The sequence below is a fragment of the Galbitalea sp. SE-J8 genome, assembly GCF_030345695.1.
Lineage (GTDB): Bacteria > Actinomycetota > Actinomycetes > Actinomycetales > Microbacteriaceae > JAUASV01.
On the sequence record NZ_JAUASV010000002.1, the window covers coordinates 229,609 to 283,259 of the forward strand.

Annotated in this window: 72 protein-coding genes, 1 tRNA gene and 1 pseudogene (2 of these 74 only partly in view); 16 read left to right on the forward strand and 58 right to left on the reverse strand. The window is 70.7% G+C overall.

Going from position 1 to position 53,651, the window contains the following annotated elements; all coding sequences use genetic code 11:
• From QT381_RS02550 to QT381_RS02620, 15 genes are all read right to left on the reverse strand, one after another.
• Positions 1–203, reverse strand: partial view of a hypothetical protein gene (locus QT381_RS02550; RefSeq protein WP_289247125.1) — the start only. The gene continues 214 nt to the left of window position 1, outside the view; the window shows 203 of its 417 coding nt (coding positions 1–203); the start codon lies at positions 201–203; the stop codon falls past the left edge of the window.
• 10 nt (positions 204–213) lie between these two features.
• Positions 214–723, reverse strand: a complete 510-nt coding sequence (locus QT381_RS02555) for a hypothetical protein (protein WP_289247126.1) — start codon at positions 721–723, stop codon at positions 214–216.
• 2 nt (positions 724–725) lie between these two features.
• Positions 726–1,757, reverse strand: a complete 1,032-nt coding sequence (locus tag QT381_RS02560; RefSeq protein ID WP_289247127.1) for a phage tail tube protein — start codon at positions 1,755–1,757, stop codon at positions 726–728.
• Positions 1,754–2,365, reverse strand: coding sequence for a hypothetical protein (locus QT381_RS02565; RefSeq protein WP_289247128.1), 612 nt, complete (start codon positions 2,363–2,365; stop codon positions 1,754–1,756). The genes QT381_RS02560 and QT381_RS02565 overlap by 4 nt, the downstream gene beginning before the upstream one ends.
• Before the next feature lie 8 nt (positions 2,366–2,373).
• Positions 2,374–2,832: a hypothetical protein gene (locus tag QT381_RS02570; RefSeq protein WP_289247129.1), complete on the reverse strand. Its 459-nt coding sequence runs from the start codon at positions 2,830–2,832 to the stop codon at positions 2,374–2,376.
• On the reverse strand, positions 2,829–3,380 hold the full coding sequence (locus tag QT381_RS02575; protein WP_289247130.1) for a hypothetical protein: 552 nt from the start codon (positions 3,378–3,380) through the stop codon (positions 2,829–2,831). Before QT381_RS02575 ends, QT381_RS02570 begins: the two co-directional genes overlap by 4 nt.
• On the reverse strand, positions 3,380–3,754 hold the full coding sequence (locus QT381_RS02580; protein ID WP_289247131.1) for a hypothetical protein: 375 nt from the start codon (positions 3,752–3,754) through the stop codon (positions 3,380–3,382). The genes QT381_RS02575 and QT381_RS02580 overlap by 1 nt, the downstream gene beginning before the upstream one ends.
• Positions 3,755–3,817: 63 nt before the next feature.
• Positions 3,818–5,053, reverse strand: a complete 1,236-nt coding sequence (locus QT381_RS02585; protein WP_289247132.1) for a phage major capsid protein — start codon at positions 5,051–5,053, stop codon at positions 3,818–3,820.
• A gap of 72 nt (positions 5,054–5,125) precedes the next feature.
• Positions 5,126–5,836, reverse strand: a complete 711-nt coding sequence (locus tag QT381_RS02590; RefSeq protein ID WP_289247133.1) for an HK97 family phage prohead protease — start codon at positions 5,834–5,836, stop codon at positions 5,126–5,128.
• Positions 5,820–6,887: a phage portal protein gene (locus QT381_RS02595; protein ID WP_289247249.1), complete on the reverse strand. Its 1,068-nt coding sequence runs from the start codon at positions 6,885–6,887 to the stop codon at positions 5,820–5,822. Before QT381_RS02595 ends, QT381_RS02590 begins: the two co-directional genes overlap by 17 nt.
• Before the next feature lie 86 nt (positions 6,888–6,973).
• Positions 6,974–7,117 (reverse strand): hypothetical protein, encoded by a 144-nt coding sequence (locus QT381_RS02600; protein WP_289247134.1) that lies wholly within the window; start codon positions 7,115–7,117, stop codon positions 6,974–6,976.
• An 8-nt stretch (positions 7,118–7,125) separates the two neighbouring features.
• A complete protein-coding gene (locus tag QT381_RS02605) occupies positions 7,126–8,685 on the reverse strand; it encodes a terminase large subunit domain-containing protein (protein WP_289247135.1) in 1,560 nt (519 codons plus the stop codon).
• Positions 8,642–8,983, reverse strand: coding sequence for a terminase small subunit (locus QT381_RS02610; RefSeq protein ID WP_289247137.1), 342 nt, complete (start codon positions 8,981–8,983; stop codon positions 8,642–8,644). The genes QT381_RS02605 and QT381_RS02610 overlap by 44 nt, the downstream gene beginning before the upstream one ends.
• Positions 8,984–9,098: 115 nt before the next feature.
• The gene (locus tag QT381_RS02615) at positions 9,099–9,587 is read right to left on the reverse strand and encodes an XF1762 family protein (protein ID WP_289247138.1); all 489 of its coding nucleotides are present in this window, start codon (positions 9,585–9,587) and stop codon (positions 9,099–9,101) included.
• A complete protein-coding gene (locus tag QT381_RS02620; protein WP_289247139.1) occupies positions 9,568–9,882 on the reverse strand; it encodes a hypothetical protein in 315 nt (104 codons plus the stop codon). The genes QT381_RS02615 and QT381_RS02620 overlap by 20 nt, the downstream gene beginning before the upstream one ends.
• A gap of 173 nt (positions 9,883–10,055) precedes the next feature.
• Here QT381_RS02620 and QT381_RS02625 point away from each other — a divergent pair, with 173 nt between their 5' ends.
• Positions 10,056–10,286 (forward strand): hypothetical protein, encoded by a 231-nt coding sequence (locus tag QT381_RS02625; protein ID WP_289247141.1) that lies wholly within the window; start codon positions 10,056–10,058, stop codon positions 10,284–10,286.
• Positions 10,283–10,471, forward strand: coding sequence for a hypothetical protein (locus QT381_RS02630; protein WP_289247142.1), 189 nt, complete (start codon positions 10,283–10,285; stop codon positions 10,469–10,471). Before QT381_RS02625 ends, QT381_RS02630 begins: the two co-directional genes overlap by 4 nt.
• A 402-nt stretch (positions 10,472–10,873) precedes the next feature.
• Here the strand turns inward: QT381_RS02630 and QT381_RS02635 are convergent, their stop codons facing one another.
• The 28 genes and pseudogenes from QT381_RS02635 to QT381_RS02770 form a co-directional block, all read right to left on the reverse strand.
• The gene (locus QT381_RS02635) at positions 10,874–11,335 is read right to left on the reverse strand and encodes an Aca2/YdiL-like domain-containing protein (RefSeq protein WP_289247143.1); all 462 of its coding nucleotides are present in this window, start codon (positions 11,333–11,335) and stop codon (positions 10,874–10,876) included.
• A gap of 66 nt (positions 11,336–11,401) precedes the next feature.
• Entirely contained in the window at positions 11,402–11,629 is a 228-nt protein-coding gene (locus QT381_RS02640) for a hypothetical protein (protein WP_289247144.1), read from the reverse strand.
• 66 nt (positions 11,630–11,695) lie between these two features.
• Positions 11,696–12,415: a DUF7341 domain-containing protein gene (locus QT381_RS02645; RefSeq protein ID WP_289247145.1), complete on the reverse strand. Its 720-nt coding sequence runs from the start codon at positions 12,413–12,415 to the stop codon at positions 11,696–11,698.
• Positions 12,412–12,624 carry a DUF3039 domain-containing protein gene (locus QT381_RS02650; protein WP_289247250.1) on the reverse strand — a complete coding sequence of 71 codons (213 nt, stop codon included), beginning with the start codon at positions 12,622–12,624 and terminating at the stop codon, positions 12,412–12,414. Before QT381_RS02650 ends, QT381_RS02645 begins: the two co-directional genes overlap by 4 nt.
• Before the next feature lie 5 nt (positions 12,625–12,629).
• A complete protein-coding gene (locus tag QT381_RS02655) occupies positions 12,630–13,223 on the reverse strand; it encodes a hypothetical protein (RefSeq protein WP_289247146.1) in 594 nt (197 codons plus the stop codon).
• Positions 13,220–13,504 carry a hypothetical protein gene (locus tag QT381_RS02660; RefSeq protein ID WP_289247147.1) on the reverse strand — a complete coding sequence of 95 codons (285 nt, stop codon included), beginning with the start codon at positions 13,502–13,504 and terminating at the stop codon, positions 13,220–13,222. The genes QT381_RS02655 and QT381_RS02660 overlap by 4 nt, the downstream gene beginning before the upstream one ends.
• Positions 13,501–13,770 (reverse strand): hypothetical protein, encoded by a 270-nt coding sequence (locus tag QT381_RS02665; RefSeq protein WP_289247148.1) that lies wholly within the window; start codon positions 13,768–13,770, stop codon positions 13,501–13,503. The genes QT381_RS02660 and QT381_RS02665 overlap by 4 nt, the downstream gene beginning before the upstream one ends.
• Positions 13,771–13,772: 2 nt before the next feature.
• Positions 13,773–14,180, reverse strand: coding sequence for a hypothetical protein (locus QT381_RS02670; protein WP_289247149.1), 408 nt, complete (start codon positions 14,178–14,180; stop codon positions 13,773–13,775).
• A gap of 72 nt (positions 14,181–14,252) precedes the next feature.
• A complete protein-coding gene (locus QT381_RS02675) occupies positions 14,253–14,882 on the reverse strand; it encodes a hypothetical protein (protein WP_289247150.1) in 630 nt (209 codons plus the stop codon).
• A gap of 1 nt (position 14,883) precedes the next feature.
• The gene (locus QT381_RS02680) at positions 14,884–15,261 is read right to left on the reverse strand and encodes a hypothetical protein (RefSeq protein WP_289247151.1); all 378 of its coding nucleotides are present in this window, start codon (positions 15,259–15,261) and stop codon (positions 14,884–14,886) included.
• Complete coding sequence (locus QT381_RS02685) at positions 15,258–15,578, reverse strand: hypothetical protein (RefSeq protein ID WP_289247152.1); 321 nt, start codon at positions 15,576–15,578, stop codon at positions 15,258–15,260. Before QT381_RS02685 ends, QT381_RS02680 begins: the two co-directional genes overlap by 4 nt.
• A 549-nt stretch (positions 15,579–16,127) precedes the next feature.
• Positions 16,128–16,622 (reverse strand): annotated as a pseudogene (locus tag QT381_RS15730) (DNA cytosine methyltransferase); the annotation flags it as partial.
• Entirely contained in the window at positions 16,619–16,783 is a 165-nt protein-coding gene (locus QT381_RS02695; RefSeq protein ID WP_289247154.1) for a hypothetical protein, read from the reverse strand. The pseudogene QT381_RS15730 and the gene QT381_RS02695, both read right to left, overlap by 4 nt.
• Before the next feature lie 94 nt (positions 16,784–16,877).
• Positions 16,878–18,182, reverse strand: coding sequence for a DNA methyltransferase (locus tag QT381_RS02700; RefSeq protein ID WP_289247156.1), 1,305 nt, complete (start codon positions 18,180–18,182; stop codon positions 16,878–16,880).
• The gene (locus QT381_RS02705) at positions 18,152–18,646 is read right to left on the reverse strand and encodes a hypothetical protein (RefSeq protein ID WP_289247158.1); all 495 of its coding nucleotides are present in this window, start codon (positions 18,644–18,646) and stop codon (positions 18,152–18,154) included. Before QT381_RS02705 ends, QT381_RS02700 begins: the two co-directional genes overlap by 31 nt.
• Positions 18,647–18,758: 112 nt before the next feature.
• The gene (locus tag QT381_RS02710; protein WP_289247159.1) at positions 18,759–18,959 is read right to left on the reverse strand and encodes a hypothetical protein; all 201 of its coding nucleotides are present in this window, start codon (positions 18,957–18,959) and stop codon (positions 18,759–18,761) included.
• Positions 18,960–19,029: 70 nt separating this feature from the next.
• Positions 19,030–19,437, reverse strand: a complete 408-nt coding sequence (locus QT381_RS02715; protein WP_289247161.1) for a hypothetical protein — start codon at positions 19,435–19,437, stop codon at positions 19,030–19,032.
• Positions 19,437–20,384: a DEAD/DEAH box helicase family protein gene (locus QT381_RS02720; protein ID WP_289247162.1), complete on the reverse strand. Its 948-nt coding sequence runs from the start codon at positions 20,382–20,384 to the stop codon at positions 19,437–19,439. Before QT381_RS02720 ends, QT381_RS02715 begins: the two co-directional genes overlap by 1 nt.
• Complete coding sequence (locus QT381_RS02725; RefSeq protein ID WP_289247163.1) at positions 20,369–21,355, reverse strand: YqaJ viral recombinase family nuclease; 987 nt, start codon at positions 21,353–21,355, stop codon at positions 20,369–20,371. The genes QT381_RS02720 and QT381_RS02725 overlap by 16 nt, the downstream gene beginning before the upstream one ends.
• The gene (locus tag QT381_RS02730; RefSeq protein ID WP_289247165.1) at positions 21,352–21,645 is read right to left on the reverse strand and encodes a hypothetical protein; all 294 of its coding nucleotides are present in this window, start codon (positions 21,643–21,645) and stop codon (positions 21,352–21,354) included. Before QT381_RS02730 ends, QT381_RS02725 begins: the two co-directional genes overlap by 4 nt.
• The gene (locus QT381_RS02735) at positions 21,642–22,193 is read right to left on the reverse strand and encodes a hypothetical protein (RefSeq protein ID WP_289247166.1); all 552 of its coding nucleotides are present in this window, start codon (positions 22,191–22,193) and stop codon (positions 21,642–21,644) included. Before QT381_RS02735 ends, QT381_RS02730 begins: the two co-directional genes overlap by 4 nt.
• Positions 22,190–22,393 carry a hypothetical protein gene (locus QT381_RS02740; protein WP_289247168.1) on the reverse strand — a complete coding sequence of 68 codons (204 nt, stop codon included), beginning with the start codon at positions 22,391–22,393 and terminating at the stop codon, positions 22,190–22,192. The genes QT381_RS02735 and QT381_RS02740 overlap by 4 nt, the downstream gene beginning before the upstream one ends.
• Positions 22,390–22,719 (reverse strand): hypothetical protein, encoded by a 330-nt coding sequence (locus tag QT381_RS02745; RefSeq protein ID WP_289247169.1) that lies wholly within the window; start codon positions 22,717–22,719, stop codon positions 22,390–22,392. Before QT381_RS02745 ends, QT381_RS02740 begins: the two co-directional genes overlap by 4 nt.
• Complete coding sequence (locus tag QT381_RS02750; protein WP_289247171.1) at positions 22,716–22,955, reverse strand: hypothetical protein; 240 nt, start codon at positions 22,953–22,955, stop codon at positions 22,716–22,718. Before QT381_RS02750 ends, QT381_RS02745 begins: the two co-directional genes overlap by 4 nt.
• On the reverse strand, positions 22,952–23,179 hold the full coding sequence (locus QT381_RS02755) for a hypothetical protein (RefSeq protein ID WP_289247173.1): 228 nt from the start codon (positions 23,177–23,179) through the stop codon (positions 22,952–22,954). The genes QT381_RS02750 and QT381_RS02755 overlap by 4 nt, the downstream gene beginning before the upstream one ends.
• Positions 23,176–23,691 carry a hypothetical protein gene (locus QT381_RS02760; protein WP_289247174.1) on the reverse strand — a complete coding sequence of 172 codons (516 nt, stop codon included), beginning with the start codon at positions 23,689–23,691 and terminating at the stop codon, positions 23,176–23,178. Before QT381_RS02760 ends, QT381_RS02755 begins: the two co-directional genes overlap by 4 nt.
• Positions 23,688–23,840 carry a hypothetical protein gene (locus tag QT381_RS02765; protein ID WP_289247175.1) on the reverse strand — a complete coding sequence of 51 codons (153 nt, stop codon included), beginning with the start codon at positions 23,838–23,840 and terminating at the stop codon, positions 23,688–23,690. Before QT381_RS02765 ends, QT381_RS02760 begins: the two co-directional genes overlap by 4 nt.
• Positions 23,837–24,169, reverse strand: a complete 333-nt coding sequence (locus QT381_RS02770; RefSeq protein WP_289247177.1) for a hypothetical protein — start codon at positions 24,167–24,169, stop codon at positions 23,837–23,839. The genes QT381_RS02765 and QT381_RS02770 overlap by 4 nt, the downstream gene beginning before the upstream one ends.
• Positions 24,170–24,327: 158 nt before the next feature.
• Here QT381_RS02770 and QT381_RS02775 point away from each other — a divergent pair, with 158 nt between their 5' ends.
• Positions 24,328–24,585, forward strand: a complete 258-nt coding sequence (locus QT381_RS02775; RefSeq protein ID WP_289247179.1) for a hypothetical protein — start codon at positions 24,328–24,330, stop codon at positions 24,583–24,585.
• A gap of 455 nt (positions 24,586–25,040) precedes the next feature.
• Here QT381_RS02775 and QT381_RS02780 read toward each other — a convergent pair whose 3' ends face one another.
• Complete coding sequence (locus QT381_RS02780) at positions 25,041–25,328, reverse strand: helix-turn-helix transcriptional regulator (RefSeq protein WP_289247180.1); 288 nt, start codon at positions 25,326–25,328, stop codon at positions 25,041–25,043.
• 82 nt (positions 25,329–25,410) lie between these two features.
• Complete coding sequence (locus QT381_RS02785) at positions 25,411–25,644, reverse strand: helix-turn-helix domain-containing protein (protein ID WP_289247181.1); 234 nt, start codon at positions 25,642–25,644, stop codon at positions 25,411–25,413.
• 77 nt (positions 25,645–25,721) lie between these two features.
• Here QT381_RS02785 and QT381_RS02790 point away from each other — a divergent pair, with 77 nt between their 5' ends.
• The 6 genes from QT381_RS02790 (at position 25,722) to QT381_RS02815 (ending at position 29,985) form a co-directional block, all read left to right on the forward strand.
• Positions 25,722–26,099, forward strand: coding sequence for a helix-turn-helix domain-containing protein (locus tag QT381_RS02790; protein WP_289247182.1), 378 nt, complete (start codon positions 25,722–25,724; stop codon positions 26,097–26,099).
• A 28-nt stretch (positions 26,100–26,127) separates the two neighbouring features.
• On the forward strand, positions 26,128–26,460 hold the full coding sequence (locus QT381_RS02795) for an ImmA/IrrE family metallo-endopeptidase (protein ID WP_289247183.1): 333 nt from the start codon (positions 26,128–26,130) through the stop codon (positions 26,458–26,460).
• 9 nt (positions 26,461–26,469) lie between these two features.
• Positions 26,470–27,675: a site-specific integrase gene (locus QT381_RS02800; protein ID WP_289247185.1), complete on the forward strand. Its 1,206-nt coding sequence runs from the start codon at positions 26,470–26,472 to the stop codon at positions 27,673–27,675.
• A gap of 131 nt (positions 27,676–27,806) precedes the next feature.
• On the forward strand, positions 27,807–28,229 hold the full coding sequence (locus tag QT381_RS02805; protein ID WP_289247186.1) for a hypothetical protein: 423 nt from the start codon (positions 27,807–27,809) through the stop codon (positions 28,227–28,229).
• 65 nt (positions 28,230–28,294) lie between these two features.
• Positions 28,295–28,555 (forward strand): hypothetical protein, encoded by a 261-nt coding sequence (locus QT381_RS02810; protein WP_289247187.1) that lies wholly within the window; start codon positions 28,295–28,297, stop codon positions 28,553–28,555.
• Between the two features lie 221 nt (positions 28,556–28,776).
• The gene (locus QT381_RS02815; RefSeq protein WP_289247188.1) at positions 28,777–29,985 is read left to right on the forward strand and encodes an LCP family protein; all 1,209 of its coding nucleotides are present in this window, start codon (positions 28,777–28,779) and stop codon (positions 29,983–29,985) included.
• Between the two features lie 39 nt (positions 29,986–30,024).
• Here QT381_RS02815 and QT381_RS02820 read toward each other — a convergent pair whose 3' ends face one another.
• Both QT381_RS02820 and QT381_RS02825 read right to left on the reverse strand, forming a co-directional pair.
• Positions 30,025–31,161, reverse strand: coding sequence for a hypothetical protein (locus tag QT381_RS02820; RefSeq protein WP_289247189.1), 1,137 nt, complete (start codon positions 31,159–31,161; stop codon positions 30,025–30,027).
• Between the two features lie 43 nt (positions 31,162–31,204).
• A complete protein-coding gene (locus tag QT381_RS02825; RefSeq protein ID WP_289247190.1) occupies positions 31,205–32,641 on the reverse strand; it encodes a phytoene desaturase family protein in 1,437 nt (478 codons plus the stop codon).
• 100 nt (positions 32,642–32,741) lie between these two features.
• Between QT381_RS02825 and QT381_RS02830 the strand changes: the two genes are divergently transcribed.
• Positions 32,742–33,572, forward strand: a complete 831-nt coding sequence (locus tag QT381_RS02830; RefSeq protein WP_289247192.1) for a DUF1684 domain-containing protein — start codon at positions 32,742–32,744, stop codon at positions 33,570–33,572.
• 185 nt (positions 33,573–33,757) lie between these two features.
• Positions 33,758–35,422 carry a bifunctional 3'-5' exonuclease/DNA polymerase gene (locus QT381_RS02835; protein ID WP_289247193.1) on the forward strand — a complete coding sequence of 555 codons (1,665 nt, stop codon included), beginning with the start codon at positions 33,758–33,760 and terminating at the stop codon, positions 35,420–35,422.
• Between the two features lie 59 nt (positions 35,423–35,481).
• On the opposite strand, the gene QT381_RS02840 is transcribed toward QT381_RS02835, so the two are convergent.
• From QT381_RS02840 to QT381_RS02850, 3 genes are read right to left on the reverse strand one after another with little or no spacing between them, the layout of a single operon-like run.
• Positions 35,482–38,262, reverse strand: a complete 2,781-nt coding sequence (locus QT381_RS02840) for an FtsX-like permease family protein (RefSeq protein WP_289247195.1) — start codon at positions 38,260–38,262, stop codon at positions 35,482–35,484.
• The gene (locus QT381_RS02845) at positions 38,259–38,972 is read right to left on the reverse strand and encodes an ABC transporter ATP-binding protein (protein WP_289247196.1); all 714 of its coding nucleotides are present in this window, start codon (positions 38,970–38,972) and stop codon (positions 38,259–38,261) included. The genes QT381_RS02840 and QT381_RS02845 overlap by 4 nt, the downstream gene beginning before the upstream one ends.
• Positions 38,969–39,586 (reverse strand): PadR family transcriptional regulator, encoded by a 618-nt coding sequence (locus QT381_RS02850; RefSeq protein WP_289247197.1) that lies wholly within the window; start codon positions 39,584–39,586, stop codon positions 38,969–38,971. The genes QT381_RS02845 and QT381_RS02850 overlap by 4 nt, the downstream gene beginning before the upstream one ends.
• Positions 39,587–39,725: 139 nt before the next feature.
• Between QT381_RS02850 and QT381_RS02855 the strand changes: the two genes are divergently transcribed.
• Positions 39,726–41,771, forward strand: a complete 2,046-nt coding sequence (locus tag QT381_RS02855; RefSeq protein ID WP_289247198.1) for an acyltransferase family protein — start codon at positions 39,726–39,728, stop codon at positions 41,769–41,771.
• Here QT381_RS02855 and QT381_RS02860 read toward each other — a convergent pair.
• Positions 41,768–42,961: a glycosyltransferase gene (locus QT381_RS02860; protein ID WP_289247200.1), complete on the reverse strand. Its 1,194-nt coding sequence runs from the start codon at positions 42,959–42,961 to the stop codon at positions 41,768–41,770. The two genes, QT381_RS02855 and QT381_RS02860, sit on opposite strands and share 4 nt — an antisense overlap.
• Before the next feature lie 193 nt (positions 42,962–43,154).
• Between QT381_RS02860 and QT381_RS02865 the strand changes: the two genes are divergently transcribed.
• A complete protein-coding gene (locus tag QT381_RS02865; protein WP_289247201.1) occupies positions 43,155–43,682 on the forward strand; it encodes a DUF3145 domain-containing protein in 528 nt (175 codons plus the stop codon).
• A gap of 23 nt (positions 43,683–43,705) precedes the next feature.
• Positions 43,706–43,882 carry a hypothetical protein gene (locus QT381_RS02870; protein ID WP_289247203.1) on the forward strand — a complete coding sequence of 59 codons (177 nt, stop codon included), beginning with the start codon at positions 43,706–43,708 and terminating at the stop codon, positions 43,880–43,882.
• Positions 43,883–44,413: 531 nt separating this feature from the next.
• On the opposite strand, the gene QT381_RS02875 is transcribed toward QT381_RS02870, so the two are convergent.
• From QT381_RS02875 to aceE, 6 genes are all read right to left on the reverse strand, one after another.
• Positions 44,414–45,649 (reverse strand): beta-ketoacyl-[acyl-carrier-protein] synthase family protein, encoded by a 1,236-nt coding sequence (locus tag QT381_RS02875; protein ID WP_289247205.1) that lies wholly within the window; start codon positions 45,647–45,649, stop codon positions 44,414–44,416.
• A gap of 118 nt (positions 45,650–45,767) precedes the next feature.
• On the reverse strand, positions 45,768–46,016 hold the full coding sequence (locus tag QT381_RS02880; protein ID WP_289247207.1) for an acyl carrier protein: 249 nt from the start codon (positions 46,014–46,016) through the stop codon (positions 45,768–45,770).
• 101 nt (positions 46,017–46,117) lie between these two features.
• Positions 46,118–47,116 carry a beta-ketoacyl-ACP synthase III gene (locus QT381_RS02885; protein ID WP_289247209.1) on the reverse strand — a complete coding sequence of 333 codons (999 nt, stop codon included), beginning with the start codon at positions 47,114–47,116 and terminating at the stop codon, positions 46,118–46,120.
• A gap of 5 nt (positions 47,117–47,121) precedes the next feature.
• A complete protein-coding gene (locus QT381_RS02890; protein ID WP_289247211.1) occupies positions 47,122–48,075 on the reverse strand; it encodes an ACP S-malonyltransferase in 954 nt (317 codons plus the stop codon).
• A 100-nt stretch (positions 48,076–48,175) separates the two neighbouring features.
• Complete coding sequence (locus tag QT381_RS02895) at positions 48,176–49,369, reverse strand: PucR family transcriptional regulator (RefSeq protein WP_289247212.1); 1,194 nt, start codon at positions 49,367–49,369, stop codon at positions 48,176–48,178.
• Positions 49,370–49,383: 14 nt separating this feature from the next.
• A complete protein-coding gene (gene aceE / locus QT381_RS02900) occupies positions 49,384–52,110 on the reverse strand; it encodes a pyruvate dehydrogenase (acetyl-transferring), homodimeric type (protein ID WP_289247214.1) in 2,727 nt (908 codons plus the stop codon).
• Between the two features lie 252 nt (positions 52,111–52,362).
• On the opposite strand from aceE, the gene QT381_RS02905 reads away from it, so the two are divergent.
• Positions 52,363–52,842 carry a peroxiredoxin gene (locus QT381_RS02905; RefSeq protein ID WP_289247216.1) on the forward strand — a complete coding sequence of 160 codons (480 nt, stop codon included), beginning with the start codon at positions 52,363–52,365 and terminating at the stop codon, positions 52,840–52,842.
• Here the strand turns inward: QT381_RS02905 and QT381_RS02910 are convergent.
• Positions 52,839–53,534, reverse strand: a complete 696-nt coding sequence (locus QT381_RS02910) for a DUF1345 domain-containing protein (protein WP_289247217.1) — start codon at positions 53,532–53,534, stop codon at positions 52,839–52,841. The two genes, QT381_RS02905 and QT381_RS02910, sit on opposite strands and share 4 nt — an antisense overlap.
• A 92-nt stretch (positions 53,535–53,626) precedes the next feature.
• Between QT381_RS02910 and QT381_RS02915 the strand changes: the two genes are divergently transcribed.
• Positions 53,627–53,651, forward strand: a tRNA-Val gene (locus QT381_RS02915) (it continues 48 nt past the right edge of the window).

Below are 53,651 nucleotides of genomic sequence, written 5' to 3' on the forward strand. Positions count from 1 at the left end.
GACGCGCCGTTCTTGATCAGATCGATCGAGTGGATGAACTCGACCGTCGCCTCGACCTGGGCCATGCTGACCGGTTCGCCCTCGTACGCCTTCGACTCGCGCGTCATGTCCGCGATATCGCCGATCGGTGCGCGCATGATCTCGGCGTAGAAGTCGAACCGGGCCGGTTCGGTCTCGGTCGGTACCTGAAACAGGATTTTCACGGGGGTTTCCTTATCTGTCGAACATGCGTGCGTTGATGAATGCGTAGGCGTCGTCGAAGATCGACTGAATCTGCGCGTAGACCTCACGGTCGAGGGCCTTCCGGATCACGGCCCCGAAGTAGGGGCGGCCCTTCTGGGTGACCCACTCCTCCCGGTCTCCGAATACGGGGTGCCGGAAGGTGTCGAGGTTGTAGACCTTCATGAGGCCCTTGTGCTTGTCGTCGAGCAGCCGGTCGGAGGTGACGACGCGGGCGCCGGCCATCCGCTTGCCGAACGACACCGACACCGATGTGGCGCGGATGAGGGCGTCGCGGCCCTCGTGGGTGTCCGCACCGCCGCCTGGGGAATCGAGTTCGAGTTCCCGGCGTACCCGGTTCGCGGCTACCATGCCCGCCTGCTTGATGCGGCGGCGCATGGAGCGGGCGAGCCCAGGGTCGAACCTGTCAAGGTCGGCTTTGAGCTTCGCCCACTCCATCGGGTCGATGCGGATCGAATAGCCGCCCTCGCCCTTGCCCGCCATCGTCAGATCGCGGTCTCCGTGGTGACGATCGCGACGTACGCCTGGGATGCGGCGACACCACCGTCGAGGGCCGTGAACCCGACGCTCTGCGTCACGACGTCGCCGCCGTTCGCCTTCGGCAGCTCGCCCTCCAGCCGGATCAGCGGGATCACGATCTGGAACGCCGGATTCGCCGACGTGCCGATCGTGATGTCGGCCCGCTTCAGGGTGAGCACGAGCGCGATGTCGGACTGGTTCATGTACGCGTCCCGCAGCGTGTTGTCGCTGTACTCCGCGGTGAGGGTCCCCGCGATCGCCCGCAGCCCGAGGGCCGGCTTCCGGCCGCGCTTCCCGCCCGCGCCGATGTTGTACCCGTTCTGGTCGAGCCCGTTGTCGAGGGTGAGGTTCAGGTCACGGATCGTCGCGACCTGCGTGCCACCGGTCGCGAGCGCAGTCGCGGTGGGCACGGTGACGGTGCCACCGACCGTGATCGCCGCATCCACGAACGTGAAGATGTCGACACCGGTCGCGTACGACGCGGACGCGAGGACGGTGGACGTGTCGACGTCCTGCCCAACCCAGTTCCACTTGATCGTGACGAGGCCGAGGTTGTTGAGCGTCAGGTCGAAACCGGAGCACACCATGCCCTTGAACGTCTGCGGCTGCGCGGCACCACCGCCGAGCGGCGGGATGCCCTCCTGGATCGTGTACGACGGCAGCGGGTCCGTCGCGGTGAGGGTGAACAGCTGCTGGTACGCGCCGGTCTGCGTCGGCACCGCCGTCGACGTGCCCACACCGAACGCGGCCTCGACGAGCTTCCCGATACCCTTCGTGACGACTTCTGTCGTGAACGAACCGCCCGGCTTCGCGGCCTGGAGCCGCCGCCTGTCGGCGCGTGCGACCCTCTTGCCGTAGCGCATCCCCTGTCCCTGCGCGAACTCGAGATTCGCGGCGAGGTCCTCTTCGGTGAACTCGAAGAACGTGTCGACGACCGCGGCGGTGCCGTAGGTCGTCTCCTTCTTGATTCCGATCTGTACGTCCTGCTGGGTGGTCACTGGTCGCCCTCCTCGGTGTCGGTGGAGTCGGTCGACTCACTGGGGTGTGCGATGTCGTCGGCGTCGAGCGCGGCTACGAGGTCCGCCTTCCGCGTCCCGGCTGGCACGATCTGGTCTTCCTCGTCGCGGTCGGCGTTGCGCGCCGCGATCTCGGCCGTCAGCTCGGCGACGGTGAGCCCCGCGTAGATCGATGGTTCGGGCTCGGGCTCGGGCTCGGGCTCCGCGTCGGCGTCCGGGTCCGGCTCCGGGTCCGGGTCCGGCTCCGGGTCCGGGTCCGGGTCCGGGGCGGGGTCGGGGGCGGGGGCGGGGTCGGGGGCGGGGGCGGGTGCGGACGGCGGGGTCACGACCACCGGGTCCGGGGTCGCGTACACGATCCGGGACGGGTCGATGACCGCGTTCACTTCCGGGGCCGTCACGACGGGCTCCGGGGTGGCGACGGGGATCGGCACGCCGTCCTCGTCGAGCGCCTGCCACACGCCCGGCTGGCCGCCGAACTGGTCGGCGAGCGGGCCGGTGACGTCGACGATCGCGCCCGGCTGCACGATCGCCTCGCCCAGGGCGGGCACGACGAGCTCGCCGAGCGGGCTCACGTTCTTGAACTTGCTCACGGGGTCTCCTAGCTGGTGATGCGCGCACGCGCGGTGAATGTGGCTTCCACCTCGACGAGACGACCGGCCGCAAGCACTTGCGGGGACGTCTCGCCATCCGAGGTGTGAGAGGTCAGGGCGCACCACAGGACGCCGCCGACGTTGGTTCGCGTCATCCGCGCCCATTCCTCGAGCGCGCCGAGCAGCTCGTAGGCCCGATCGGACGCGGCCTGTTCCTGGTCGGCACCGCCCTCACGCCACACGGATATGACGACGGTCTGGGTGAGGGTCTCGTCGCGAGAACGGTTGGTGCTGAGAGTCGCGGGCTCCTGCTCGGATGCGACCTTCGTGAAGGCGACGATCTCATCCGGCTGCTCGATCCCGGGATGCCCGAAGGCGACCTTGACGGGCTCGTCGGCGAACAGGACCGTCGCACCCTCGACGAACGCCCGCTTGAAGTCACCCGCGAGCGAGAACTTCTTGCTCATGCGAACCCACCCGCCCGGGCGTGCGGCGCGAGCAACTGCTCGGCACGTTTCGGCAGCGCGAAGTAGCTCGGGACGAGACCCTCGGCCTCTTCGGTGCCCCACTTCGGCCTCGTGCCCTGACGGCCGACCTGCCACAGGTGGCGGACGATCTCGCGGGCGGCGAGCACGATGTTCTCGGGGATGTCGGACTGCTCGTACCCGACCGTGACCACGATGACGACGCTGCGGCGCCCGCCCGCGAAGACGGTCCCCTCGGGCGCGTAGACCATCCCCGCATCAGGGTCGGCGACGCACCCCGCGAGGGGCACCCCGCCGACCGTGACGGTAGAGAGTGTCGAGAACGCGTCGGGCAGCAGCACGACGTCGCGGCCACCGTCGACCGTGTACGTCTTGCTGCGGCGGATGACCGGGCCGACGATCCTCTCGACGACGGGCGTCACCGCCTCGATGTACGTCTCGAGGTCGGCGTCGTCCGCTGTCGATGTCGCGGCCCATCCGAGGGACTTGCGGGCGTCGTCGAGGGTGATGATCCCGTCGACGACGGCCACTAGCTCGCCTGCTCGGCCGTGAACGCGTCGACCGCGGCCTGCACGTCCTTCGCCTTCGCGTCGGCTGCGACAGTGACACCGATCGCGGCAGCGTAGTCGCGCCACGCGTCGGCACTCGAGCCGGGGCCGGCGCGGGGAGGCTCCACGGCCGCCGGCGGGGCCACGGGCGGGGCGGGCGGCCCGTCGAGGGAGGCCGTGGTGAGCCCGGTCGGCGGGGCGGTCGCTGTCTCGGCCTTGGGCTCGCGCGCCCACCCGTGCTCGATGAACTGCTTCGCGTCGATGTCGGCGAGTTCGATGAAGCCGCCCGGGCCGGGGTAGTCCTGGCCGTCGTACGTGCCGCTGAACTGGGTCAGCATCTGCACCGTGGGTGCCATTGGTGATCTCCTTCTCGGTGTGACGAGAGGGGCGGCCGGGTGGCCGCCCCTCGGTGGCGTCGCTTAGCTGGCGGCGCCCGTGAAGGTCTTCACCGCACCGGTCTGGTCGATGAGCAGACCGTCGCCGCGCAGGACCGCGCGGAACGCGATCTGATCGGACCCGAACTTGTAGTCGTCGCTGCGCTCGAAACGCAGCCCGTTGACGACACGCACCGCGTACGCGGACAGGTCACCGAACAGCACCGACTTCTTGTTGATGCCGGTGGCGTCGATGTACGGGTCGGTCGCGACGGGCTTGCCGAGCAGCAGGTCGGGCTGGCCGGCGATGACCGCTGGCTGCCAGATGTACTGCCCCGTCGTGTCCTTGATCTTGCGGACGGTCGCGGCCGTGGTGTCCTTCATGAGCCACTTCCCGTTCGCCCGGTACGGCGCGATGACGCTGTACTGCAGATCGATCAGGTTGTCGAACGTCGGCACGCCCGCGACACCGGTCGCGGAGGTGACGCCGGTCGCGGCGGTCGTGAACAGGCCCGTGGGCTGATTCGTGCCGGTGCCCGAGATGAGTCGCTGACCGAACAGGTTGCCGAGGTTGCGGCCGACCGCACGAGCGACGTAGCCGAGGATGTCGACGCCGGTGTCGTCGACGAGCTCGCGCGAGAGCAGGATGAGCTGGTCGAACTTGTACGCACCGAGGGTGCGCTTGCCGAACGTCGGGTCCGTGCCGCCCATCTCGGTCGCCTCAGCGCCCTGCTCGGCCGCACCGTGCGTGAGCGTCACCGGAATGGTGAAGTTCTCGCCACTGTCGGTCGTGAAGATCGTCGCGCCCTGACCGGGGAGCGTCGCCGTCTCGATGAGGTGCTCCCACAGGCGGCCGTAGAACGACTGGGGAACGGTGTTGCCACCGGCCCCCGCCGTGCCCACGGTGAGGCCGCGGCGCTCGATGATGCTGTGCATCTCGCGCTTGTCGGACGGCGCGAACTCGCACTCGTGCGTCTCGCGCTTGAAGAACGAGCGCAGCTCGCCCTCGATCTTGCCCTCGAGCGAGTTCGGCCCGGTCGCGGGCGCGTTGCGCAGCTCGGCGAGCGTGTCCTCGAGGCCACGCGAGGCCACCTCGTCGGCGACGAACTTGTCGATCTGCTCCTTGAGGGAGCGCATCGCCTCGCTGGCGCGGTCGTACTTCTCGTTCTCTTCGGCCGTGAGCGAACGGTTCCCGTCCGTCTCGGCGACGGCGAGGATCGCCTTGGCCTCGTGCCACGCCTTGTTGCGCTCGACGACGAGACCATCGGTGTACTTGGACATCCGTTTTCCTTCCCGGAAATGCGAAAAGCCCCCGCGATCGCGGGGGCTTGGGTGGGATGTGCCGGTGGTTGTCTACCTGCCAGCGGGGGCGTCGAACTCTTCGAACTCGAGTCGACGGCGCAGGGTGGCGGCGTCGGGGTGCGTGGCGCGCTGCCCCTCGGCTTCCTGCTCCTGCCGCGCTTCGACGGCAGGAATATCGATGTGCTCGCCCTGGATGAGCGAACGGATCTCTTCGGGCGTGGCCGCCTCGAAGACGGCGGGCTCGACGTCGTACTTCTCCGAGAACGACCGGACCGCGCTCGACGTGTCGAGGTAGGCGGGCGTGTTCACCGGGGCGGTGTCGAAGAGTCGCGCGGAGATGAGCTTGCGGACGGGGAACCCCTGCTCGGTGACGTCCCAGTCGTCCTCGATGGTGCGGAACGCGAACGACGAACGCTGCACGTCGCCGCGCCGCGCGAGCACGGCGACGTCGCGACCGGCCGTCGTGTCGGGTAGGTCGCACTCGTAGCCGAGCCCGGTGTTGTCGTCGAGCAGCCGCAGCGTGCCCGCCGCGGTGGTGCCGAGCAGCCAGTTGTCGTCGTGGTTGTAGCGGCACAGCACCGGGTTCTCGTCCGCGAGGGACTTCGCGAACGCGCCGGGCATGACGAGCTCGACGAACCCGCCGAGGTTCTGCGAGTACCGGTTGTACGTCGCCGCGTAGCCGACGAGCGTGCCGGGTCCGGAATCGGACGCGCGGAACTCGACGGGCCGCGCGAGCGACCGGCGCTCAGTCGTCTCGAGCATTGTCACTCCTGGGGGTCTGGGGCTTCACGCCCTTGCTCTGCCGCGCGGCCCATTCGGCCCGCTGCGCTTCGGTCGCGGGTGGACGCTCTTCGAGCGCGCGCACCTCGTCCATGAACTCGATTCCGGCGTTGAGCGCGATCGCGTGCGCCTCGAACCGGGACTTGATGTCGGCGCGGACACCCGCGTCGAGGTTGAACCGCAGGTAGTCCTTGCCGGGCATGTACGCGTCGAACGCAGACTCGAACCGGGTGGCCCAGGGCCGCAGCGTGCGAATGTTGAATCGGATGAGGTCCTGCTCGAGGCTCGCGTATTTGAGGGTGCTGCCCCCGGTCTCTCCGCCGACATCCTCGGGCGCGACACGGTAGATCGCGGCGATCTGGTTCGCGGTCGCCTTGATCCCGGCGAGGAACTGCACCTCACCCTGCGGCACCGAGATCGCCTTGTAATCCCAGTCGGCACCCGTGACGAACGGCTCCGACTCGGACACCGATGCGACGAAACGCCGCTTCATCACCTCGGCCTGCACCGGCGACAGTGACTTCTCGGTGTTCTTCAGGATCGCCGTCGGCACCGCGCCCCGATTGAAGAACTTTCGGCCGAAGCGCTGCGCCTCCATCCCCGTCTCCATCTGCTCCTTGAACAGCCCGAGCGGAGACAGCCCCTTGTAGTGGCCGGGCAGCAGGTAGCCGGGCACGTGGATGACCGACTGACGGTCCAGCTTCCGGCCTTCGAAGTAGATGTCGCCGTTGTCGTCGTCGACGTCGCACATTTCAGGGTTCAGCCACGATATGGCGGACGGGATACCGCGGTAGTCGACCGCGGTCACCAACCCGTACGCGTTCCCGCGCAGCAGACACGACACCGCAAGCTGGAACTTCCACGCGTACAGGTCGACCTTCACACCCGGGCCGGTCACGAGCTGCGGCTGCTGCGAGAGCCGCTGCGGCACGTCCCCGGACTCCCGGAACGCCGCCCACGGCGTCGACGCGAGCATGTCGGCGATCAGCCCGGATGCCGCATACACCGGCCCGAGCCGCAACGCGTTCTCCATCGTGTTCGACCCGAACCACGCCCGGCCCGACCCCCACACGTCCTGGTACGAGACCGACCGCTGCTCCGCTCGCCGGAAGAACACACTCACCCGCGCACCGCCTGTCTTGAGATGACGAGCCCTGCGGCCCCCGCGACGATCAGCGCCGCGGGCCAGTAGATCGCGGCGACCCCGGCGACGATCAGCGCCGCGGATGTGACCTCTATGACGGTCGTGATGACCTCGCGCATGAGACCTCCTAATAGGCGCTCTCGAGCACGTCATATTCGACGGCGAGAGACCTCGTGTAGGCCCACCACGCGGCCGTAGCGGCGCGCAGCGGAGAAATGTCGGTGGTGGAGCGGGTCTGAGACCAGACGAAGCCGGCGTCAGTGACGCGCTTACCCGCGCCGATAACGGCGATGTCGAGCGGCTCTTGCCCCTTGTGCTTGATAAGCCCGGTGAAGACGCCATCAGAGAACGCGACCGCGCCCGCACGGGCGTCGGTGGTGTCGATGAGCAGCACCCTGATGCCGGCGTCCTCGAAAAGCGGCACGAGGTGCATGTTCTCGCCGTACTTGTCGATGACGACCGATCTCAGCCCTCGAGCAGCGAGCACACCCAGCGTGCAGTTGACCGCATACTGGTAGTCCCAGTCGTTGCCGGTCTCGTAGCGGGCGACGTGCACGAGGTCGTAGCCTTCATCGGTCCCGCCAACAACGACGATCGAGAGCGACTGTGAGACGCCTGTCCGCACGTCGACGCAGACGGTCGGAGCCCGCGTGATCCGCGGCGGGTCATCGACCTTCGACGTCGCCCACACCGAGGCCGGGAACCCGCCCTCGCGCAGCGAGTCGACCCACTGGCACAGCACCTCGGTGCGGTACTTCGCCTCGGGGTCGGTGCTGCGGGCCGCGAGGATCGCACGCACGTCGATCGTGTAGCCGAGCGACGGGTTCGCCTGGGCTGCCGCCTCCATGTCGTCGAGCGAGCAGTCCGGGGGAGCGGACCACTCGAAGATACCGAGCGAGTCGTCGACGAGATCGCCGATGCCCTCGGACATCTGCTCCGAGTAGATGTCGTCCGGGTCGCCGAGCGCGATGTGCGCCAGCATCCGAAGGTGCGCGAGCACGACCGACGTGCGGTCTCCAGCGTTCGACGGCGTCCAAATCTGCGCGTAGCGGCGGGCCATCGTCGTCTTCGTCACGGCCGACCACGCCTCCCAGTTCTGGTGCTCGCGCAGCTCATCCATGAGGATCAGATCGCCCGAGAGGCCACGGCCGCCGCGACGTGTCGCCGCCTGCACCTTGTACCGGGCGCCCGTGGTGAGCTTGAGCGCCTTCTTGCCGTTGGTGAGGTCGACCTTGTCGATCTCACCCGCGAGCTCGTCGACGCCCTGCGCCATATCGACCGCGCCCTGCCACAGTTCCTCGGCGATGTCGAGGTTCTGCGCAGTCCCGATCACGAGCGGCGCTCGGCGGTCCATGTACATCCGCCACAGGCTGAGCACCTGCATGAGCGTCGACTTGCCGTTCTGGCGGGCGACGAGCACGACCACCGTGCGGAACCGGTAGGTGCCGTCCTCGCGCAGCTCGAGCGCGTGCAGAAGAAGCCACTTCTGCCAGGGCAGCAAATCGATGCCGAGGATGTCCTCGGCGAACCTGATGCACTCGAACCCCTTCGTCGTCGACGGGGTGAGAGGCCGAAGAGGCGGCGTCCAGACCCGCGGCGTCTCGCAGCCGAAGACCTTGCCGCGCTTCAGCTTCGGCGGAGCGCTACGGGCCTGTGCCCTGGTCTCGGAGGTTCGCGAGCTTGCCACCGGCCTTCGCCTCCTTGAGGTCGATGGCCTTCCGGCCGGACGGCGTTAATCCGAGCTGGTCACACGCCTTGAAGAAGATCGCGAGCGTCACGTTGTCGTTGGCGGGCACCGCGGGCCGGGCACCCTCGCGCTCGCTCGCGTCCTCGATCGCCCAGTCGACGATCTGGTCCCAGGCGTCGGCCTTCCGAGCCAGACCACGAAGCGCCTCGATCGCGGCGGCGTCCTTGCCATCCGCGTCGAGATGCTTCGCCGCTTTCACGGCACGCTCGAGTGCCTCGACGAGATTCAGAGCGACCACAGCAACCCCCTCGCGCGCGTACGCGCACACGCACGACCCCTCCGAAATGCTCGGGGGGAGAAAAAAGGAAGCCTGCGCGGTCGTCCGCGTGGGGCGGTTCCTAAAAAAATGCTGGTCAGAGGGTGGGTCGCGGGCCCGCGATCCACCTCAGTTTGGGCTCGAGCGGGTGCTCGTCGGCCCTCGGGCGGTCTGCGCGGTCCCACGAGCCACCGGCGCTGGTGCTGTCGAGTACCCATCCCGCGGCCCGTAGGGACGCGCCTGTCTCGGATGCCAGTGTGTAGGTGACCACCTGCCAGGGCTTGTATCCCAGGGTGATGGCCGCTGCGCGCAGGCCGCCGTAGAGCATCGAGCATGCGTTCGGGGTGCCGTCCGTGGCGACGCGGGTCACTTCGATGTAGCCCTGCGCCTGTAGATGACGGGAGACGGGACGGCCGGCGATGCCTACGCCCCGCACAGCACCCTGGTCGTCGATGACCGAGGTGGAGAACTTGTGGCCCCTCGTCGGGCCGTGGTGCCGATGGATGCGGTCTACCCACGCGTTCGCGTCCCGGAGGCCGATGGGTGCGCGCTCGAGGCGCACACGCTCACCAGTCGTCGTCGACATACACGCGTCCCCTCTCGCCCCGCCGCTTCGAGTTCGTCCGGTCGGCACCGTCGCTGAGGTTGCACGCTATGCACTGCGGGCCGAAGTTGTTCGGGTCGTACGGGTCGCCACCGTCCTCGACGGCGGTGTAGTGACCCAGGGTGATCGAGTGCGGGTGCGGCCACTTCAGCTCGACGTACAGCACCTTCGGGCACGACCAGCACTGCTGCACGGCACCGCGGGCTCGCAGCTCTGCGAGGGCCTTGCGGTACTGCGGGGTGCGGCGGTAATGGGCGTACCTACCGGTCTTCGCCATCGCCCCAGTCGTCGAGCTCGTCCATATCGATACGAGCACGCACACGAGCAGCAGCCACCCGAGCATCCGACGAGATGCGGGACACGGCCACAGTGTGAGCTTCTGCCGGCGTCATGTCTACTCCTTATGTAGCGCGCTTGACATCGGGTTGCGCAGCGCGCTACACTCGTTCCATGAGCACGCACTGCATCGACACCATCCAGGGCCGCGAGGTCGTCAACCCCATCCGCGTCATCGGTAACAAGACGCTCGTCAGCCGCTTCCGCAGCAACGGCCGCGTGTACCGTGACACCGTGCTCACCAGCCGCATCTACACCCTCGAGACCGTCACCGACGAGTACACGATCGCCACCTCCACGGGTGCGGTCATCGCGCAAGTTCGCCGCATCGAGGTCGCCGCGTGAGCGATCCGCTCGCCGACGCGGTTCGCGCCGAGCAGGAAACGGCTGACGCCCACGCCCGCGCAGTGCGGACCCGCGACGACGCCGTACGGGCCGCCATCACCGCGCGCACTTCCGTCGCCAAGATCGTCGAGGCCACCGGCCTCTCCCGTGCACGCATCTACCAGATCCGCGACGGCAGACGTTAGGCGCCCCGATATGCGTCCCTCGGGGCCACGGGCTCGTATGGCGGCGCGCTCCCAAGCGCTATAACCGCGTCTGTCCCGGCCACTTCGGGCCCGGTGCGCCCGTGCGTCTCGGCATCGCTGCTCGAGATTCGCGCGGGATGGGGGTCGGTTCCCTCGCACGGCTGCGGAACCCTCTATGGGCCGATGATGTGTCCGTGGGGAACCGGGCTTTAACGACGAATGGCCCCGCCGAAGCGGGGCCTTTCGCAGTGGCTTTGGGCACACTAATGGTGCGTGATTGAGAGATTAGCAGGCGTGACCGACGTTCGCAACTATGTTCGATCCGTTGCGGGTCGCCGGCCGGGTGGCAGCGAAGGTGCTGCGCGACGGTCGCGGGTGAGGTGTCCGCGGCGCGTGCCAGGTCTAGCTGAGGTCGTCGAGGTGGTCGCGGGCGCTTGAGTAGCCCGGGTAGAGGTGGGCGGATCGGAACTCCTCGAGCTCGGAGTGGGTGCCGATCACGACTCCGGGGACTTCGGTAGCGGCTCGGGCGACGATGTGCCGCCACCAGCGGGCCGTGTACGCGTCGAACCCGGGCCGGGCGGCGTGCAGCTCTGCATCGGTCCGGTACACGATCACGGCCGGGTCGGCGACATCGTCGGCGGCGTACACGCCCCGGAGTTCCTGCACGACGTCGCCCACGCACTGGGCGGTGTACGCCTCGATCCGCTCGAGTTCCTCGCGGACACGGTGCGGGATGGGCTCGCGTCCGGACTCCCACTTGCGGATGGTGTCGTTGCGGACGCTGAGGATGCCCGCGAGCGCCTCGGAGGTGAGCCCGAGGTATTCGCGGACGGTCTGTAGCTCGCCGCTCTTCATCCGGTCCATGCGTGTCTCCTGTCGGTAGATGGTGCAGCGCCCCCACCCTCGACGGGTGGGGGCGCTGTTCGTGGTTCAGAGGGCGTGCTTCTCGACGATGGTCCAGAACTCGTCCGGGGTGACCGTGCAGCGGTAGCCGGTGATGTATCCGGCAGACGGGCCCTCCTCGGCGACGACGGGCGCGATGATCTCGTCGGCGATCGCGTCGATGTCGAACTCGTCGACGGCGGCCGACTGGCTTCCCTCGATGGCGGCGACGATCTCGCGGGCGATGGCCTCGGTGCGGGTGCTGTAGGTGTTCATGATCGGCTCCTTCTGCCGGTATGGTCTGGGGCGGTTCCCCTGACCTCGTGACACCAACCCTACCCCCTATTGTGTGGGGCCGTCAAGCGCGATTTTGGCGGCGGCCAACCGCTCGATCTCTTGCAGTTCCCAGGCGAGTTCGCGGGCGTTCCACGAGTGGCCGCACGACCGGCACGAGGCCGTCGCGGTGTCGATGAGCGGCTGCTCGTCGTCGTCGACGCGATAGCGGACGACGACGGGCCGAGTCATCCGCTCCCGGGTGTCGCGGTCCCACCAGTCCGTGCAGCCGTTCTCCGGGCACGGGTCGGGCAGTTCACGCGACCGCGGAGGGTCGAGCAGCGCCTCGATGTCGCGCGCCCACGACCGAAGCTGACGGACGTGCGACGTCTCCTGGTCGGGCTCGAGCGCACGCTTCAGTGTCGCGGTGTGCCAGGCGCGGAGTTCGTTGATGAGCGACCGCCGCGGCGACCGCGGCTCCACGGCGGCCACCCGCGACCACCGCCGCAGTTCCGACGCGATCTGCAACGCCTTCATGAGCGCACGCGCGTTCAGAGGCGAACTCTGCGACTTGAGGGACGCGCCCGACGTCGAGCCGCCCATTGATGACCCGATCGCCGACTCGAGCTGCTCGAGTAGGGGGTCGGCGACCATCGGCGTCGGCGCTTTCACGAGCTCGATCGCGTAGAACGGCACCTGGGTATCGGCGACACGCTCGATCCACCGTCCACGCTTCTGCGGCTTCACGAGCGCCTCTACGGCCGCGAGCAGCGGGTTATCGTCACTCACCCGGCCTCCAGCGAATCGTAGATCGCCTGGCAATCCGGACACACGGGGAGCTGCGCCCCCTCCGTCAACGGCACCCAGACCTTCCCGCAGATCGCGCGCGCCGGGACCCCCTCGACAGCCGCCCGCACGATCTCCGGCTTGGGGACGTAGTGACGGAACCGGTCCCCGTCGCCCGTCACAGGCTGCACGACCGTCCCGTCAGCGGTCATCGTGCTCACTCGGGCACCTCCCATCGGGCGACGGTCGCCTTCCCGAGCGCCCTGATTGCCCGGTACTGCGACACCCACAGCTCGTGCTGGGCCTCGTCGCCATACCACGACTGACGACGGCGCTTGACCTCGGCCATGAGGGTGCCGAGCGTGCCGCTCCAGCAGCCGACTGAGAGGATGTGCTTGCCCTTCTCGGTGCGGCAGAGCGTCGCGGTGACGCCTTCCGAGCCGATGGGGCTGACTGCGATGTAGTGCCAGTTCTCCTCGACCTGCGCGTCACCGGACACCTGCGCGTCACCGGACACCTGCGCGTCATCGGACACCCGCGCGTCACCGAACACCTGCGCGGCACCGGACACCCACGCGTCATCGGACACCCGCGCGTCACCGAACACCTGCGCGGCACCGGACACCCACGCGTCATCGGACACCCGCGCGTCACCGTCGGTCAAGGTCACCGACCCGACCCAACCCCCCAGATCGCCCTTCTTCACACCGAACCGTGCAATTTCGGCCGTCGCACGGATCTGATGCACCGTCATCCCGACCTCATTGACCTTGCTGACACCGGTCAGCTCGTACTTCTGCCCCACACTCATCCGACACTCCTTCCCCGGCGCTCACGCGCCTCCAACACGGCAGCCGCTACGAGCAGACGCCGCCGATCCTCAGCACGCCGAGCGGCGGCCATCTCTTCCCTTCGCCGACGCGCCAACGCCTGAGCTGGCGACTCCGGCCGCTCCAACGCGACCCGACGCCGTACCTGCGCGAGCGTCTCATTCGAGTGCGTATATCGCTCCGCCTCGAGCTGCTCGAGCATCGCGAGATGGTCGTCGATGGTCGACGAGACGACGGCCGTCACCGGGTTGACGGCGGTCACCGGACGGCCCTCACGAACGGTTGCTTGCCGTGATGGCGACCGCACCCGCACACCCCGAGGGGCTTCCGGTGGCAGTCGGCGTTGTTGCAGTGGCCAGGGACTCCGGGCACGTCGTCGCAGTAGATAGACCGCGGCTCGATGCGTGAGAACCCGACCTCGACACCATCCATCGACAAGGTGATGCGCTCCGGGGGAGTGAACTCCTCCGACGCCCAGATCATCGCCATCTGCCCGTACGGCGTCGCGTACGTGTGCCCGATCTCCATCGTCAGTCCTCCATCCCGGCGAACACCCGCCAGGCACGCATGACGCCGCCCGAGCCCGGGAAAACGTCCGTGAAGTCGTCCTGCGGCTCCGCGCCGAGCAGGTCGAACACCCACCGGCAAAACGCGGCCGGCTTCGCGCCCACCACCCGGCGCGGGTCGGTTGTCCGGGCCCTTGCCACGTACACGAGCGAGTCGACCCGTCGCGTCACACCGGCACGAGACGACGCGTCTCGCTGCGCGGCCGCACGACGCGACGCGTCCCCACCTGGTCGACGCGACGCGTCGAGCAGGTCCTCCGAGACGGATGCGTCGCGCCTGACGTCGAACGCGACGCGTCCACCCGAGTAGATCACCGGCTCCCACGCGTTGAGCGGCCCGAGGCTGCGAGTCGGACGCTGGCCGCGATGCATACGCCGCTTGGAGGTGGAGTTCGTAGTCGTCCCGGCACTCACGCCACACGGAGAACGCGGCAGCAACGATGCTCACGAGACCTCCCCGTCGTCGAGCACAGCAGCGAGAGCGATCCCGTCCGCCAGGTCATCCATCCATGCCCGGTGCCGTTGCTCCCACTGCTTCGCAGCGAGGCGGGCGTTGCCGCAGGCGCGGCAGGGCTTCACGGTGCCGTTCGGGTGCGCTGGGCAGAACGGCGAGGGCGGCTCGGTGGTCAGGAAGTCGCGAGGGTCTCGCGGGGTGCCCTCACCCTCCTCGCGCTCTTCCCCCTCGCCCTCCGCCTCCCGCGCGCTGTCGCGCGCCTCGTCGACGCTCCGCGCGACTCCCTTCCCCTCTCTTGCGAGGGTCTCGCGATCGTCACTCGCGAGAGTCTCCGGAGGCGGCGGGACGTTCGATTTCGACGGCTTGTCGACGCGCTGGTGCTTCGACCAGTTCACGATCGTCAGGTACTCCCGGGTGCCGACCTTGTAGAAGCGGATCATGTCGCGCTCGGCGAGGGTCAGCAGATGGCCAGCCACGACGTCGCTCGTGATCTCCTCGTCCTCTGGCCAGATCGACGCGCGGACGAGCGACGGCTTCGCCGACTCGTTCCCGTAGTCGTCGACGTACAGCCACAGCCCTATGAAAGTCATCCGGGCCGCAATGTCGTCGATCGACGTCACGTCATCGCTGGTGAAGAACTCGGGCTTGATCGACCGGATTCTCTTCATCGGCACCGCGTAAGACCCCCAGACTGGCGAGCTCGACGGCTCCGATGACGTGCCGGTTCGGCACCTTGAAGCACTCGGTGAACCCGAGCCCGCAACTGCCGAGGACCGGCACCGCGGCATCCGCGGAGTCGAACGCTCGGTCGAACGCGAACGCCAGATGGCGCAGAGCCTCACGCTCCTGACGCGTCGTCGCCGGCTCGATGAGCTGCAACAGCACCCCGCCCGTGGCGGCGTGCTTCCGAATGCGGTCAGGCGTCGTCGTGACCCCGACCTTGAAGACCTCGAACCGATACCAATGGACGAGATAGAGCGACAGGTGGCGCTTGCTCACGCCGCCTCGGCCCCGAGCGCAGCACGAATGTGTGCGGGGACGTGGGGGAGCAGCTCAGAGACCGCGAGCGCGCCCTGCTGCGGGACGACGCCGTTGCCGCACGCCTTGATCGCGGCGTTGCGAGCCTCGGACGGCTTCATGCCCGACCAGATCGCCGGGTCCGTGACCCATCCCTCGGGCCAGCCCATCATCCATTCGGTGAAGACGGGCGAGAGCGTCTCGTTCGGCTTCAGCGAGCCCCGCATTCCGACCGGGCGTCGGTCGAGACCGGCGAGGCGACGCCGCACCATCTCGCGCCACTTCGGCGACGGAGCCACCGGGCTAGGGGCGTCGCGTCCTAGGACTCGTCCCCAACGTCGAACAGCGGGACCGAACTCACCCCACTCGATCGAGCGACGACCGCTTCGAGCGCCCCGCCCAACGTCGGGTTGCCCTGACCGTTCCGAGTCGGCGGCGTCGGGCGCAGGTGCTCGATCTCGTCCGCGAGGGTCGGGCCATGCCCGCCCTCCTTGCGCTTCTCCGGATGCTGCGAGCCGCCATTCGCCGCGAGCTGCGCGGTCGGCGTCTTCAGCAGCCGAACCGCTATCGCCAGCGGCGTGCCGAAGCCGTTCCCGTTCACCCCGGTGGCCTTCACCCGTTCCCGGCGTGCCTTCCAGTTCTCCACGTCTTCCCCGTCGTTCGGGTTGGAGGCCGATGGGGTCGGGAGCAGTTGTGCGATCTCGCGGAACTGAGGCGAGAACTCCGAGCGCGCGATGTCCTTCTGGCCGCCGCGAGCGTCGCTCCCGATCGGCGTCGGCAGCAGCGGGCCAGGCGATGACGAAGACGCGGAATCGCTCGTGCGGCGCCCCGGCGTCGGAAGCGGGGAGGCCATGCCATGCCGCGTCGTACCCGATGTCGGCCAGGTCTGCGAGTACACGTCCGAGTGCTCGGAGAACAGGTCGATGGACGTCGGAGACTCCCAGACATCCCGGGCAGGATTCCAGATCGCTTTCGGCGCATCCACTGAGCAGCCCCCTCACGTTCTCGATGACGACGAGCTTCGGCGCGAGCACGCGGATCGCTCGGAGGTAGTCGGCCCAGAGGCCGGATCGGGTGCCGGGCCGCATCCCGGCCCGGCGGCCCGCGAGCGAGAGATCCTGACAAGGGAACCCGCCCGTGTGGACGTCGATCGGTGGGACGGACGCCCAGTCCACCTTCGTGACGTCGCCGTAGTTCGGCACCCCCGGGTAGTTGTACGCGAGCACCCGGGACGGGTTCTCGTCGAACTCGACATGCCACAGCACCTCGCCCGGGATGACCTGGCGCACGCCCTCATCGAGCTGGCCAGTGCCGGAGAAGAGCGAGCCGATGCGGGCGCTCACGCGCGCACCTCGAGTTCGGCGGCGACCTTCGCCCAGATCGGCCGCTTCAAGCGAATATCCGCGTCGGCTGCCTGACGCGCCTGCCACCCATCCCGGAATGCCCGGTCCTCCTTGCGGTCCGGCAGCACCTGTGCGCCGGTCTCGTCGTGGACGGTGCTCACTTCGTCTCCTCAATCGGTTGCTCAGCGCCCGACCATCCGGACGAGCGCACCTCGTCGTCGCTAGGGAACAGGCGGCCCGGGGGAGTGTCGGACATCACGCGATCCCTTCAATGTCACCGAACAGGGACGGGGTGAGCGGCTTGCGGACCCGCTGCAAGATGAGCGGTAGGTGGTCGGCCTCGTATTCGATGAGGGTGCAGTCCATGCCCTCGAGTAGCGCGGCCTCGCCGGTCGTGCCGGAGCCCGCGAACAGGTCGAGCACTCGGCCGCCGCGACGCGTGACAAGGCGCACGCACCAGCGCATGAGGTCAAGCGGCTTCACGGTCGCGTGTTCGACACCATCGACGTTCGGACGCTCGGAACCGGGCGCCTTCGCCTCGTAGTGGAACGTCGGAAAGAACCGCGACGCACCACCCGCATCGCCGTACGTGTCATTGAGCGTCGCCTGCGGCTTGAACTCGCCGAGGATGCCCGCCGCCTTGCCCGCCTTCTGCTGACCGGCGCGCATCATCCCGGACTTGAGCACGCCCGTCTGCTCATCGAGCGACGCAGCCTGCGAGTCGTCGAGCACGACGTTCGTGGGCCACCGACCCACGTACTCCTTCGGCTCGCCCTGGGTGCCGCGACGCGCCTCCTGCGTACCGGGCGCGCCGAGCCTGTTGCCGGATGCCGGCGCGAGCGACGTGAACGCGGCATGCCGCACCTCGTCGCCCACCCGCGCAGCCGCGATGTTCAACGCACCCGTGCCGTATGCGAGCACGGTCGCCGCGACCGTCCCCGCGAGTGGCTTGCGACCGACAACGATCGGCTCGAACGCGGGCTTGAGCGCCGTGCCCCAGCCCTCCCACTCCGCGGCGTCGGCCGTGATCGGACTTCCCTTACCGGTGCGCTCATAGTTCGATCCAGACATCGCCCCATTGGCAGACTCGATCGCTCCGGCCCAGCCTCTCCAGTGACCCGCGTCTTTGTCGATCGCCTTGGCGACGTCAAGCGACTTCGGGAAGCCGGAGCCGAACAGCCATGCGATCGAATCGCGAATCTCGAATCCGGCGTCCTCGATCGCCGCGGCCAGCCGATGCCAGGTGCGGGACGCGCCGAACGCGAGGAGGTGGCCGCCCGGCTTGAGCACACGGAGCACCTCCCGCCAGAGGTCAACGTCGTAGGCGATGCCGGTCGAGTCCCATCCCTTGCCCATGAAGCCGAGCTCATAGGGCGGGTCGCACACCACGGAGTCGAACGACGCATCCGGGAACGCGCGCTCGGTGCCGTAACCGAGGGTGAAGTCGTAGCCGTTCTCGTCGGCGGCGAGCACGATGCGCGAGTCGCCGTGGAAGAGCTGCAAACCGCCGTCCTCGTAGTACGGGGCGATCACGCTGCTGCCCTCGCGGTCACGCAGCACGCCGCACAGAGCCGGGCGTCGAGGTGGCGATCGACGTCGTAGACGCCGTGGCCGAATCTGATGTCGGACCGGATGATCGTGACCGCGACCGTCTGTCCGGGCTGCTGCTCGTCGATGCGACCGCATCCGTCGCACTGGATGCGGAGCGGGTCGACCGAGACGATGCCGTGCACGTAGCTCGGCAAGTCGGCGAGCAGGTCGGGGCGACCCGCCGCATCCCAGGCGCGCTCGTCAGCTGCCGCGTCCTCGCGGCGGGTGCGCAGCGGCGCGAGCGGCGCGGTGTTCGCCACGTAGCCGAGCGGCCCGTTCTCCTCGAACCGACCGACTGCGTGCGAGATCGAGCCGTCGCGCAGGCCATCGGTTCGCAGCGGCCGCCGCTTCGCCGGCGTGCTCTCGTCGCTCGGCGAGGGCGGGGATGGGTCCGCGGCGAGCGCGTCCAGATCGAAGGCCATCTGCGCGCTCATGCCGACACCTCATCGGTATGGCAGGTGCAGCCCACACGCATCGCCAAAGGCGCCGGATACCGACCCGCCTGGTCGACACCCGCGTCGTCCTGGTAGAACGTCAGCGGGCCGCTCATCGGATCGTGTTCGGCTGGATGAGGGCCTCGGCGACGTGCACGAGGCCACTGGCGAAGTGCGTGTCGAAGGTGAGCAGCGCCGGGCCCGGCTTGTTCGGGGTCGTAAACACGCCGGCGTCGGCGAGCTCGTCCTGGCGGTTTTCGGCGATGGATCGGCGGGGGAACTTCTCGGTGACGGTCCCGCCCGACGCATCCACCCAGGTGGGGGTGAACTTGAACGCGGCTGCGCGGGCGCGTGCGTGGCAACCGCACGAGGCGCTCCCGCACTCAGGCCGCGAGGCCGTATTGCTCGAGCAGCTCGAATGCTGCGGTCTCGGTGATGAAGCGGCGGCCGGCGAGGTTGTCAAACAGCGCCCACGCGGGGACGCCGTGCACCTTCAGGCCGATCGGGATGGCGGCCGGGTCGAGCTGCTGGGTGAGGTTGAAGCCGCGCTCGCGGGCCTCGTCGCGGTGGGCTTCGATGTAGCCGTGGCATCCGGTCGTGCCGGTGCCGTGAAGCAGCACGAGGTTCGCGTGCAGGTCCGTCGACATCCGCTTCGAACCGCCCATGCCCCGGGCGCGGCGGTGCTGCAACGAGTACTGGCCCGACGCCGTGTCGACGTAGAGACCGCACCAGCCGCAGAAGGACTCGTCACGGGCGATGACCTCGCGGCGCGTCTTGGCCGTGACGGCCACTAGCCGAGTGCGTCGGCGAGCTCCGCGATGCCGTCGCGGATGCCGCGCATCGCGGCGACGGTCTCAGCGGGGCGGCGCACGGACTCCGCTTCGGCGATGAGCCGGTCAGCCGACGCGACGTCGGTGCACGCCTTCACTTCGGCGATCCAATTCCGCGCCTGCGTGGGTGAGAGCTGCGGCGACTGCACGGCCCGGTCGTAGGTGCGGGCATCCGCGCCTTCGTGGAGACCGAGGCGACGCCAGAGCGCGTCGACGGTGAAGTCGGGCCACTCTTCGGCAGCGTCCATCGGCTTCCTTGCGGAGACGATCTTGCGGAGGATCGCCCGGCCGCGTTCGGGCATGTCGATGATCGCGCCGGCCTCGAAGCCGAGCGACTTCTGTGCGAGCACGCGGGACTTCTGCACGATGATCGTGCCGGAGTCGTCGACGATGGACGCGTCCTCGGCGCGGGCGGTGACGATGACCGGCCCCTGGTGCGCTTGGAGGGTGTCGACGATTCGCTGCCACCGCTCGCGGGCCTCGACGTGCAGCTCGGGGGTGACCTCGGCGGGCAGGACTGGGACACGGCCGCGGGCATCGGCGCGGGCGGTCGCCTGCGCGTCTGCCTTCGCCTGCGTGGCGACGTTGATCGACTCCCACAGCTTCGTCGCCGAGTCGAGGGCCAGCAGCCGCGGCTTCTCGCCCTGCCCGAGCGCGACGGCCTCCGTGAGGGTCTCGAGCAGTCCCTCATAGGTGCCGTCGTGCTCGGCGATGGCGAAGTTCGCCCCGGGCACCTCGGCGTACTCGTCGGGCCGCTTCTCGCCGAAGTTGACCCAGATGCAACCGTCGACGAGTTCCGACCCGGATGCGACCGCGATGGCGTACGACTTGCCCGCGCCGGGGCCCCCGTCCAGCAGCACCACCGGCCACGACGGGCGACCGGTCGGTTTCGTCAGATTGAGGGCCATGCGGTTTCCTTCTTGATGATGGCTTGGGGGTACCGTGAGTCGGCGTCGCGGGTGACGCACTCCGTGCAGTCGGGGTGGTGCTCGGCGTGCGCGGCGACCGCGACCCGGGTCGAGCCGCGGCGAGTCCGCATCTCCATGACGGGCTCGCCCAGAGCGTCGACCACCCGCTCCGCGTCCTCCATGAACACGCCTATGTAGTGCTTCAGCGCTGCGAGATCGTCGCGGGCGACTTTCTCGCGCGTCTTCGCGTCCGCCCAGCGAGCGGCGATGTCGAGGAACGTCTCGTCGGCCTCGATCTCCTTGCCGGGAGCGGCGGGCCACAGCCTCGCGAGGTCGTCGCCGAGGATCGGCTTCGGCGGGATGCGCTTGACGACGTGCTGGAACCAGAACCGTTGCAGCGTGCCGAGCAGGTGCTCCTTGATGAACGCGGGCGACCGCGGAACCCGGATGACGTGCAGCTCGTTGCCGTCGAACAGGACCGCGACGAACCCGTATGGGGCGTCGTCCTGCACGAACATCTGCTGCCGCACCTGCACCGTGTACTTCGCGGGCACCTCCAGGTCGCCGGTCACCGGGTTGACCCAATGCCTTTTCTCGTGCGCTGAGACGGACTTGATCTCCAGCGGTACGCACCCGAACGCGGGATGATCGAGACGCCGGTCGAGGGTGCCGAGCAGCCACGGGTGCTCCACGCACTGCAAGAGCCCCTCGGATGGGAGCACCACGCCGAGCTCGGGGTGATCGGCGGCCACGGCGTCGGCGATGACCGCTTCGAGCCGGTGGCCCCACTCCATCCGCATCGTGCCGCGGTCCTCGATCTCGGTCGCGATCTTCTGCATGTAGACCGTCAGCGGGCTGCCCCAGTTGGTGTCGCCGAGGACCGCTGCGGCTTCCGATGCGCCGATGCCCGACTGGCGCAGCCGCAGCCACTCGTCCGTGTTGGCCGTCGCGGTCAGTACCCGGTAGCTCACGCGGTCGGCTCCAGGTGGTGGGCGTCGTCGTAGGTGGTGACGATGCGCTTGTCGCGGGAGAACCTGACCGGCTGATCCTCGATCTCTAGCGTGATCGAGTCGGCGTCCTCTGCGAGGACCGGGCCGATGTAGTCCTCCGCGAGCACGTCGTCGCCGTGGCGTGCGAAGTCCGTCACGACCGCCCATCCGGGGCGGAGATGCTGGCGGCCGATGTGCTCGTCCTGCCACCCGGTGACCGGGGGCGCGTCGTGGGCGGCGATGGCCGCGAGGTCGTCGAAAGTGACGGTCATGATGCCTCCGTCTGTGCTGCACGCAACTGCCGCGTGAGCGCGCGCACCTGCGCAGTCAGCGCCTTGTGTTCGAGGGCGATGCGCCGCTTCTCCGTCGCGTGTCCCTTCGGGCGGGTGATGAGGTGACCGAGCAGCTCGGTGCACACGTACACGGACACCGGAGCGAAGCCGTGGAAGCACGCGCCGATCCAGTCCTCCGGCGTCACGAGGCCGGATGCGGCTGCGGTGACCCAGAAGTTCGCCCCCGCGGATGCCGCGGTCACGATCCACCCGAACACCCGCGTCACCCACAGCGGGAACGCCTGCTCCCGGTGCTTGAAGACGATCTGCATAGCACCCGTGACCACGATCGGCAGGTCGACCTCGAGCGCCGTCATGAACCGGAGCCGCTCCGGCAGGTGCTGCCAGACGGCGACCTCGAGCAGGGCCGTGAACGAGATCGCGAACGACGACATGGCGACCGCGATCGTCCCGGCAACCGATACCCAGTGCAGGGCAGGGTGGTCTCCGCCGACCCGCTGGCCGGCCCCCGTGCGGCGTGTGCTCACAGGGCGCCCCCAATGAGGAAGATGAACCCGAAGACCACGCAGGCGCAGAACGCGATCGTGAGTGCCACGTCGCGGGCGAGCGCCCACCGCCGCCACACCTCGTAGTCCACGCGGGTCGGGTCGGCCTTCCACCACCCGATCAGCGCGAGCCCGAAAGCGAGCAGGGCGGTTGACGCCCAGGCGAACAGGGCGGTGATCATCTGGACTCCTTCAATCGGTAGACGTGCTCGTGGCCGCGCTTCGCGTCCTCGTTGAGGACGTCGAGGTAGCCGTCGTCGGCGAGTTCACCCGCCCGCTTGCGGGGCGAGTCGAAATGCACCTCGGGCCAGCCGCGATCGGCCCGCATCTCCCGGTACAGCTCGTTCAGTTGCGAGCCGGTCGCTTCGGGGATGTCGAGCGCGAGGATCACGAGCACCGCGGCGCGGACGTCGTGCACGGTCGACTGGGAGCGGTCCCCGGCCAGGTGGGATGTCAGCGGGTCCGACTTGCGGGTGCGGGCCTGGTCGTCGAACACGATCGTGCTCATCCGAGGCCCAGCCCTTCAGCGATCTCGGCGCGGGCCGCGTTCCGCTGCCGGACGCTCTCCGCGTGCGCGCGCACCATCGGGGCCTCCGCGAGAGTCAGCGACTTCTCGGCCGCGAAGCGCATGAGATTGTCGATGCGGGTCTGCTCGGCGACCGCGATCGTCGCCGCCGCGAGCGCCCGGTCGATGTGTCCCGCCTCGTACTGCTCGGCGGCTTCGAGGTTCCAGTCGCGCATCACGCCACCTCCGTGAGGCCGAGCGCGGCGAGCAGTTCGCTGGCGGCATCGCCCCCGGTGGCACGGATGCCCGCTGCGACCCTCGCCCGCTGCGCGTCGTTGACGGCCTTCTGTCGGGCGATCTGCTCGTGTGAGATCCCGGTGATGCCGTCGTAGCGGGGGCGGTTCCACCCGCGGGTGTCCGCGAGCGCGACCTGCGCGCTGTTCCGGGAATGCGTGATGCTCATGCGGTCCTCTTCTCGGGTCGCGGGTGGGCAGCCCAGAGTTCCTCGGACGCCCACAGGACTGTCTTGATGACGGATGCGCCGGACTCGTCGACGGCCATCGCGAGCGCGATCCTGCGGCCGACCCACAGCCAGGACTCGTGCCGGGTGGAGTAGCCGACACGGGTCGGCCGTCGCAGGGTGCCGATGATCTCCTCCCCGGGAATGTCGGACTGGACCCGCATCTGCCGGAGGCGGATTTGCGCATGGGTCGACGCGGTGAGGCGCGTGAGGTCGAGCACGGGCCGTTCGGCCTCGGCGATGTCCTGCGTGCGGCGCATCGCGGGCGGGAGGCCGCAGAGCTTCCGGGAGTCGCGGACGAGGATCGCGGCATCCCGCTCCGAGATGTCGAAGTGCACGGTGACGCAGGTGCCGTTCGGCCTCCGGAAGAGGACCCCGTACTTGTCGCGGCGTTCGACCTCGCAACCCATCGCGATCAGCCCCGCGCGGGCCTCTTTGAACGGGCGGCCCGTCATAGCGCCGCCACGTTCGCGCGGACGGCGTAGACAACTTCGCCCTCGGGGAGGATGACGCCGTAGTAGCGGCTCGAGCGGGACACGATCTTGCCGACGCGTCGGCCCCAGACAAGCACCCGAGTCCCGTCCGGGAGGTCCTCGTCGATCATCGGATGCCCGTCGTGTAGTAGAGCCGGGAACCCGACTCGCGGGGAAGGGTGCGCACGGGCTGCTCGGGCTCGCGGTGGCCGCCCTGCGGGTAGCCGAGGCGGGTGAGGATCGCGCGGATGTCGAACCCGGCCATCGAGGCGAGGACCCGGGGGCGGCCGTAGACGGGGAACACGTGCGTCTGACCGTGCTTCGCGGCGATGATGACCCGCTCGTGGATCTCGCCGTCGCGCTCGAGCGGCGGGGTGAGCTGGTAGACGGACGCGCCGTCCTTCACGGCGCTGATGCGCTTCGCGAGGCGACGGGGACTCGTCGTGAACGGGTTGGGCATGGCGCGACCTCCGGTCGTCGTCGATGGGAAGGGGGAGTGCATGCGTGCGCGCCCGGGGCTTGAACCCTCGGTGTCTGCCCGTCGCGCGATGAGCCTCAGTGGGCGATGACCTCGCGAAGTGAGATGAGTCGGGTCAGCGGAGCCGATACGGTGGCCGCGTGACGACCTACTTCCACTACGACGGCACGACCGTCGAGTTGCTCGCTGGCTACTCGCTCGACTGGTACATCGCGAAGTTCGACTCGTACGTCGAGGCCGCCGCGAACGGTGACCGTCACTGGTTCGCCTTCCCCGTGCCCGGGGAAGGTCAGGCGGAGTTCTGGTTCCGTCTGGGCGGCGACGTGACGGCCGCCTTCACCCGGGACGCTCCGGACGCGGACTGGGCGAAGACGGCGGCGCAGGGCCTCGATTCGTAGGCGGACTTTCGCGCAGTCGACGCAGCGCGAGATCGTGCCGTTCGGGTGCGCAGGGCAGAACGGCGATGCGTGGTTGTTTTCCATGTGCCCGCTCACGGCTTGAACGTGAGTGCCTGCCAGTCGGGCTCCCCGGTCCTGCGCTAGTCGAATCGGCGCGTCTACGCCTTCGTCCGACCGGTTGGGGCCGCCCGTCTCCCCGGCATGCGGGGAATGACGAAACGGTGGCCCCCTACTCCCGGGGTCTTTCTTCTTGTCGGCAGCCCCCAGCCCCCCACCACGGAGGCCTCGCTGTACTGCCCGATATTCGATTCCCGTACTGCGCATTGACGTTTGGTCGCCGTCAGCGTCGGGCGATGTTGTTCAGTTGTGCTCGTCTGGCCCGTTGCCGGGCATGCCGAGTAGTGCCCACCGCCGATCTGCGAGCGCACGGCGAGCTGAGAGAGGGGGATACGGGGCTACCCGGCGATGCGCTTACGCATCGGGAGGACGTTCGTCTGGGGGAGCTGCGCCTCAAGCCACCCGTCGACGTCCTGCTGACGCCACCGGAGGAATGAGCCGACCTTGATCGCGGGAGGGAACTGGTCGTGGCGACCGTCCGAGCGGGCCGCGTAGATCGTCTTCGGCTTCACGCCGAGCTGCTCGGCGAGGTCATCAATGGTCAGGAGCTTCGACGCCATCACGCCACCGCCCCGCGCGCCGCGTACGCGGCGTACCGTGCGCTCACGTCCGAGCACATCTGGCATACGCTCTGGTCATGGCTCTGGTCATGGCTCTGGTCATGGCTCTGGTCACTGGTCACCAGTAACGCCACCGCCTCATCGCCGCTCATGCCGCCACCGCCTGGCGAAGTCGCGGGAAGAAGTCGCGCGTCTCCACGCCGAGATAGCGCGCGATTGCGTCCAATTCGTCGACCGTGAACGGCCCAGCGGCGTTGAGGCGACGCGACAGCGTGGCCGGTGCGATGTCAGTGGCGGCGGCGACCATCGTGGCCGTGACGCCCTTGCGAGCGATTGCCGCGCGTACCTCCGCGGCAACCTGCTCCCGTGCTTGCGTTCCCATGTGGGACACGATACGTCACACTTGGATACGTCGCAAGTGGGTTGGTAAACTATCCAAAGTTGGGTATGTTGTTCCACATGGGAACGAACGGGCGCGAAGTGCGCGCTATGAGTGAAGCCGTCTCCGCCGAGTTGCGATCTCAACTCGCCCGGCACCGTTGGACCGTCCGTCGCTTCGCCGCCGCGCACAACTTGCCGCTGAGCACGCTACACAAGACGCTGAACGCGGGGCGCGTGGTCGATGTCGAAGACCTCTACTCGATCTGCGTGGCGCTCGGAATCGAGCCCGCGGACGTGATCGAGGCGGCTTCGCGCGAAGTTGAGAGGTCACTCGCGTCGAATGTCACACCTTTCCACAAGGATCGCTCGCCTGAGGTCAGCGACGCCGAGTACTACGACGCTGTAGCCAAGAGCGAGGAGTCCACGATTGAGGTACCCGAGTTCCCCGAGGGATGAGTACGACCCTCATGCGCACGCCGACGCGTTGGGGCTCCGCATCGAGTACCAGCGGCTTCGCACAGACCTCGGCCTCTACGTGCCGACCGCGGACCTCATCATCCTTCGGCCCCGCCTATCGCGATCGACGGAACGCTCCGTGCTCGCCCACGAGATCCAGCACCACCTACTCGCACACCGCCGCGTCAGCGGAGCCTGGTCGCTCCGCCAAGAACGGCACGCGAACATCCGGGCCGCGCAATGGCTCGTCGACCCGATACGACTGCGCGACGTGCAGCGGTGGTCCCGCGACCCTGCCGAGTGGTGCGTCGAACTCGGCGTCACCGGCGACATCATGCTCGCGTACCTCAGCGCCGCCTGAGGTGGGCTGATGGCCCGGCCGCCGCTCCCCATCGGGTCATGGGGCAACATCTCCGCCACGAAGGCCGGGGGAGTGTGGCGTGCCCGCACGCGCTTCCGCGACTTCGACGGCACCACGCGCACAGTGGAACGGTCGAGCAGCAAGAGCGAAGGGGCCGCGAAGAACGCGCTCCGCGACTACCTCACGAAACGCATCCACACACCCGACGCCGACACCATCGGCCCCGAGACAACCGTGCAAGCAGCCGCAGAGAAGTGGTACCTCGACGAGATCGAGGGCCAGCAACAGCGCGCCTACGCGCACAACACGCAGACCCGGTACGCGATCTGCATCGACGCGATCATCCGCGGGCTCGGGCAGATGAGACTCCGCGAACTGACCACCGCCCGCGCCGACGTGTTCATCCGTGCGCTCGCAGGCAACAGCGGCCCCTCGGCTGCGAAGACAACGAAGACGGTCCTCTCCGGGGTGCTCGGGATGGCCGCTCGACTCGGCGCTATCCCCACCAACCCGGTGCGCGACGTCGGGCGCGTCCGCGTGGCGACCCCGATCGTGCGAACCCTGAGCTTCGAGCAGCTCGTCGACATCCGCGCGCTACTCGTCGCGGAGACCGAGCGCCGGCAGCGCGACAGCGACCTTCTCGACCCCGTGGAGATGTTCGTCGCCACGGGAGCGCGCATTGGCGAGGTCTTCGCGATCCGCTGGGAAGACCTGTCGCTCGACGACGACATCTCGACAGTCACGATCTCGGGAACGGTCATCCGAGTGACGCGCGAGGGACTAGTGCGCCAGGGCCACCCGAAGACCGGCAAGTCCTTCCGCACCCTGCTTCTCCCGGCTCACGCCGTCGAGATGCTCGGACGGCGCGAGCGCACCAGCGAGTTCGTCTTCGCCTCCGCGCGCGGCGGCCTCCGCGACCCGAACAACTTCCGCACCCAATGGCGGCACGCGATCGCCGAGACCGAGTACGCCGATTGGGTGACGCCGCACACGTTCCGCAAGACGGTGGCCGACGTGCTCGGCGAGGGCAAGGCCACGGAACAGCTCGGGCACGCGGACAAGGCCACAACAAGGCGCCACTACCTCCCTATCGCCCACGTCGGTCCGGACGCACGCGACGAGCTCGAGGCCTTCTGGCGCCCCGCGTTTACCCCGCGGAAACCCCCGGAATCCGACCGAACCCGAGGGAATCAGATGGAAGCGCGCCGCTTGTAAAGGATGCTCTGACCAGCAAGAAAGGGAACCCGATGGAGTGATGTGGAGTCATCCTCGGCGAATCCGTCGGTCACGGGTTCAAGTCCCGTCCGCCCTACTCGCCCCTGTGCGCGCTCGCGTAGCGTCGAGGCATGACCGCGTGCGCAGAGCTGGCCGACCTCGCCGATCGGCTCGCGCGCGGGACCAGCGATCCGCGCGAGTTCCTCGTCGCGCTCGGGCGGGAGGCGGCCGGCATCCGTCCGGGCGTGATCGGCGTGGCGGATCTTGCGCGCGGCGGCCGCAACACGATCCCCGGCCGCGGGATGCGCGCCGAGTTCGACGACGGGACCGACGGCCAGGTGCGCCACTTCGCGGGCATCGCGAGCGCCCAGGAGCGGCTCGGCGGGCGGCGCACGCGGCAGCTCGCGATCCGGCTGCTGGGCGACGCGCCGGACTCCGCCGACGGCCGCCTGTCCGACGCGGCGATCGCGTTCGCCGAGGGGGTGCGCGACGGCAGCATCCCGCTCACCGCCGCCGGCGCGTGGATCCGCGACCACGTGTGCGGCGCATCCTGAGCGCCGTTGGCGTGTCGCGTCCGCACCGTCTATCGTCGAACATACGTTCGAGAGAGGCGGATGCGATGGGCTACATCGGCGCGACGGTCACGGTGTGGACGGCGGGCGACGGCACGCCCGAGCGGCTCGTCTGGAACCGACGGCGCTACCGGGTGAGCGACACCCCGACGCTGCTCGAGCTGGACTGGGCGGCAATCACGCATCCGCCGAGCGGCCCGCCGATCTGGCGCTTCCAGGGCACCGACGAGCAGGGCTCGACGCGCGTCTTCGACGTGCGGCACATCGACGCCACCGACGAGTGGTGGCTGCTGCGCGCGTACGATTGAGCGTGGCGCCGGGTGAACCCGGAGTGAACGCCCGGTAGCATGGCCTCTTCGCAACGATGCTCTCGGGCATCGTCGCGCCCGACAGCCGACCACCCGGGGGGACCGTGGCCGAACCGACGAGACGCGACCTTGCCGCCGAACGGCGTGGCAAGGGCGCTACGAAGCCGGTGCGTCACGGGCGACTGCGCCCGGCATCCGAATGGCCGGGGATCCTGCGCGTGGTGGCGACCGTGGTGTCCGTGTCGCTCGTCGTCTCGGTGTCGCTCGCGGCGGTCGTGGTGTGGTCGTTCGGACTCAGAATCGCGAAGAACGCCTTCGAGATCTCGGGCGAGCAGACGCTCCCGAACATCTCGGTCGGCGAGATCGACGGGGGCTTCAACCTGCTCGCCGTCGGCGTCGACAACGACCCCAAGCAGGGCAACCGCTACGGCAAGCGCGGCGGAACGCTCAACGACGTGAACATCCTGCTGCACGTCGCCGCCGACCACCGCTCGGCCACCGCCGTGAGCCTGCCGCGCGACCTCGTCATCCCGCACCCGGCGTGCACCGACCCGGAGACCGGCGCGGTGTACGCCGCGATGAGCGCGCAGCCGCTCAACGTCGCATACGGACGCGGGGGCATGTCGTGCGTCGTCACGACGATCGAGAAGCTCACCGGCCTCAACATCCCGTATGCCGCCCAGCTGTCGTTCGACGCGGTCGTGAAGATGACGGATGCGGTGGGCGGCGTCACCGTCTGCCTCGCCGACCCCATCAAGGACAAGAAGGCCGACCTCGACCTGCCCGCCGGCATGCAGACCATCTCGGGCCGGAACGCGCTCGGCTTCCTGCGCACGCGCCACGGCGTCGGCGACGGCAGCGACCTCGCGCGCATCTCGGTCCAGCAGATCTACCTGTCCGCACTCGTGCGCCAGGTGAAGAGCGCCGACACGCTCACGAACCCCGCGAAGCTCTACGCCCTCGCGGATGCCGCGGCGAGCTCCGTCAAGCTGTCCACCTCGCTCGCGTCACCGGACACGATGGTCGCGATCGCGAAGACGCTGCGCACGATCGACCTGTCGACGATGACGTTCATCCAGTACCCGGGGAGCACGGGCGACAAGCGCTACCCGGGCAAGGTCGTGCCGAACGTCGCGGCGGCGACGCAGCTCTTCGCCGCCATCGAGGCCGACCGCCCGGTCAAGGCATCGTCGATCGGCCGCGGCTCCGAGGAGAGCACGCCGACCCAGGCGCCGACGGATGCGGCCACCGAGTCGCCGAGCCCGACCGGGACGCCGACGACGAAGCCGACGCACACGCAGACGCCGGCTCCGACGGAGACGCCGACCCCGACGGACACCCCCGCGCCGACGGCGACGAGCGAGACCATCTCGAACTCGTTCGGCCAGACCGCCGACCAGCAGACCTGCGCGCGCGGCTACCTCAAGTAGCGGACTCGCGCACGCCGCGGGCGCGCGACAGGGGCGCCGTCAGCGCGCGGGATGCCGCAGCGGCGGGTGCTCGCCGACACCGGTGGTGAGGCGCACGAGCGCGAGCACCGCGGAGACGTCGTCGAGCGCCATCCGCTCGCCGTCCTCGCCGCGCGCGATCTCGGACCGCTCGCGCAGCACCGTCGCGCTCAGCAGCCCGTCGCCGATCTCGAGGTCGGGCCGCGTCTGGCGGGTGTCGAAGTCGTAGGTCAGGTGCACCTCGGCGGCGCCGGTGGCCCGCCACCAGGCGACCCAGTCGGGATCGGTCACGAGGTGGCCGACGAGCTCCTCGAGCGCGCGCAGATAGCGTTTCGGCACGCGCTCCAGCGGGCCGCCGCCGATCGTGAACGTGATCGCGTCGACGTCCTCGACGCGGATGCGCGGCAGCGCGCCGTCGGGCACGGGCGTGGCGGGGGCGAGCGGCGCGCGGGCGCCGCGGAGGTCGCGCACCCGCCCGGTGGCGACCTCGACCTCGACGCGCACGCGCTTGGCCCGCAGCGCGATCGTCCCCTCGTCGGTCCAGCGGACCGAACGGTCGAGCGTGCGGAACGCGGAGCGCGAGCTGCCGACGACGAACGGCTCGGAGCGCGCGAGCACCTCGCCCGCGACGCTCGCGACCGTGAGCCGGGCGCGCCCGAGTCCGTCGTCGGGGAGGTCGACCTCGAGCCGCGTGCGCAGGCCGCCGAGGCCGTCGTGCCACTCGCCCACCCAGGTGTACGCGTAGTCGGCGGCGCGCACGACATCCATCGCCCGGCCGAGTCCCGCGGTGTCCCAGCCGCGGTGCTCGCCGATCGCGCGGGCCGCGAGCTCGAGCACGTCGGCGACGTAGAACGCGCGCAGCGGCTCCTCGAGCAGGTGGAACCCCCTCGGCAGCAGCACGGATGCCGTCTCGGCGCCCCGGTTCGACGGCCGCACGTCCGGGTGCACGACGATCTCGTCCCCGGCCGGCTCCGGATCGAGGTCGAGCTCGATGTCGCGCCCCTCGGCGCGCACGCCCTCGCGCTCGAGCGCGACGCGGAACGCCTCGCTGACCCGGCGCGACGTGCGCAGGAAGGCGTCGTTCTCCGGCGCGTCGTCCCAGCGCTTGTGCGGGGCGCCGCGATCCGGCCACACCCACACCCTGGTCAACCGAGGCACGCGCCCACTCTGGCACATCGTCCCTCCGCGGGCGATGAGCGGGTCAGGCCGGCGGCGTCGCGAACGGCGTGTCGCGGATGCCGAACACGTCGCGCAGCGCGAGGCGCGCCGCGTGCCAGCCGGCCATGCCGTGCACGCCGGGCCCCGGCGCCGCGGACGACGACGCGAGGTAGAACCCCGGCAGCGGCGTGCGCCACGGCTCCGCGGCGAGCACCGGCCGGGCGGCGAGCTGGCGGAGCGACACCGCCCCGCCCGTGATGTCGCCGCCGACGTCGTTCGGGTTGTCGCGCTCGATGTCGATCGCCGTACGTGCGCTCACCGCGAGCACGAGGTCGCGCACGCCCGGCGCCGCCCGCTCGAGCGCGGCGAGCACGCGCTCGGTCGGGTCGTCGGGCGATCCGGCCGGCACGTGCAGGTAGGCCCACAGGGTGTGGGCGCCGGCGGGCGCACGGCCCGGGTCGACGATGCTCGGCTGGGCGACCAGCACGAACGGCCGCTCGGGGATGCGGCCGGCGTGCACCTCCGTCTCGGAGCGGCGCACGCTCGACGCCGAGCCGCCGAGGTGCACGGTCGGGGCGCTGCGCAGCGCCGCATCGAGCCACGGCACGGCGCCGGCGAGCGCGAGGTCGACCTTGGCGACGCCGGGCGCCCGGCGGAACCGGCGCAGCGCGCGGCGATAGCGCTCCGGAATCCGCGGGTCGGCGGCGAGCAGGGCGGGGGAGGTGTCGAGCAGCACCGCTCGGGCCGGCTCCAGGTCCGCGAGCGACCGCACCTCGGCATCCGTCTCGATCACGCCGCCGTGGGCCGTGAGGTCCGCGGCGAGGGCGTCGGTGATCGCCTGCGACCCGCCGATCGGCACCGGCCAGCCTCCGGTGTGTCCGAACAGTGCGAGGCCGATGCCCGCGGCGGTGCCCGCGAGCGACGGCGGCCGGGTCAGGGCGTGCGCGACGACCCCGGAGAGCAGCGCGGCCGCATCGCCGGAGCCGAGCCCCGGCGCCGTGGCGATCGCCGTGGAGAGCGCGAAGGATGCCGCGGCGGCCGGGTCGCGCGGCACGCGCAGCAGCGCGTTCTGCGTGAGTGCCGTGACGCCCGCCGCCCGTGCGACGAGGGGCGCGAACGTCGACCGCCAGAACACCCCGTCGCGGCCGAGCGCCGCCACGGTGTCGTCGAGCGAGCGGAGCGCGAGCACGGCGCGGCCGTCGTCGAGCACGTGCGCGAACGAGACGTCGGGCACCGCGAACGCGACCCGGTCGGTGAGGCCCCAGGCGCGGAAGAACGGCGACTGGATCGCGGCCGGATGGATCGCGCTGCACACGTCGTGGCGGAAGCCCGGGAGGGTGAGCTCCCGGGTGCGCGCGCCGCCGCCGATCGTCGCGTTGCGCTCGAGCACGCGCACCGCGAGGCCCGCGTGGGCTAGGGTGACGGCCGCGGCGAGTCCGTTCGGTCCCGAGCCGACGACCACCGCATCCGCTCGCTCCATGCCGTCACCCTAGGCGGCGGGAGGACGCGCCGGGGCGGGGCCGGAAATGTTCTGCGCGTCGAGATGGTTGCAGGCCGGGACTTCACGACAGGATGGACCCATGGCAGAGACCGCGATCCCGACGACCCCCGAAGAGCTCCTCGACGTGTTCCACTCCCGCCGGGAGCTCGCGGTCACGCAGCCGAAGGGCAATCTCGCGCTCGTCGGCACGCAGTGGGTCGACGTCGAGCAGACCATCTACGGCGTGCCCGGCACGTGGGCGCCGCTGCCCGCCGGACAGTCCGGGCTGCTGCTGACGGCGACCGCGGCCGACGACATCCTCGTCGACGGGGCGCTCGTCGACGGGGAGGCGGTCGTGCGCGGCAAGGACCACGAGAACCCGAGCGAGGTGGTGTTCGGTCCGACGACGACCGGGTTCGTGATCGCGAGCGAGGACGGCCGCTACGCGCTGCGCGTCTGGGACTCCAACTCGGAGGCGATCCAGGAGTTCGGCTCGATCGACCGGTTCCCCTACAACCACGACTGGGTCATCACGGGCCGGTTCCGGCCCATCGACGGCGGCGCGACGCTCGGCTTCGAGCACCTCAAGGACGAGGGCAAGACCCGCGAGATGGTCATCCCGGGCGAGATCACGTTCGCCAAGGACGGCGTCGAGTACAACCTCGCGGCGTTCAAGTCGGGGCGGGCGCTGCAGCTCGTGTTCGCGGACGCGACGAACGGCGACTCGACCTACAGCGTCGGGCGCTTCCTGTTCGTCGCGCCCAACGCGGACGGCTCGATCACCCTCGACTTCAACCGCGCGGTGCTGCCGCCGTGCGCGTTCAGCTACAACTTCAACTGCCCGCTGCCGCCCAAGCAGAACCGCTTCGCCGTGCCGATCGAGGCGGGCGAGAAGAACGTGCTGAAGAAGGACGGCTCGCTGCTGCACTGACCCCGCGGGAGCCGCCCCGCGCGCCGAGAGTTCGGAAATTCAGGAGTTACGTCGCGGGTGGGTGCCCCGCGCGGCGTGTTGCGCTGAGCGTGCGACGTAACTCCTGAATTTCCGAACTCTCGGCCGGGCGGAGGCGGGCGCGGGTGCGCGGCGCGGGCGTCGGCGGCGCACGGGAGACTGGAGCGGTGTTCATCGTGCTCGCCCGTACCGCCGCGGGGGTCGTCGCCCGGCGGCTCGCCGACGACGGCGCGGACGAGGGCACGGATGCCGTGGCCGACCCCGCCGCGTACGTCGCGCAGTTCGAGCCGCGGCGTCCGCGCTGGGTCTGGGACGACACGCGCCGCTGGTATCCGGCGCTGCTCGCCGCGGGGGTCCGCGTCGAGCGGTGCGTCGATCTGCGGCTGAGCCACGCGATCCTGCGTGCGTCGCGCCTCACGGCCCGCAGCGAGCTCGCCCGCGCGGCGCCCGGCCCGTGGGACGCGCTGCCCGCCGAGCCCGAGCCGTCCGTGCCCCGCTCCGATCGGGGCGAGGCGCTGTTCGCGCTCGACGAGCCCGCCGTCGACCCCGCGCCCGACCTCGACCCGGTCGCGGAGTGGCGGCTGCAGCGCGCCGCGGTCGCCGGGTCGGGGGAGTCCGGGCGGCTCGGCCTGCTGCTCGCGGCGGAGAGCGCTGGCGCGCTCGTCGCGTGCGAGCTGCACCACACGGGGCTCCCGTTCGACGTCGAGCGCCACGACGCGACGCTCACCGAGCTGCTCGGCCCGCGCCCGACCGGCACTCAGCGCCCGGCCCGGCTCGAGGCGCTGAAGGGCGCGATCGACGAAGCGCTCGGCTTCGCGGTCAATCCCGACAGCGCGGTCGAGCTGCTCCGGGGGCTGCAGCGCGCCGGCATCCGCGTCGAGTCGACGCGCTCCTGGGAGCTCAAGCGCATCGAGCACCCGGTGATCGCGCCGCTGCTGGAGTACAAGAAGCGCTCCCGGCTGCTGACCGCGAACGGATGGCGCTGGAGCGACGAGTGGGTCGCCGACGGCCGCTTCCGCGCGGTCTACGTGCCCGGCGGCGTCGTCACGGGGCGCTGGGCCGCGAGCGGCGGCGGGGCGCTGCAGCTGCCGAAGGAGGTGCGCGGCGCGGTCGTCGCCGATCCGGGCTGGGCGCTCGTCGTCGCGGACGCCGCCCAGCTCGAGCCGCGCGTGCTCGCGGCGATGAGCGGCGACGCGGGGCTCGCGCGCGCCGGACGCAGCGACCTCTACGAGGGCATGGTGGCATCCGGGGCCGTGGACACCCGCGCGCACGCGAAGGTCGCGATGCTCGGAGCGATGTACGGCGCGACGACCGGGCGCAGCGGCGCGCTGCTGCCCGGGCTCGCGCGCGCCTACCCGCGAGCGATGCGCCTCGTCGACGACGCCGCGCGCGCGGGGGAGCGCGGCGAGACCGTGTCCACGCTGCTCGGACGCACCTCGCCGCCGCCCGGCGACGAGTGGCTCGCGGTGCAGCGGCGCGCCGGAGCGGATGCCGCATCCGACGCCCGCGCGCGCTCCTGGGCGCGCTCGCAGGGCCGCTTCACGCGCAACTTCATCGTGCAGGGCACGGCGGCGGAGTGGGCGCTGAGCTGGATGGGAATCCTGCGCGGCAGGCTCTGGGAGCGCGGCGCGGGCTCACTCGACGAGCGGCCGCACCTCGTCTTCTTCCTGCACGACGAGGTCGTCGTGCACGCGCCCGAGAACGACGTCGAGGGCGTACTCGCCGACGTACGCGACGCCGCCGTAGCGGCCGGCCGCCTGCTGTTCGGGGAGGCGCCGGTCGACTTCCCGGTCACCGCGGTCGCGGTCCGGTCGTACGCCGATGCCAAGTAGGCCTGTCACCGTTCGCTGAGTAGCTCGCGACGAGGGAGCGCGCGTGTCGAAGCGCGTGCTCACGCGATCGCCGATCGGCCGAGCAGCCCGGCGCGCGGCGCGCGGGCGGTGAGCCAGACGCCGATCGCGATGGCGAGCGGCACGCCGATCGCGATCGAGCCGAGCGCCGGCCACGGCACGGTGAACACGACGCCGAGCCCAATCCCGCCGCCGACCGCCTCGCCCGCGGCGAGCGCGGCGAACTCGGCGAACCCGAGAGCGGCGCCGAGCCACGCGCCGAGAAGGCAGATTACGAGCGTCTGCCAGAAGCCGAAGGCGCGCCGCAGCCCCGGTGACGCTCCGACGGCGGAGAGCACGGCGTCGTCGCGGCGACCGTCCGAACGCGACAGGCCGATCGCCACGGAGGTCGCGGCGAGCATCACGATGGCGCTGATGACGAGCACGAGCCACTGCCAATCCCCGAATCGGTCGGGGCCGCGCTCGACGGTGAGTTCAGGAGCGTTCGGAGCGACGCCCGAGACCGCCTTCTGCGCCGCGTCGAGCTGGGCGTCGGTCGGTGGCGCTGCGAGCTGGGCGATCACCATGCGCGGTCCCACCGTCACACCGAGCGACGTGGCGGTTTCGGGTGTCATGAAGAGCGAGAACGCGCCGGGTCGTTCGATCGGCACGGCGAGCGCGGGCACCGTCGTGGTGCGCACCGGGGCGACGTCGGGTATGTCGATGTCCTTCGCGGGATCCCACCAGGCGATCGTCGCGTTCCCCTCGTGCACGTACTGCGGGAACGACGTCACGACGCCCCCGTCGGCGAGCACGGCGCGGGCCGCCGCGTCGAGCCGTGCTCCGAGCGCGACGGCGATCGCATCCGCATCGCCGACCCACAGGTTGCCGCCGTAGCCGTCGGTGCTGACGCTCGAGAACGGGTTCGGCTGCTGGCAGCGGTAGTCCGCGGCCGGGTCGTAATGACTCGATCGGGTGTCCCACGGGCACAGGGCGTCCGGTGCCGGTTCCGCCACGGGCACGAGCGCCGCCGGATCGGGCTGGGTGACGGTCGAGAGGACGACGGTGCTCTGAGGCGTCAGCGCGCTCTCGAGAGCCTGCACGTACGGCTCCGGACGAAGGGCGCCGGCGTCGTCGAGGTTCTCGTCCCACACCCGCAGATCGACGCCCACCTGATCGGGTGCGAGTCGCGCCTGGTAGCGCTCGTCCACGCCCTCCTGGCCGCCGGAGATGAGTCCGACGATGAGCACAGACACGAACACCGTCGACATCACGACCGCGATGGCCGGCACCGACCTACTCGGATTGCGGGCGGTGTCCCGCGCGGCGAGTCGCAGCGCGAGCGGTCCGCGTCCGACGAGTTGAGCTGCGGTACGGAGGAGCAGCGGCGCGACGACGATTCCGGCGATGAGCGCCACCCCCGGTCCGGCGGCGAGCAGAGTGATGACCCATCCGAGCATCTGGTGGTAGTCGGCGACGCGGCTCTCATCCGTCCGCCACGCGGTGATGACCGCGAGCAGCACGAGGCCGAGAGCGGTGAGGGCGATCCCGGCGAGGAAGACCACGATCGCGATGACGGGCGTGCGACGGCGAGGAGCGGGCGGGCGGCTCGTGCCGCGTAGAGTCGCGACGATGTCGATCCGGGTCGACAGGTGCGCCGGCACGAGCGCCGCAGCCCACGCGGCGAGCGCGGCCAGGGCGGCCAGTAGCGCGAGCTGGAGCACGTCGACGTGGTACCCCGGGAACTGCGTACGGCTGCCGTCGCGCGTGAGGGACATCACGAGCGCCGCGACCGGAAGGCTGAGCAGAGCCCCCGCCGCAGCACCCGCGATCCCCGTGACGAGGCCGCTCAGCGCGACCACGCGACTCACCGTGCGCCGCTCGGCCCCGACGCTCGAGAGCACGGCGAACATCCGCTGCTGCTGGCGCGCGCCGACGAGCAGGGCGGATGCCGCGAGCAGGCCGACTTGGAGCAGCGCGAACACGAGCAGGATCGCGATCCACGCCCCACCCCATCCGCCGCCGCCGTAGTCCGGGATGGGGGCGACGGAGGGCGGGTCGGTCGCGACCGCTCGCGACAGCGCCGTGATGCCGTAGCCGTTGAGTGCGAGCACATCCGACCACGCGACCGTGGTGTCGCCGAGCACGAAGTACTGGGTCTGGAACGAGGAGTCGACGGTCGGCGGCCCGTAGGAACGCGGGAGGAAGATCTCCGTTCCCGCGGTCGGCAGGTGCGAGCTCTGCAGGACGCCGACGACGGTGTAGGTCGCGCCCGTCGGCTGTGTGACCGTGAGCAGGGAGCCGACGTGCGTACCCAGGCGAGCGAGTGCGCCGGGACTGACCATGATCTCGTCCTCGGATGCAGGTCGTCGTCCGTCGACCAGCGAGTACCGCCCCTCGAGCTGAGGATCCGCGGCATCGCCCACGACGGCCTCGATTCCGGCGACGCCGGTGGTGGTCTCGACCGTGACCTGTTCGGTGTCGACGCGCGCGAGGCGCCATGACGACGGTGCGACCGAGGAGACGTCGCTCACCCACCCGCCCTCGTCACTGTTGTCCGACGAGGCGTAGTCGAAGAGATCGGGGTTCACGGGGGATTGCACGAGACCGCTGTGCTCGGGGGCTCGGATCTCGAGCACGGCCTGGGTGCCGCCGAGCTCGTTCGCGACCCGCTCGGCGACCGTCGGCGTTCCGCTCGCGACGATGGTCGAGAGAGTCCCGACTCCGATCACCGGGATGGCGATGAGCGCGGCGACGAGGAGTGTGCGACCGGGTGCGGCGTGGGCGACGCGCACGGCGAGGCGCAGCGCGGCGCGGCCCGAGCGCGGGTGCGCCCGGCTCACGCCAGCACGCTCTCGACGGATGCCGCGCGGGACTCGTCCACGACGCGGCCGTCGCGCAGGAAGACGATGCGGTCGGCCCAGGCGGCGTGGCGCGCGTCGTGGGTGACCAGGAGCGCGCCGGCGCCCGCGTCGACGCGCTCGCGCAGCATCCGCAGCACCGCCTCGCCCGTGGTCGAGTCGAGTGCTCCGGTCGGCTCGTCGGCGAGCACGAGCGAGCGGTCGCCGACGACCGCGCGCGCGATGGCGACGCGCTGCTGCTGGCCGCCGGAGAGGTCGGCGGGGAAGTGCGACGCGCGGTCGGCCAGATCGACGTCGGCGAGGGCGTCGCGCGCGGCGCTGCGCGCCCTGCGGGTGCGCCAGCCGTCGAGCTCGAGCGGCAGGCTGACGTTCTCGAGCGCGGTGAGCACGGGGATGAGGTTGAAGTCCTGGAAGACGAAGCCGAGGGAGCGCCGGCGCAGCGCCGCCATCCGCTTCGGGCTCAGAGAGCTGAGCCATTCGCCGTCGACGATGACCTCGCCGCTCGTCGGGGCGGCGAGGCCGCCGGCGACCGTGAGGAGCGTCGACTTGCCCGAGCCGGACGCTCCCATCACGGCGACGAGCTCGCCGCGGTCGACCTCGAGATCGACTCCGGAGAGGGCCGTGACGGCGGTCTCGCCCGATCCGTACTGCACCGACACGCCGTCGAGCCGCAGCAGCGGGGCGGCGCTCATCGCGAGGTCCCGTCCGTGCCGGAGACGGATGCCGTGGCCGTCCGGCGCGCACGCGGCGCCACGCCCGTGAGGCCGCGTGGCTCGACGCGGTCGCCGAGCCGGGCGAGCCGCGCCTCCGTGTGGTCGAGCCAGCGCGCCTCCGCCTCGGCCTGGAAGATGAGCGCGTCGACGAGCAGCAGCCAGGCGAGGTCGTCGGCCGACTCGGGGTCGCTCGTCGCCGACTTCGTGCGGGTGAGCTCCTGCAGCGTGCGCAGCGTCGCGACGCGCTGCACCTGGATCACGCGAGCGATGTCGACGCCGGGCAGGGTGACCGCGAGGGCGAGCTTGATCGCGAGCTCGTCGCGCGTCGACGTGCCGCGCTCGACGGGGGAGGCGAGCCAGGCGGCGACCTCCGCGCGGCCCGCGGCGGTGATCGCGTACAGCGCGCGGCCCGCCTCGCCGTCGCCCTCCCGGGACACGAGGCCGTCGCGCTCGAGACGGTCGAGCGTCGTGTAGACCTGGCCGACGTTGACGGGCCAGGTGCCGCCGGTGCGGCTCTCGAACTCCGCGCGCAGCAGATAGCCGTGGCACGGCGCCTGATCGAGGATGGCCAGCAGGCCGAGACGGACGGACATCGCGCTCCCTGGGATTGCATACCGAGTGACTAGATACCGAGTATGCAAACACGGGAGCCTGTCCGGGGCAAGTCCGACACGCCGGGTGGACCCGTCGTCGGTTCACCGTCGCGTCACCTCGCGCCCCTAGCGTCACGCCGTGGCCCGTGCATTCCGCCCCGACATCCAGGGGCCGCGCGCGGTGGCCGTGGCCCTCGTCGTCGCCTACCACCTCGCCCCGGGCGCACTGCCGGGCGGCTTCGTCGGCGTCGACGTGTTCTTCGTCATCTCCGGCTTCCTCATCACGGGGCACCTGGTGCGGGAGGCGGATGCCGCCGGTCGCGTCGACCTGCTCGCGTTCTGGGCGCGCCGCATCCGTCGCCTGCTCCCGTCGGCCGCGATCGTGCTGATCGCGTGCCTCGGCCTCACGATCGCCGTGGTGCCGCGATCGCTGTGGGAGCGCACGGTGACGCAGATCGCCGCGAGCGCGCTCGACGTGCAGAACTGGGCGCTCGCGAGCGAATCCGTCGACTACCTCGCCGCGGACGCGACGCCGACCCTCGTGCAGCACTTCTGGTCGCTGAGCGTCGAGGAGCAGTTCTACCTCGCGTGGCCGGTGCTCGTGCTCATCGCGTGCGTCGTCGGATCCCGGCGCACGCTCGGGCGGCGTCTCGTCATAGCGTTCGCGGTCGTCGCGCTCGCCTCGCTCGCGCTGAGCGTCGCGCTGACCGCGACCGACCCCGCGGTCGCCTACGTGCACACCGGCACCCGCGCGTGGGAGTTCGCGTCCGGCGGCCTGCTCGCGCTCGCGGGCGGGGCAGCGGGAGCACGGATGCCGCTCGCGGCCGGAGGAGCGCGAGCACGGCCGCCGCGCGCCCTCGGCGCACTGGGGCTGCTCGCGATCGGGGCGGCATCCGTGCTCTACTCCGGGGACACGCCGTTCCCGGGCTTCGCTGCGGCGCTCCCGGTGGCCGGTGCCGTGCTGCTCATCGCGACGGGCGGCGGCCCGGCCCCGCTGCGCGCGCTGCTCGGGAGCCGCCCGTTCCGCCTCGTCGGCGACGCCTCGTACGCGCTCTACCTCTGGCACTGGCCGCTCATCGTCGTCGCGCCCTACGTGACACGACGCCCGCTGAGCGTGATCGACGGCATCGCGGTCGTCGCGCTCGCGGCGGCGCTCGCCGCGGCGACGACCTGGGGTCTCGAGACGGTCGTCCGGCGCTCGCGGCCGCGGCCGCGCGCCACGTACGGCGTCGCCGCGGTCGTCGCCGGCGCGCTCGTCGTCGCGTCGGTCGTCACGGTCGTCGTCGTGCAGGCCTCGACGGTGCAGACGGCCCGCGCGGTCGCCGTGGCGGAGACGAACGACCCGTGTTTCGCCTCCCGGGCGATGGTCGACGCGTCATGCACCGATCCGTTCGCCGACCCCGCCGGCCTCGACGCCGCGTTCTGGGCCCAGGACAAGGGCACGCTCGGCACCTGCAACTCGGCGGCCGAGTCGGCCGAGGTCTGCGCGTTCGGCGACACGGCCGACCCGTCGCGCACGATCGCCCTCGTCGGCAACTCGCACGCCGGCCACCTGGTCGCCGCCCTCGACGCCTACGGTCGATCGCACGGCTGGCGCGTGCTGCTGATGCGGAAGACCGGCTGCTCGGGCATCCTCACCGCGGCGGTCATCGCCACGCAGCGCGCCGGCTGCGTCGCGTGGTCGCGCTCCGTTCGGGGCGTGATCGACGACCCGTACGAGGGTGTCGACGTCGTGGTGCTCGCGTCGAACGACGAGGGCACGCACTACGTGAGCACGGCACCGCTGGGCGCCCGTGACCGCGCGACCGTCGTCGCGGGCTACGCCGCCGACATCCGCGCGCTCGAAGCCGCCGGACACCCGGTGCTCGTCGTCGGCGACGTGCCGATCTCCGCGGTCGCCGTGCCGGAGTGCCTCGACGAGCACCGCGGCGAGACCGACCCGTGCTCGCAGCCCGATCGCGGCGCGGATGACGACCTCGTGGCCGAGGCGGGCGCGGCGGCCGGCGCCCCGGCGTTCCCGCTCCGGCCGTACTTCTGCTCGGACGGACGGTGTCACGTGATCATCGGCGGCGTTCCGACCTACATCGACGAGCACCACCTCACGGCGACGTACTCCCGCTCGCTCGCCGACCGGCTCGGCGACGCGGTCGCGGCTGTGCTCGAGCCGGATGCGGCGGGCGGCTAGCTCGCCTCGGCCCGGGCCCGGTCGTAGACCGCCGTGATGCGCTCGACGAACCGGGCGCCGGAGAACTCGGCGGCATCCGCTGCCGCCGCCTCGCCGATCGCCCGCAGTCGCGCCGGGTCGCCGACGAGACCGACGATGGCCTCGCCGAGGGCCGCCGCGCCGGCGCCCGCCGCGAGCACGCCGCCGTGCGCGAGCCCCTCCGCGAGCCGCTCGTCGCAGTACAGCACGCCGCGGTGCCGGGACACCGCCTCGGCGATCGTCATCGGCTGGTTGTCGAAGCCGACCGAGGTGAGCACGACGAGAGCTCCGCGGTCGATGAGCTCGATCACCCGCGCGTGCGGCAGCGCGCCGTGCACGACGACCCCGGGTCGGTCCCGCAGCAGGGCGCGCACGGCGCCCAGTTGCGAGCCGTCGCCGACGATGTCCACGCCGAACGGCGCCGCGCCGTGGTCGAGCGCGTGCAGCACGGCCTCGGCGAACACGACCGGGCGCTTCTCCGGCTCGACCCGGGCGATCCAGACCAGTCGCGGTGCGCCCTCGTCGGGCAGGGCGACGGCGGGCGCGGCCGAGGTCGCGATCGGGTTCGGCACGACCGCGACCGGACGGCCGACGAGCGCCGCCTCGAGGTCGCGCGCCTGGTGGGCGGACGGCGAGACGACGACATCCGCCCGCTCGGCCATCGCGAGCGTGAGGTTCCGCAGCAGGCTGTCGGTCGGCCGATCCGCGAGCGGGGTGTCGCCGATCCGCGCGCCCGTCACGCGCCGCAGCAGCAGGCCCACGAGCGGCGCCGCGAGCGTCGGCAGCAGGCCGGTCGACTGCCAGTAGAAGGTGTGCACGGTGTGCACCACCGGGATCCGCGCCTCGTAGGCGGCGGTCGTCGCGGCGTGCGCGAGCCCGAACTCGGTCTGCACGTGCACGACGTCGACCGCGCGCTCGACGAGGAACGTCCGCAGCAGCGCGCGCGTGGCACCCGTGTTCCGGATCACCGGCAGCTGCAGCGCCGGCACCGTGAACGCGGGTCTCAGACGGATGCCGTCGGCCCGCGTCTCGGTGCGGGCCGCCGACCGGTCCGGCGCGATGAGCAGCACCTCGTGGCCGGCGCGCTCGAGCGCCGCCCGCTGCTCGAGCATCGACGTCTGCGCTCCGCCCACGTAGTCGAGGTAGTAGTCGCTCACGATCGCGATGCGCACGGCGGATCCTCCCGTCCCGGATCGGGTCGCACCGAGCCTATCCACGGATGCGGTCCCCGGAATCACACGCTTGTGATTACGCGCGGGAGTCTGGCATCATCGCTGTAGCGGTTCATCCGCTCACGTTCCGCCAATTTCATACGGGTCGCCGTTCAATCCGGTCTCAGGTCGATGGGGAAGTCGAACCTGACGGATGGAGATGACAGTGGCTTCAACAAGCGCGACCACACCTGCTCGCGGAGTGCTGTTCGTGCACTCCGCTCCTCGTGCTCTGTGCCCCCACATCGAGTGGGCCGCCGGGCGCGCGCTCGGCCGCGCCGTCGGTTTCACCTGGGCGGAGCAGCCGGTGCTGCCCGGCGCGCAGCGCACGGAGTACTTCTGGGAGGGCCCGTCGGGCACCGGCGCGAGCCTCGCCTCCGCCCTGCGCGGCTGGGAGCACCTGCGCTACGAGGTCTCCGAGGACCCGTCGGCCGGGTCCGACGGCGCCCGGTGGATGCACACGCCCGACCTCGGCATCCACTTCGCCCAGACCGACAGCGTCGGCAACGTCGTCGTCCCCGAGGATCGGGTGCGCTACGCCATGGAGGTCGCGGGCAGCAACCCGCTCGAGCTGCACCGCGAGCTGCGGCTCGCGCTCGGGCAGGCCTGGGATGACGAGCTCGAGCCGTTCCGGCACGCGTCGAGCGACAACCCCGTCGTGTGGCTGCACCGGGTCGGCTGAGGCGTCGGAGGAGGGAGACCACGATGGTGAACCGCGCCCTGCACATCGAGCTCCAGGAGCTTCTCGACGAGGTGGCGCCGCCCCTCATCGACCTCGACGAACTGCATCGTCTCGTCGCCGCCGACGAGGACGACGACTTCGACGGCGAGTGCGTGCTGCACGAGGGCTGCCGCCCCATCTTCGCCCGCCGCCTGCTCTGAGCTCGTCCGTTGCTCGCAAGTCGAGGAGCCCGCGGGCGCCCCGTCGGGTGGTCGAGGAGCCCGCGAGTGCCCCGTGAGGTGGTCGAGGAGCCCGCGAGTGCCCCGTCAGGTGGTCGAGGAGCCCGCGAGTGCTCCGTCAGGTGGTCGAGGAGCCCGCGAGCGGAGCGAGTCGGCGTCTCGAGACCATTGTTCGTCTGCTGAGGGGTGGTGGTCTCGAGACGCGGGCGACTGCGTCGCGCGCTCCTCGACCAGCGGGAGGGGGCGCTCCGTCAGGTGGTCGAGGAGCCCGCGAGCGGAGCGAGTCGGCGTCTCGAGACCATTGTTCGTCTGCTGAGGGGTGGTGGTCTCGAGACGCGGGCGACGGCGTCGCGCGCTCCTCGACCAGCGGGAGGGAGGTGCGCTGCGCCGGGTGGTCGAGGAGCCCGCGAGCGGAGCGAGTCGGCGTCTCGAGACCATTGTTCGCCTGCCGAGGGGTGGTGGTCTCGAGGCGCGGGCGACGGCGTCGCGCGCTCCTCGACCCGCGGGAGGGAGTCAGACCGAGCGGATCGCGACGACGGCGTTGTGGCCGCCGAAGCCGAACGAGTTCGAGATCGCGAGCTGGTCGCCGTCGCCGAGCGGCTGCGCCGTGCCGCCGACGGAGAGCGGGATCTCGGGGTCCTGCTCGGTGATGTTGATCGTCGGCGGCGCGACGCGGTCCACGAGCGCCTGCACGGTGAAGATCGCCTCGAGCGCGCCGGTGCCGCCGAGCAGGTGCCCGGTCGCGGCCTTCGTGGCCGACACCGGGATGCCGTGCACGCGGTCGCCGAACAGGCTCAGCAGTGCCTTGTACTCGGCGATGTCGCCGACCGGCGTGCTCGTCGCGTGCGCGTTGATGTGCGTCACGTCGTCGACGGATGCGCCGGCCTGGCCGAGCGCGAGCAGCACGGCCCGCGAGGCGCCGAGTCCCTCCGGGTCGGGAGCGGTGATGTGGTACGAGTCGCTCGTGACGCCGCCGCCGGCGAGCTCCGCGTAGATGCGCGCGCCGCGCGCCTTCGCGTGCTCCTCGGTCTCGAGCACGAGGGCACCGGCACCCTCGCCCATGACGAAGCCGTCGCGGCTGACGTCGTAGGGCCGCGACGCGGTCGCGGGGTCGTCGTTGCGCTTCGACAGCGCCTGCATGGAGGCGAACGACGCGATCGTGATGCCGTGGATGGCGCTCTCGCTGCCGCCCGCGACGACGACGTCGGCGAGGCCGGCGCGCAGGTGCTCGAGGCCGTTCACGAGCGACTCGGTGCTCGATGCGCACGCGGATGCCACGGTGCGGGCGAACGCGCGAGCGCCCAGCGTCATGGAGACGGCCGCGCTCGGCGCGTTCGGCATGAGCATGGGCACCGTGAGCGGCATGACCCGCCGCGGGCCCTTCTCCTTGAGCGTGTCCCACGCGTTGAGCAGCGACCAGACGCCGCCGATGCCGGTGGCCCAGTCGACGCCGAGGCGCTCGGGCTCGACCTCCGGAGCCCCGGCATCCGCCCAGGCCTCCCGGGCCGCGATGACGGCGAGCGCGGAGCCCGGGTCGAGCCGGCGCACCTCCTGGCGCTCGAGCACCTCCTCGGGACGCACCTTCGCCTCGGCGGCGAACGTGACGGGCAGCTCGAGCTCGGAGACCCACTCGTGGCTGAGCGAGCGGGCGCCGGACTCTCCGGCGAGCAGCGCCTCCCACGACGACGGCGCGGTGCCGCCGAGCGGGCTGGTGGTGCCGATTCCGGTGATGACGATCTTTGCGGTCACAACGATCCTTCTGTAGAACGGGTGCTCGCCCGGTCGGTCGCTCGCGCGCGATCGACCGACCGGGAGGGCGGATGGAGCGGGTCGGCCGGGCGGATCAGCCCGGCCGGCTGGCCCGGTGCTAGCCCTGGGCCGAGACGATGAAGCTCACCGCGTCGCCGACGGTCTTGAGGTTCTTGACCTCTTCGTCGGGGATCTTCACGTCGAACTTCTCCTCGGCGTTGACCACGATGGTCATCATCGAGATGGAGTCGATGTCGAGGTCGTCGGTGAACGACTTGTCGAGCTCGACGGAGTCGGTGGCGATGCCCGTCTCGTCGTTGATGAGCTCGGCAAGACCTGCGAGGACTTCTTCGGTGGACAGTGCCATTTTTCTCTCCTTGAGCGGGTTGTCGTGTGACCGGGAGTCAGTCTAGGGGCGGCGGATGCGGCGGCCGGGGCGCGGCCGCCCGCGTGGCGAACGCCACGGGCTCAGGGCAGGACGACCACCTGGGCGCCGAAGACGAGCCCCGCGCCGAAGCCGATCTGCAGCGCGAGCCCGCCGGACAGTTCGGGGTGCTCCTGCAGCAGCCGGTGCGAGGCGAGCGGGATGGATGCCGCCGAGGTGTTGCCGGTGGTCTCGATGTCGCGCCCGATCCTCACGTGCTCGGGCAGTCCGAGCTGCTTGGCGAACTCGTCGATGATGCGCATGTTGGCCTGGTGCGGGATGAACGCGGCGAGGTCGTCGACGGTGACGCCGGCGGTCTCGAGCGCCTGCTTCGCGACCTTCGCCATCTCCCAGACCGCCCAGCGGAACACCGTCTGGCCGTTCTGGCGCATGGTGGCGAACGGAGCCTCGCCGTCGCGCACCTGGCTGTAGGTCGACGTCATCCAGATCGCGCCCCACTGCGAGCCGTCCGAGCCCCACACGGTCGGGCTGATGGAGGGGGTATCGCTCGGCCCGAGCAGGGCCGCGCCCGCACCGTCGCCGAGCAGGAACGAGATCGACCGATCGGTCGGGTCGACCATCGGGCTGAGCTTCTCGGCGCCGATGACGAGCACGTACTCGGCGAGACCGGCACGGATGAGGGCGTCGCCCTGCGCGATGCCGTAGGTGTAGCCGGCGCACGCGGCGTTGACGTCGTAGGCGGGGGCGATGCCGGCGCCGATCCGTTCGGCGACGAGCGTCGAGACGGACGGTGTCGCGACCTCGTTGGAGATCGTCGAGACGATCACCGCGCCCACCCGCGACGGATCGATGCCGGCGGTCGCGATCGCCTCGGCGCCCGCCTGCGCGGCGAGGTCGACGACGCCGACGTCCTTCGAGGCGCGCTTGCGCTCGACGATGCCGGTGCGCTGGCGGATCCACTCGTCGCTCGAGTCGATCGGCCCGACGAGGTCGTCGTTGGGCACCGCGAGGTCGCCGCGTGCCGCGCCGTAGCCGAGGATGCGCGTGAACCGGGGCCCGGTGGCCTGGTTGAGGGTGGCCATGCTGCCTACTTCCCGTCTGTGTCGTCGATGGCGACGTCGTCAGTGACCGCGTCGAGGAGCGCGTGGGCGGCCGCGAGGTCGTCCGGGGTCTTGAGCGCGACGGTCGGCACGCCGCGCAGTCCGCGCTTGGCGAGGCCGGTGAGTGCTCCGGCGGGCGCCAGTTCGATGATGCCCGTGACGCCGGCCGCCGCGAACGACTCCATGGCGAGGTCCCAGCGCACGGGCGACGAGACCTGGCCGACGACGAGGTCGAGGAACGCGCTCCCGGATGCCACGGCCGAGCCGTCCCGGTTGGTCCAGATGGTCGTCACCGGATCACGGGTGTCGAGCGTGTCCGCGAACGCGCGGAGCGCGTCGACCGCGGGCGCCATGTACCCGGTGTGGAACGCGCCCGCGACCTGGAGCGGGATGACGCGCGTGCCGGCGACGGGCTCGGCCGCGAGCGCCGCGAGGCCGTCGAGCGGACCGGCTACGACGGTCTGTCCGCCGCCGTTGACGTTCGCGGGGGAGAGGCCGAGCTCCGCGAGCCGCGTCGCGAGCGCGTCGGCGTCGCCGCCGAGCACGGCGCTCATGCCGGTCGCCTCGAGGGCCGCGGCCTTCGCCATGGCGCGTCCGCGCTCGCGGACGAGGGCGACGGCATCCGTCTCGCTCAGGATGCCGGCGGCCGCGGCGGCGGTGACCTCGCCGACCGAGTGCCCGGCGTAGCCGGCGACCTTCGCGGCACGGCCGTCGGCGAGCAGCGCGCGCAGCGAGACGAGCCCCGCGGCGACGATGAGCGGCTGCGCCACGGCGGTGTCGCGGATGGTGTCGGCGTCCGAGACGGTGCCGTGGGCGACGAGGTCGAGCCCGGCGACCGCCGAGAGCGTCTCGAGCTGCTCGCGGGCGGCGGGGTCGGCGAGCCAGGGCTCGAGGAAGCCGGGGGTCTGCGAGCCCTGTCCGGGCGCGACGACGATGATCACTGGTCCAGTCTCTCCGGGTCGGTCGGCCGCCCGCCGTGCGGTCTCGCACGGAGAATCGGCAGGATGATTGGTCGTGTCCTACGAATAACGGCTGCCGCACTCACCCGCGCGGCGGGCGTTTCGGGCGGTTCGCGTCGGGCTCGGCGATCGCGCCGACGATGAGCGCGGCCTGCAGGATGAGCGCCTCGCGCGCCCCGGTGGCGTCCCAGCCGATCAGCTCGCTGATCCGCTTGAGGCGGTAGCGCACGGTGTTCGGGTGCACGAACAGCTCGCGAGCGGTGCCCTCGAGGCTGCGTCCGGTGTCGAGGTAGCACCACAGGGTCGTGAGCAGCTCCGTCGAGTGCGCCTGCAGGGGCTTGTAGATGCGGTTGATGAGCGTGCCGCGGGCGAGCGCGTCGCCCGCGAACGCGCGCTCGGGCAGCAGGTCGTCCGCGAGCGCGGGCCGCGGGGCGTTGCGCCAGGCGCGCGCGACCGCGAAGCCCGCGAGCGCGGCCTTCGCGCTCTTCGACGCGTCGACGAGGTCGGGCACGGCGTGGCCGAGCACGAGGTGCCCGGGTCCGAAGTTCGGCTCGAGCTGCGCGGCGATCTCGATGAACGGCATGAGCTCGGCCGGCTCGCCGGCCTCGTCGGTCGCGGGTCGGGCGCGGCCGATCACGACGACGAGGCGTGAGCCCTGCACGCCGATGAGCACGTCGGCGTCGAGGTGGCGCGCGGTGCGCCGCAGCAGGTCGACGTCGAGCGTGCGCGGCGCGGTGCCGACGAGCACCGCGACCTCGCCGTGCCCGTTCCAGCCGAGCGCCGCGATCCGGCTCGGCAGCTCGCTGTCGTACTCGCCGGAGAGGATCGAGTCGACCACGAGCGCCTCGAGGCGGGCGTCCCAGAGGCCGCGCTGCTCCGCGGCGCGCGCGTAGACATCCGCTGCCGCGAACGCGATCTCGCGCGAGTACAGCAGGATCGCCTCGCGCAGCCGGTCGTCGCTCGTGCCGACCTTCGCCTCGACGACCTCGACCGTGATGCGGATGAGCTGCAGCGTCTGCTGCAGGCTCACGCTGCGCAGCAGCTCGCGGGGCGCGGCGCCGAACACGTCGGCGGCGATCCACGGCGTCGACGTCGGGTCGTCGAACCAGCTGATGAAGCTCGTGATGCCCGCCTGCGCGACGAGTCCGACCGCCGAGCGGCGTCCGGGGGGCATGGAGCTGTACCACGGCAGCGTCTCGTCGAGCCGCTTGAGCGTTTCGGTGGCGAGCTCGCCGGAGACGCGGCGCAGCCAGCCGAGGGTCTGCTCCTTCGTCATCCCCACGCGGGCCGTCAGCTCTCCCCGCCGGTGCTGCCGGAGGTGCCCGCGGTGACGTCGAGCAGGCGGTACTTCGCGATCGCCTGCCCGGCGAGCGAGCGGTCGACCGCACCGCGACGGCCGAGCGACTCGAGGGCCTTCACGACGACGGACGGACCGTCGATGGTGAAGAACCGGCGGGCGGCGGCGCGCGTGTCGGCGAAGCCGAAGTCGTCGGCGCCGAGTGTCGAGTAGTCGCCCGGCACGTACGCGCGGATCTGGTCGGCGACCGCGTGCATGTGGTCGCTCACGGCGATGAACGGCCCCGGCGAGCCGGCGAGCTTCGACCACAGGTACGGCACCTGGGGCGCGGCATCCGGGTTGAGGAAGTTGTGCTGGTCGGCGGCGAGGCCGTCCCGCCGCAGCTCCGTCCAGCTCGTGACGCTCCACACCACGGCCGCGACGCCCCAGTCCCGTGCGAGCAGCTGCTGGGCCTCGAGCGCCCACGGCACGCCGACTCCCGACGCGAGCAGCTGCACCGAGGGGCCCTCGATGATCGGGCCGGCGATCCGGTGGATGCCCTTGACGATGCCCTCGACGTCGACGCCCTCGGGCTCCGCCGGCTGCACGATCGGCTCGTTGTAGACGGTCACGTAGTACATCACGTCCGGGTCCGGATGCGTGCCGCCGTACATCCGCTCGATGCCGGAGCGGATGATGTGGCCGATCTCGTAGCCGTACGCCGGGTCGTACGAGACCACGGCCGGGTTCGTCGAGGCGAGCAGGTGCGAGTGGCCGTCGGCGTGCTGGGTGCCCTCACCGGTGAGCGTGGTGCGGCCCGCCGTGGCGCCCATGATGAAGCCGCGCGCCTTCTGGTCGCCCGCGGCCCAGAACGCGTCGCCGGTGCGCTGGAAGCCGAACATCGAGTAGAAGACGTAGACCGGGATGAGCGGCTCGCCGTTCGTCGAGTACTGCGTGCCCGCCGCGGTGAAAGCGGCGGCGGCGCCGGCCTCGTTGATGCCGACGTGCACGATCTGGCCCTGCGGGCTCTCCTTGTACGCCAGCAGCAGCTCGCGGTCGACCGACGTGTAGTTCTGGCCGTTCGGGTTGTAGATCTTCTGCGTCGGGAAGTAGGCGTCCATGCCGAAGGTGCGCGCCTCATCCGGGATGATCGGCACGATCCGCTGACCGAACTCCTTCGAGCGCAGCAGGTCCTTGAGCAGGCGCGCGAACGCCATCGTGGTGGCGACCTCCTGCTTGCCGGAGCCCTTCTTCACGACCTCGTAGTCCTTCGGCTCCGGCAGAGCGACCTGGGTGTACTTCGTGCGCCGCTCGGGCACGTAGCCGCCGAGCGCGCGGCGGCGCTCGTGCAGGTACTGGATCGCCGGGTCGCTCTCGCCGGGGTGGTAGAACGGCGGCTGGTACGGGTTCTCCTCGAGCTGCGCGTCGGTGATCGGGATGCGCATCTCGTCGCGGAACTGCTTGAGGTTGTCGAGCGTGAGCTTCTTCATCTGGTGGGTCGCGTTGCGGCCCTCGAAGCTCGGGCCGAGGCCGTAGCCCTTGACGGTCTTGGCGAGGATGACGGTCGGCTGGCCCTTGTGCTCGGTCGCGGCCTTGAACGCCGCGTAGACCTTGCGGTAGTCGTGTCCGCCGCGCTTGAGGTTCCAGATCTGGTCGTCGGTGTAGTCCTTGACGAGCTCGAGCGTGCGCGGGTCGCGGCCGAAGAAGTTCTCGCGCACGTAGGCGCCGTTCTCCGCCTTGTAGGTCTGGTAGTCGCCGTCGGGCGTGACGTTCATGAGGTCGCGGAGGGCGCCGTCCGTGTCGCGGGCGAGCAGGTCGTCCCACTCGCGGCCCCAGACCACCTTGATGACGTTCCAGCCGGCGCCGCGGAAGAACGACTCGAGCTCCTGGATGATCTTGCCGTTGCCGCGCACGGGACCGTCGAGCCGCTGCAGGTTGCAGTTGATCACGAAGGTCAGGTTGTCGAGCTTCTCGTTCGCGGCCCACTGCAGGGCGCCGCGGGACTCGACCTCGTCCATCTCGCCGTCGCCGAGGAACGCCCAGACGTGCTGGTCGCCCGCGTCCTTGATGCCGCGGTTGGTGAGGTAGCGGTTCGACTGCGCCTGGTAGATCGCGTTGATCGGGCCGAGGCCCATCGACACGGTCGGGAACTGCCAGAACCCGGGCATCATCCGCGGGTGCGGGTAGCTCGACAGGCCGTTCGGGGCCTTCGACTTCTCCTGTCGGAAGCCGTCGAGCTGCTCGGCGGTGAGCCGGCCCTCCATGAACGCGCGGGCGTACATGCCGGGGGAGGCGTGGCCCTGGTAGAACACCTGGTCGCCGCCGCCGGGCGCGTCCTGTCCGCGGAAGAACCAGTTGTGGCCGACCTCGTAGAGCGCGGCGGACGACGCGTACGTCGAGATGTGGCCGCCGACCGCGACGCCGGGCCGCTGCGCGCGGTGCACGGTGATGGCCGCGTTCCAGCGGATCCAGCGCCGGTACTGCCGCTCGAGGTCCTCGTCGCCGGGGAAGGCCGGCTCGTCCTCGGGGGCGATCGTGTTGAGGTAGTCGGTGGTCGGCACCATGGGCACGCCCAGGTGCAGGTCCTTCGACCGCTTGAGCAGGCTCAGCATGATCTCGCGACCGCGCTCATGACCGGATGCCTCGACGAGCTGCGTGAGCGACTCCTGCCACTCCGCGGTCTCCTCGGGATCCGCGTCGATGTTGTTCACCGAGTACGGGTCCTGATCGTTGACCGTCACCATCGACCTCTTTCTGGTTGGGAGGGGATCGCCGCTCGCCGCGTCGCGCCGGATTGCGGCGCCGGGTTCGGGCGGGTGCGGCTCGATTCTATTGTCGGTCTCCACGGGGCGCGCGACGCGGGAGTTGTGTGCGCGCCACACCCGTCCGTGGTACAGCGCGCGCGTGTGCGGCGGCGTATGATCTCGCTTCGTGCTCGCCGCCCCCGGCGTCCAGACCGGACGCCGCGCGGCCCGAAAGGATCACGACCTCCAATGGCTCTGGAGAACGACACTCAGGCTCCCGACTTCGACCTCCCCAACCAGTACGGGGAGCACGTTCGGTTGAGCGACTTCCACGGCAAGCGTCCGGTGGCCCTCGTCTTCTTCCCGCTCGCGTTCTCGTCGACGTGCACGACCGAGCTGTGCACGCTGCGCGACAACCTCGCCCTGTTCCAGCAGAACGGCATCGAGCTCATCGGCGTCTCGGTCGACTCGAAGGCGACGCTGCGCGGCTTCGCCGACGCCGAGGGCTACGACTTCACGCTGCTCTCCGACTTCTGGCCGCACGGCGAGGTGGCCAAGGAGTACGGCGTGTTCCTGGAGCAGAAGGGCTTCGCGACGCGCGCGACGTTCCTCATCGACGTCGACGGCATCATCCGCGCGTCGTTCATCACGGCGCCCGGCGAGGCGCGCGACATCGCGGAGTACCGGGCGGCGGTGCAGGAGATCCTGCCCGTGCCCGCCGTCGTCTAGCCGGCGATGTTCACCGCGCGCGCGATGACGAGCGCGAGGATGACGAATCCGGCGAACGCCTGCACTGCCATCAGCAGCTTCGCGCGGTGCGAGAGCGGCATCACGTCGGTCGGGCTGAACGCCATCGAGTTCGACATCGAGAAGTAGAGGTAGTCGACGTAGGCGGCGGTCCATCCGGTCCTGCCGCTCGATCGCGCGGCGACCTCCTCGACCGCGTCGCCGTCCTCGTCCTGGGGGAACCGGAAATCCGCGGGCGGCAGCTGTGCGCGGGGCACATGCGTGCGCGCGACCGGCCCGTCGCGGTCGAGCTCCCAGTAGAGCGTCGCGAAGGCGACGACGTTGGTGGCCCAGACCTGCACCGCGGCCAGCAGCAGCATGGTCGTGCCGCCTCCCTCCCTCGGCGAGAGCAGCTGCACCACGAGCTGACCCAGGGCGACCTGGTTCGCCACGAGCAGCACGATGCTCTGCGCGATCGAGAACCCGCGCGACCAGCGCGTCTCCCGGTTGAACCGCACGGGGTTCAGCACGAGCAGGGGCACGATCGTGAGCACCGAGAAGCCGATGACCGTCCAGCGCACGGCCGGGAGGAACGTCGACGGCAGCAGCGCGTAGAGCGCGACACCGATGCCGATCGCGACCACGGCTGGCCAGCGGTGCTCGGACCGGGCCGCGGATGCCGCCGGGTCGGTCATGCGCCGAGTGTATCGCCGGAGGCGCGCGCGTCGGCGGCGAGCCGCGCGCGGCGCCGCGAGCTCGACGGGCCGTCGGTAGACTCGCGCGGCAGGGGCCTTTAGCTCAGCTGGTAGAGC

Coding starts and splice junctions, on each gene's coding strand:
- QT381_RS02625 (WP_289247141.1), top strand. CDS start 10,056: ATGAGCACGCACTGCATCGACACCATCCAGGGCCGCGAGGTCGTCAAC.
- QT381_RS02845 (WP_289247196.1), bottom strand. CDS start 38,972: ATGAGCGCCGCCCCGCTGCTGCGGCTCGACGGCGTGTCGGTGCAGTAC.
- QT381_RS02670 (WP_289247149.1), bottom strand. CDS start 14,180: ATGCATCGCGGCCAGCGTCCGACTCGCAGCCTCGGGCCGCTCAACGCG.
- QT381_RS02600 (WP_289247134.1), bottom strand. CDS start 7,117: ATGCGCGAGGTCATCACGACCGTCATAGAGGTCACATCCGCGGCGCTG.
- QT381_RS02765 (WP_289247175.1), bottom strand. CDS start 23,840: ATGATCGACGAGGACCTCCCGGACGGGACTCGGGTGCTTGTCTGGGGC.
- QT381_RS02755 (WP_289247173.1), bottom strand. CDS start 23,179: ATGAGCATCACGCATTCCCGGAACAGCGCGCAGGTCGCGCTCGCGGAC.
- QT381_RS02905 (WP_289247216.1), top strand. CDS start 52,363: ATGGCTCTGGAGAACGACACTCAGGCTCCCGACTTCGACCTCCCCAAC.
- QT381_RS02805 (WP_289247186.1), top strand. CDS start 27,807: ATGACCGCGTGCGCAGAGCTGGCCGACCTCGCCGATCGGCTCGCGCGC.
- QT381_RS02850 (WP_289247197.1), bottom strand. CDS start 39,586: ATGTCCGTCCGTCTCGGCCTGCTGGCCATCCTCGATCAGGCGCCGTGC.
- QT381_RS02785 (WP_289247181.1), bottom strand. CDS start 25,644: ATGGGAACGCAAGCACGGGAGCAGGTTGCCGCGGAGGTACGCGCGGCA.
- QT381_RS02895 (WP_289247212.1), bottom strand. CDS start 49,369: ATGACGAAGGAGCAGACCCTCGGCTGGCTGCGCCGCGTCTCCGGCGAG.
- QT381_RS02740 (WP_289247168.1), bottom strand. CDS start 22,393: ATGATCACCGCCCTGTTCGCCTGGGCGTCAACCGCCCTGCTCGCTTTC.
- QT381_RS02720 (WP_289247162.1), bottom strand. CDS start 20,384: ATGGCCCTCAATCTGACGAAACCGACCGGTCGCCCGTCGTGGCCGGTG.
- QT381_RS02865 (WP_289247201.1), top strand. CDS start 43,155: ATGGAGATGACAGTGGCTTCAACAAGCGCGACCACACCTGCTCGCGGA.
- QT381_RS02780 (WP_289247180.1), bottom strand. CDS start 25,328: ATGCCAGATGTGCTCGGACGTGAGCGCACGGTACGCCGCGTACGCGGC.
- QT381_RS02665 (WP_289247148.1), bottom strand. CDS start 13,770: ATGGAGATCGGGCACACGTACGCGACGCCGTACGGGCAGATGGCGATG.
- QT381_RS02620 (WP_289247139.1), bottom strand. CDS start 9,882: ATGGCGAAGACCGGTAGGTACGCCCATTACCGCCGCACCCCGCAGTAC.
- QT381_RS02830 (WP_289247192.1), top strand. CDS start 32,742: ATGGCAGAGACCGCGATCCCGACGACCCCCGAAGAGCTCCTCGACGTG.
- QT381_RS02615 (WP_289247138.1), bottom strand. CDS start 9,587: ATGTCGACGACGACTGGTGAGCGTGTGCGCCTCGAGCGCGCACCCATC.
- QT381_RS02655 (WP_289247146.1), bottom strand. CDS start 13,223: ATGAGTGTGGGGCAGAAGTACGAGCTGACCGGTGTCAGCAAGGTCAAT.
- QT381_RS02825 (WP_289247190.1), bottom strand. CDS start 32,641: ATGGAGCGAGCGGATGCGGTGGTCGTCGGCTCGGGACCGAACGGACTC.
- QT381_RS02730 (WP_289247165.1), bottom strand. CDS start 21,645: ATGACCGTCACTTTCGACGACCTCGCGGCCATCGCCGCCCACGACGCG.
- QT381_RS02570 (WP_289247129.1), bottom strand. CDS start 2,832: ATGAGCAAGAAGTTCTCGCTCGCGGGTGACTTCAAGCGGGCGTTCGTC.
- QT381_RS02770 (WP_289247177.1), bottom strand. CDS start 24,169: ATGCCCAACCCGTTCACGACGAGTCCCCGTCGCCTCGCGAAGCGCATC.
- QT381_RS02705 (WP_289247158.1), bottom strand. CDS start 18,646: ATGAGCGCGCAGATGGCCTTCGATCTGGACGCGCTCGCCGCGGACCCA.
- QT381_RS02885 (WP_289247209.1), bottom strand. CDS start 47,116: ATGGCCACCCTCAACCAGGCCACCGGGCCCCGGTTCACGCGCATCCTC.
- QT381_RS02745 (WP_289247169.1), bottom strand. CDS start 22,719: ATGAGCACGATCGTGTTCGACGACCAGGCCCGCACCCGCAAGTCGGAC.
- QT381_RS02635 (WP_289247143.1), bottom strand. CDS start 11,335: ATGGACCGGATGAAGAGCGGCGAGCTACAGACCGTCCGCGAATACCTC.
- QT381_RS02810 (WP_289247187.1), top strand. CDS start 28,295: ATGGGCTACATCGGCGCGACGGTCACGGTGTGGACGGCGGGCGACGGC.
- QT381_RS02790 (WP_289247182.1), top strand. CDS start 25,722: ATGGGAACGAACGGGCGCGAAGTGCGCGCTATGAGTGAAGCCGTCTCC.
- QT381_RS02555 (WP_289247126.1), bottom strand. CDS start 723: ATGGCGGGCAAGGGCGAGGGCGGCTATTCGATCCGCATCGACCCGATG.
- QT381_RS02595 (WP_289247249.1), bottom strand. CDS start 6,887: ATGGAGAACGCGTTGCGGCTCGGGCCGGTGTATGCGGCATCCGGGCTG.
- QT381_RS02880 (WP_289247207.1), bottom strand. CDS start 46,016: ATGGCACTGTCCACCGAAGAAGTCCTCGCAGGTCTTGCCGAGCTCATC.
- QT381_RS02760 (WP_289247174.1), bottom strand. CDS start 23,691: ATGACGGGCCGCCCGTTCAAAGAGGCCCGCGCGGGGCTGATCGCGATG.
- QT381_RS02650 (WP_289247250.1), bottom strand. CDS start 12,624: ATGACCGCTGACGGGACGGTCGTGCAGCCTGTGACGGGCGACGGGGAC.
- QT381_RS02910 (WP_289247217.1), bottom strand. CDS start 53,534: ATGACCGACCCGGCGGCATCCGCGGCCCGGTCCGAGCACCGCTGGCCA.
- QT381_RS02800 (WP_289247185.1), top strand. CDS start 26,470: ATGGCCCGGCCGCCGCTCCCCATCGGGTCATGGGGCAACATCTCCGCC.
- QT381_RS02870 (WP_289247203.1), top strand. CDS start 43,706: ATGGTGAACCGCGCCCTGCACATCGAGCTCCAGGAGCTTCTCGACGAG.
- QT381_RS02590 (WP_289247133.1), bottom strand. CDS start 5,836: ATGCTCGAGACGACTGAGCGCCGGTCGCTCGCGCGGCCCGTCGAGTTC.
- QT381_RS02585 (WP_289247132.1), bottom strand. CDS start 5,053: ATGTCCAAGTACACCGATGGTCTCGTCGTCGAGCGCAACAAGGCGTGG.
- QT381_RS02580 (WP_289247131.1), bottom strand. CDS start 3,754: ATGGCACCCACGGTGCAGATGCTGACCCAGTTCAGCGGCACGTACGAC.
- QT381_RS02640 (WP_289247144.1), bottom strand. CDS start 11,629: ATGAACACCTACAGCACCCGCACCGAGGCCATCGCCCGCGAGATCGTC.